The organism is Polyangium sorediatum (assembly GCF_029946465.1).
GTDB lineage: Bacteria > Myxococcota_A > Polyangia > Polyangiales > Polyangiaceae > Polyangium > Polyangium fumosum.
The window spans coordinates 57,672-102,811 of record NZ_JARZHI010000038.1; the positions used below are offsets into that span (position 1 = coordinate 57,672).

41 protein-coding genes and 2 tRNA genes (1 of these 43 only partly in view) are annotated in these 45,140 nt (G+C 69.4%); 25 read left to right on the forward strand and 18 right to left on the reverse strand.

Going from position 1 to position 45,140, the window contains the following annotated elements; translation table 11 throughout:
• Window positions 1-733, forward strand: the final stretch of a protein-coding gene (locus QHF89_RS31900) for an NADH-quinone oxidoreductase subunit N (RefSeq protein WP_136969519.1). 800 nt of this gene lie to the left of the window's left edge; only the last 733 of its 1,533 coding nucleotides appear in the window; the start codon falls outside the window, past its left edge; it ends in the stop codon at window positions 731-733.
• Between the two features lie 207 nt (window positions 734-940).
• Window positions 941-1,930, forward strand: coding sequence for a carboxypeptidase-like regulatory domain-containing protein (locus tag QHF89_RS31905; protein ID WP_284721176.1), 990 nt, complete (start codon window positions 941-943; stop codon window positions 1,928-1,930).
• Between the two features lie 2 nt (window positions 1,931-1,932).
• Here QHF89_RS31905 and QHF89_RS31910 read toward each other — a convergent pair whose 3' ends face one another.
• From QHF89_RS31910 to QHF89_RS31945, 8 genes are all read right to left on the reverse strand, one after another.
• On the reverse strand, window positions 1,933-3,078 hold the full coding sequence (locus tag QHF89_RS31910; RefSeq protein WP_136969518.1) for a tetratricopeptide repeat protein: 1,146 nt from the start codon (window positions 3,076-3,078) through the stop codon (window positions 1,933-1,935).
• Complete coding sequence (gene hisC / locus QHF89_RS31915) at window positions 3,075-4,163, reverse strand: histidinol-phosphate transaminase (RefSeq protein WP_136969517.1); 1,089 nt, start codon at window positions 4,161-4,163, stop codon at window positions 3,075-3,077. Before hisC ends, QHF89_RS31910 begins: the two co-directional genes overlap by 4 nt.
• Before the next feature lie 35 nt (window positions 4,164-4,198).
• A complete protein-coding gene (locus tag QHF89_RS31920) occupies window positions 4,199-5,452 on the reverse strand; it encodes a hydroxymethylglutaryl-CoA reductase, degradative (RefSeq protein WP_284721177.1) in 1,254 nt (417 codons plus the stop codon).
• Between the two features lie 118 nt (window positions 5,453-5,570).
• Entirely contained in the window at window positions 5,571-6,479 is a 909-nt protein-coding gene (locus QHF89_RS31925; RefSeq protein WP_136969515.1) for a mevalonate kinase family protein, read from the reverse strand.
• Window positions 6,476-7,465 carry a diphosphomevalonate decarboxylase gene (mvaD, locus tag QHF89_RS31930; RefSeq protein ID WP_136969514.1) on the reverse strand — a complete coding sequence of 330 codons (990 nt, stop codon included), beginning with the start codon at window positions 7,463-7,465 and terminating at the stop codon, window positions 6,476-6,478. The genes QHF89_RS31925 and mvaD overlap by 4 nt, the downstream gene beginning before the upstream one ends.
• Entirely contained in the window at window positions 7,462-8,505 is a 1,044-nt protein-coding gene (gene mvk, locus QHF89_RS31935) for a mevalonate kinase (protein ID WP_284721178.1), read from the reverse strand. Before mvk ends, mvaD begins: the two co-directional genes overlap by 4 nt.
• On the reverse strand, window positions 8,496-9,596 hold the full coding sequence (locus QHF89_RS31940; RefSeq protein WP_284721179.1) for a polyprenyl synthetase family protein: 1,101 nt from the start codon (window positions 9,594-9,596) through the stop codon (window positions 8,496-8,498). Before QHF89_RS31940 ends, mvk begins: the two co-directional genes overlap by 10 nt.
• A gap of 56 nt (window positions 9,597-9,652) precedes the next feature.
• The gene (locus tag QHF89_RS31945; protein WP_284721180.1) at window positions 9,653-10,324 is read right to left on the reverse strand and encodes a tetratricopeptide repeat protein; all 672 of its coding nucleotides are present in this window, start codon (window positions 10,322-10,324) and stop codon (window positions 9,653-9,655) included.
• Window positions 10,325-10,393: 69 nt separating this feature from the next.
• On the opposite strand from QHF89_RS31945, the gene QHF89_RS31950 reads away from it, so the two are divergent.
• From QHF89_RS31950 to QHF89_RS31960, 3 genes are read left to right on the forward strand one after another with little or no spacing between them, the layout of a single operon-like run.
• Complete coding sequence (locus QHF89_RS31950) at window positions 10,394-12,028, forward strand: serine/threonine-protein kinase (RefSeq protein ID WP_136969512.1); 1,635 nt, start codon at window positions 10,394-10,396, stop codon at window positions 12,026-12,028.
• 34 nt (window positions 12,029-12,062) lie between these two features.
• Window positions 12,063-14,798 (forward strand): FG-GAP and VCBS repeat-containing protein, encoded by a 2,736-nt coding sequence (locus QHF89_RS31955; RefSeq protein WP_136969511.1) that lies wholly within the window; start codon window positions 12,063-12,065, stop codon window positions 14,796-14,798.
• Complete coding sequence (locus tag QHF89_RS31960; protein ID WP_136969510.1) at window positions 14,795-16,039, forward strand: PEGA domain-containing protein; 1,245 nt, start codon at window positions 14,795-14,797, stop codon at window positions 16,037-16,039. The genes QHF89_RS31955 and QHF89_RS31960 overlap by 4 nt, the downstream gene beginning before the upstream one ends.
• Window positions 16,040-16,069: 30 nt before the next feature.
• Here QHF89_RS31960 and hemW read toward each other — a convergent pair whose 3' ends face one another.
• Window positions 16,070-17,299, reverse strand: coding sequence for a radical SAM family heme chaperone HemW (gene hemW, locus QHF89_RS31965; protein ID WP_136969509.1), 1,230 nt, complete (start codon window positions 17,297-17,299; stop codon window positions 16,070-16,072).
• A 339-nt stretch (window positions 17,300-17,638) separates the two neighbouring features.
• On the opposite strand from hemW, the gene QHF89_RS31970 reads away from it, so the two are divergent.
• Window positions 17,639-19,804, forward strand: a complete 2,166-nt coding sequence (locus tag QHF89_RS31970; RefSeq protein WP_284721181.1) for a RelA/SpoT family protein — start codon at window positions 17,639-17,641, stop codon at window positions 19,802-19,804.
• Between the two features lie 6 nt (window positions 19,805-19,810).
• Here QHF89_RS31970 and QHF89_RS31975 read toward each other — a convergent pair whose 3' ends face one another.
• Complete coding sequence (locus QHF89_RS31975) at window positions 19,811-20,401, reverse strand: CxxCxxCC domain-containing protein (RefSeq protein WP_136969508.1); 591 nt, start codon at window positions 20,399-20,401, stop codon at window positions 19,811-19,813.
• Between the two features lie 97 nt (window positions 20,402-20,498).
• On the opposite strand from QHF89_RS31975, the gene amrB reads away from it, so the two are divergent.
• Window positions 20,499-21,737 carry an AmmeMemoRadiSam system protein B gene (amrB, locus tag QHF89_RS31980; protein ID WP_136969507.1) on the forward strand — a complete coding sequence of 413 codons (1,239 nt, stop codon included), beginning with the start codon at window positions 20,499-20,501 and terminating at the stop codon, window positions 21,735-21,737.
• 40 nt (window positions 21,738-21,777) lie between these two features.
• On the opposite strand, the gene QHF89_RS31985 is transcribed toward amrB, so the two are convergent.
• The gene (locus QHF89_RS31985) at window positions 21,778-23,043 is read right to left on the reverse strand and encodes an FHA domain-containing protein (protein ID WP_136931850.1); all 1,266 of its coding nucleotides are present in this window, start codon (window positions 23,041-23,043) and stop codon (window positions 21,778-21,780) included.
• Between the two features lie 305 nt (window positions 23,044-23,348).
• On the opposite strand from QHF89_RS31985, the gene QHF89_RS31990 reads away from it, so the two are divergent.
• From QHF89_RS31990 to QHF89_RS32000, 3 genes are all read left to right on the forward strand, one after another.
• Window positions 23,349-23,420: transfer RNA gene (locus tag QHF89_RS31990), tRNA-Gly, on the forward strand.
• Between the two features lie 31 nt (window positions 23,421-23,451).
• Window positions 23,452-23,523, forward strand: a tRNA-Gly gene (locus tag QHF89_RS31995).
• A 121-nt stretch (window positions 23,524-23,644) separates the two neighbouring features.
• Window positions 23,645-24,811 (forward strand): AAA family ATPase, encoded by a 1,167-nt coding sequence (locus QHF89_RS32000; RefSeq protein ID WP_136931849.1) that lies wholly within the window; start codon window positions 23,645-23,647, stop codon window positions 24,809-24,811.
• Between the two features lie 9 nt (window positions 24,812-24,820).
• On the opposite strand, the gene QHF89_RS32005 is transcribed toward QHF89_RS32000, so the two are convergent.
• A complete protein-coding gene (locus QHF89_RS32005) occupies window positions 24,821-25,855 on the reverse strand; it encodes a pseudouridine synthase (protein WP_136969506.1) in 1,035 nt (344 codons plus the stop codon).
• A 64-nt stretch (window positions 25,856-25,919) separates the two neighbouring features.
• Between QHF89_RS32005 and QHF89_RS32010 the strand changes: the two genes are divergently transcribed.
• The gene (locus QHF89_RS32010; RefSeq protein ID WP_136931847.1) at window positions 25,920-26,273 is read left to right on the forward strand and encodes a cupin domain-containing protein; all 354 of its coding nucleotides are present in this window, start codon (window positions 25,920-25,922) and stop codon (window positions 26,271-26,273) included.
• Window positions 26,274-26,290: 17 nt separating this feature from the next.
• Here the strand turns inward: QHF89_RS32010 and QHF89_RS32015 are convergent, their stop codons facing one another.
• Both QHF89_RS32015 and QHF89_RS32020 read right to left on the reverse strand, forming a co-directional pair.
• Window positions 26,291-27,136 (reverse strand): hypothetical protein, encoded by an 846-nt coding sequence (locus QHF89_RS32015; RefSeq protein WP_284721182.1) that lies wholly within the window; start codon window positions 27,134-27,136, stop codon window positions 26,291-26,293.
• Window positions 27,133-27,924, reverse strand: coding sequence for a hypothetical protein (locus tag QHF89_RS32020; RefSeq protein WP_136969505.1), 792 nt, complete (start codon window positions 27,922-27,924; stop codon window positions 27,133-27,135). Before QHF89_RS32020 ends, QHF89_RS32015 begins: the two co-directional genes overlap by 4 nt.
• A 233-nt stretch (window positions 27,925-28,157) precedes the next feature.
• On the opposite strand from QHF89_RS32020, the gene QHF89_RS32025 reads away from it, so the two are divergent.
• The 5 genes from QHF89_RS32025 to QHF89_RS32045 all read left to right on the forward strand — a co-directional run bounded on the left by QHF89_RS32025 (window position 28,158) and on the right by QHF89_RS32045 (window position 33,712).
• On the forward strand, window positions 28,158-28,349 hold the full coding sequence (locus QHF89_RS32025; RefSeq protein ID WP_136918444.1) for a ribbon-helix-helix domain-containing protein: 192 nt from the start codon (window positions 28,158-28,160) through the stop codon (window positions 28,347-28,349).
• 76 nt (window positions 28,350-28,425) lie between these two features.
• Window positions 28,426-30,228: a translation elongation factor 4 gene (gene lepA, locus QHF89_RS32030; RefSeq protein WP_136969504.1), complete on the forward strand. Its 1,803-nt coding sequence runs from the start codon at window positions 28,426-28,428 to the stop codon at window positions 30,226-30,228.
• A 49-nt stretch (window positions 30,229-30,277) separates the two neighbouring features.
• Window positions 30,278-30,895, forward strand: a complete 618-nt coding sequence (locus tag QHF89_RS32035) for a hypothetical protein (RefSeq protein WP_136969503.1) — start codon at window positions 30,278-30,280, stop codon at window positions 30,893-30,895.
• Between the two features lie 94 nt (window positions 30,896-30,989).
• Complete coding sequence (locus QHF89_RS32040) at window positions 30,990-32,435, forward strand: M16 family metallopeptidase (protein ID WP_136931843.1); 1,446 nt, start codon at window positions 30,990-30,992, stop codon at window positions 32,433-32,435.
• Window positions 32,432-33,712 (forward strand): M16 family metallopeptidase, encoded by a 1,281-nt coding sequence (locus tag QHF89_RS32045; RefSeq protein WP_136969502.1) that lies wholly within the window; start codon window positions 32,432-32,434, stop codon window positions 33,710-33,712. Before QHF89_RS32040 ends, QHF89_RS32045 begins: the two co-directional genes overlap by 4 nt.
• Before the next feature lie 38 nt (window positions 33,713-33,750).
• Here QHF89_RS32045 and QHF89_RS32050 read toward each other — a convergent pair whose 3' ends face one another.
• The 4 genes from QHF89_RS32050 to QHF89_RS32065 all read right to left on the reverse strand — a co-directional run bounded on the left by QHF89_RS32050 (window position 33,751) and on the right by QHF89_RS32065 (window position 37,672).
• On the reverse strand, window positions 33,751-34,614 hold the full coding sequence (locus QHF89_RS32050; protein ID WP_136969501.1) for an RNA polymerase sigma factor: 864 nt from the start codon (window positions 34,612-34,614) through the stop codon (window positions 33,751-33,753).
• Window positions 34,615-34,795: 181 nt separating this feature from the next.
• The gene (locus tag QHF89_RS32055) at window positions 34,796-35,755 is read right to left on the reverse strand and encodes an aspartate carbamoyltransferase catalytic subunit (protein ID WP_136969500.1); all 960 of its coding nucleotides are present in this window, start codon (window positions 35,753-35,755) and stop codon (window positions 34,796-34,798) included.
• On the reverse strand, window positions 35,752-36,291 hold the full coding sequence (pyrR, locus tag QHF89_RS32060) for a bifunctional pyr operon transcriptional regulator/uracil phosphoribosyltransferase PyrR (RefSeq protein WP_136969499.1): 540 nt from the start codon (window positions 36,289-36,291) through the stop codon (window positions 35,752-35,754). The genes QHF89_RS32055 and pyrR overlap by 4 nt, the downstream gene beginning before the upstream one ends.
• Window positions 36,292-36,352: 61 nt before the next feature.
• Window positions 36,353-37,672 carry a hypothetical protein gene (locus QHF89_RS32065; protein WP_136969498.1) on the reverse strand — a complete coding sequence of 440 codons (1,320 nt, stop codon included), beginning with the start codon at window positions 37,670-37,672 and terminating at the stop codon, window positions 36,353-36,355.
• Between the two features lie 114 nt (window positions 37,673-37,786).
• Here QHF89_RS32065 and QHF89_RS32070 point away from each other — a divergent pair, with 114 nt between their 5' ends.
• The 9 genes from QHF89_RS32070 to ribD all read left to right on the forward strand — a co-directional run bounded on the left by QHF89_RS32070 (window position 37,787) and on the right by ribD (window position 44,961).
• Entirely contained in the window at window positions 37,787-38,551 is a 765-nt protein-coding gene (locus QHF89_RS32070; RefSeq protein WP_232379750.1) for a YceD family protein, read from the forward strand.
• 3 nt (window positions 38,552-38,554) lie between these two features.
• Window positions 38,555-38,746: a 50S ribosomal protein L32 gene (gene rpmF, locus QHF89_RS32075; protein WP_136931837.1), complete on the forward strand. Its 192-nt coding sequence runs from the start codon at window positions 38,555-38,557 to the stop codon at window positions 38,744-38,746.
• 195 nt (window positions 38,747-38,941) lie between these two features.
• A complete protein-coding gene (locus QHF89_RS32080; RefSeq protein ID WP_136931836.1) occupies window positions 38,942-39,940 on the forward strand; it encodes a beta-ketoacyl-ACP synthase III in 999 nt (332 codons plus the stop codon).
• A 77-nt stretch (window positions 39,941-40,017) separates the two neighbouring features.
• The gene (fabD, locus tag QHF89_RS32085) at window positions 40,018-40,968 is read left to right on the forward strand and encodes an ACP S-malonyltransferase (RefSeq protein ID WP_136969497.1); all 951 of its coding nucleotides are present in this window, start codon (window positions 40,018-40,020) and stop codon (window positions 40,966-40,968) included.
• Window positions 40,969-40,971: 3 nt separating this feature from the next.
• Window positions 40,972-41,718, forward strand: a complete 747-nt coding sequence (gene fabG, locus QHF89_RS32090; RefSeq protein WP_136969496.1) for a 3-oxoacyl-[acyl-carrier-protein] reductase — start codon at window positions 40,972-40,974, stop codon at window positions 41,716-41,718.
• A gap of 81 nt (window positions 41,719-41,799) precedes the next feature.
• A complete protein-coding gene (gene acpP / locus QHF89_RS32095; RefSeq protein WP_136931833.1) occupies window positions 41,800-42,048 on the forward strand; it encodes an acyl carrier protein in 249 nt (82 codons plus the stop codon).
• 55 nt (window positions 42,049-42,103) lie between these two features.
• Window positions 42,104-43,348, forward strand: coding sequence for a beta-ketoacyl-ACP synthase II (gene fabF / locus QHF89_RS32100; RefSeq protein WP_136969495.1), 1,245 nt, complete (start codon window positions 42,104-42,106; stop codon window positions 43,346-43,348).
• Between the two features lie 3 nt (window positions 43,349-43,351).
• Complete coding sequence (gene nrdR, locus QHF89_RS32105; protein ID WP_136931831.1) at window positions 43,352-43,813, forward strand: transcriptional regulator NrdR; 462 nt, start codon at window positions 43,352-43,354, stop codon at window positions 43,811-43,813.
• Between the two features lie 17 nt (window positions 43,814-43,830).
• Window positions 43,831-44,961, forward strand: a complete 1,131-nt coding sequence (ribD, locus tag QHF89_RS32110) for a bifunctional diaminohydroxyphosphoribosylaminopyrimidine deaminase/5-amino-6-(5-phosphoribosylamino)uracil reductase RibD (protein ID WP_136931830.1) — start codon at window positions 43,831-43,833, stop codon at window positions 44,959-44,961.
• Window positions 44,962-45,140: the final 179 nt, after the last annotated feature.

Here is a 45,140-nt window from a genome sequence, read left to right on the forward strand (position 1 = left end):
GAAGTGCGCGGCGTTCGCCACGATGCTCCGCGTGCTCATCGGCGGGTTCGGCGAGGGCGGGCTCGAGTCGTGGGCGGCGGGCTGGCCTCCGGTCGTCGCGCTGCTCGCGGTGCTCACGATGACGGTGGCGAACCTCGTCGCGGGCCAGCAGGAGTCGGTGAAGCGCATGCTCGCGTATTCGAGCATCGCGCATGCGGGGTACGTGCTCGTGGGCGTCGTCGCGACGATGCGCGCGGGTGGCGATGCGCAGGGGAGCGTGATGTTCTACCTGCTCACGTACACCGTCTCGACCGTCGGCGCGTTCGGCGCGCTCATCCTGATGGGCAGCCGCGGCGCGGAGGCGGTGAGCTACGAGGATCTCGCGGGCGTGGGCAAGCGGCACCCGGCCGCGGGCTTCGCGTTCTCGCTCTTCCTGCTCTCGCTCGCGGGCGTGCCTCCGACGGCGGGCTTCTTCGGCAAGCTCTACATCGTCAAGACGTCGATCGGCGCCGGGCTCTACCCGCTCGCGGTCATCCTGCTGCTGAACAGCGTGATCTCCGCGTATTACTACCTGCGCGTGATGGTCTACATGTACATGCGCGAGCCTGCGCCCGGCGCGCCCATCGCGAAGCCGATGCGCTCGGGGTACGTCGCGACGGCGCTCGTCGTGGCCGGCGTGCTCGTGCTCGTGCTCGGCCTGTGGCCGACGACGTCGCTGCAGATCGCGGTCGAGGCGGCCCTCGCCACGCGTTGACACCGCGGGGCCTTCGGGTTCCCTTCGCGCTCCTCGCTTCCTCCCTCAGACAGGTTCCTTGCCCCGGCGACGGCTGTTTTGCAGCGTCGCCGGGGGTATGGCAACGAGGTTGACATGAACCGACAACTCGGTTGGCAGGGTTTGCGGCAGGCTCCCTCGAAACAGCTGCGATCCAGCGCGGCGCAGGGCTTGCCCACGGCCGGGGCGATGAACCGAACTTCGATGGCCTGGCTCCTCGTGGTCCCGTGCGTCGCTGCGCTGGGCTGCCAGAACGGCGCCGCGCCCACGAACAACGACGCGAAGCCGGCGAGCAGCCAGCAAGCGACGCCGGGCTCCGCTGCGCCGCAGGCATCGGCGGCGCCTGCGCCGAAGGGGCCGATTCCGAACGGCATCGGTCGCTCCAACGCGGACATCGCGAAGGTCGTGAACCCGAAGAACGAGGCGCCGTACGAGGGCACCAAGGCCACGGTGCGCGGCACGGTGCGCATCAAGGGCGACGCGCCGCCTGCGACGAGCTTCAAGTTCCCCGCGGGCAAGTGCGGCGAGGCCTCGGCGACCTACGGAAAACTCTTCCGCGTGGGGCTCGAGGGCGCGGCGGCCGACGTGCTCGTCGCGGTGACGGGCTACAAGGGGTTCGTCCCGGCACGCGAGGAGGCCGCGAAGATCACCATCCACGGCTGCGCCTTCGCGCGCCGCACGATGGCGCTCACGTTCGGCCAGCGCATCGAGGTCGCGAACATCGACAAGATCGAGAGCTACATGCCCTACGTTGACGGCGCGCCGAAGAAGGCGGTGCTCGTGGCCGTGCCGGGGGGCGCGCCGGTGAAGCTCTACGCGTTCGAGCCCGGGCACTACATGCTGCGCGACGAGCTGCCGAACCCGTTCCTCACGGCGGACGTCTACGTGCTCGCCTACGCGACCCACGCGGTCACGGGCCTCGACGGGCAATACGAGATCCCCGGCGTCCCCGCTGGCAGTGAGGTGCGCGTGAGCGCGTTCCTCCCGTCGATCGACAAGGTCGTCGAGCAGCGGATCACCCTGAAGGAAGGCGAGCACACGCTCGACCTGACGCTCGAGTACGACGCGAAGAAGGACGATCCCGAGGTGAGGCGAAAGGCCGCCGAGGAGAAGCGGGCCGCGGACGAGAAGAAGGCCGCGGACGAGAAGGCTTCTCCGGAGAAGGTCGAGAAGAAGTAGCGCTACGCGCCCTTGCTCGAAGGCGCGAGCAGCGCACGCACGCGCTTGCGGGCGGCTTCGAGCAGAGGATCCGACGAGGGGGTGTCGGGGGAAACGAGGTCCGCGCCGGCGAAGGCGCGCGCGGCGTCGCGGCCCGCGCGCCTTCCGAGCAGGTCGGTGAAGAGCAGGCGCGCGAGGGGGGAGGGCGCCACGGTGGGCGTGTCCTTCGGGGCGTCGAGCGCGGTCGCGAGCAGGGCCGTGTCGCCGGAGAGATCCGCGGCGACGGCGAGCGCGATCCGCGCGGAGTTCGACGAGGGATCGGCGCCGAGGACGAGCTCGGCCTGGTCACGCGCGAGGCGAGGGAGGCCAAGCGCCGCGGCACGCACGGCGAGCTCCGGCGCGGGCAAGTGGGCGCGACGAGCGGCCTTTCGCGCGGCGTCGAGGTCACCGGCGCGGAGGGCCGCGTCGACCTCGGCGAGCGGGGCGAGCGCTGGCACCTCGGCGGCGACGCGCGTCGCGAGGCGAGGTGCCCGTTGACGCAACGCGCGAGCCGCTCGCTCGGCCGTCACCGCATCGTGAAGGCGCAACGCGAGTTCGTATCGAGCGAGCCATCCCTGCACGGAGGTGGGTCGCTCGATGACGAGCGCGTCGAGCGTGCGTTCGGCGTCCGCCACGCGCCCCGTGCGTTCGAGCAGCGAGGCGTAGAGCAGGACCGCCTCGTCCTGCCCGGGATCGAGCGCGACGGCGTGTGCGGCGTGCTTCAGCGCCTCGGCGAGGTGCCCCGTGTCGGCCGCGCAGCGCGCGCGTGCGCGGGCGAGGGGCTCGTACGTCGGGTCGAGCTCTTCGGCGCGGGTGAAGGCTTCTCCCGCGAAGGCCAGCGCGTCGGGGCTTGCACACGAAGCCGCGCCGAGACGCGTCCAGACCTCGACGCTCTTCGCGTCGTTCTCCGCGGCGCCGCGGTAGAGCGTGATCGCGAGCGGCAGATCGCCGTGCGCCTCGGCCTCCGTGCCGCGCGCGTAGTACGCGTACGCCTCGTACGAGATGAACCGCCCCTGCGTGGGCACGCCGTCGATCACGCGGATCACCGTCGGATCTCCACAGCCTGCCACGAGGCCGAGCAGCGTGATCGCAGCGGCGAGGATCGCTGCCGAGCTACGGCGCCGGATCATGCCCACCTCGCGATCGCTTCGAGCAACCTGTCGTTCTCTTCGCGTGTCCCGATCGTGATGCGCAGCCGGTTCGCGAGGCGCCCGCCGCGGGCGTGAAAACTCCGCACGAGGATCTTGCTCGCCGCGAGCCCCTCGAAGACGTCCTTCGCCGGTCGATTCGTTTCAACCCAAAGGAAATTCGCGTCGCTCGGCGAGACCCCGAAGCCGATCCGACCGAGTTCCCGCCCGAGCCGCTCGCGCTCCCCGACGACGTGCGCGACGACGTGATCGATCTCGGCGCGGAGCTCGCGCAGGACGAACGTGGCGGCGCGCTGCGAGGGCGTGGGGAGGTTGTAGGGCTGGCGTACCTTGTCGACCTCGCGGATGAGCTCGACCGGCCCCACGAGCCAGCCGATCCGCAGCGCCGCGAAGCCGATCTTGGAGATCGTGCCGAGCATCGCGACGTTCGGATACACGTGGCGGAGGTGCGCGAGGCTCGCGGGCGCGAACGCGACGTAGGCCTCGTCGAGCACGACGAGCGCGCCTTCGGCGGCCTCGATCACGGCGCGGATCCGATCCTCCGACATGCGGTTTCCGGTCGGGTTGTTCGGCGTCGCGAGGAAAACGATGTTCGGTTCTCCGGCTTCGATCGCCGCGCGCATCTGCGCGACGTCGAGATCCCAGCGCTCGTCGAGCGGCACCTCGAGGACACGGATGCCGCGCGCCGCTGCGCTGAGCCGGTACATGACGAACGTGGGCGACGGCGTGAGGATCGTCGCCGCGTCGGCGCCCGCGCGGGGCTGCGAGAGCGTGGTGAGGAGGAGCGCGATCACCTCGTCGGAGCCTGTGCCGACGAGGACCTCGTCCGGCGTCGCGCCCACGTGCGCGGCGATCGCCTCGCGCAGCTCGGTCGCCCGTGGATCCGGATATCGCTCGAGCCCGCCCGCCGCGAGCGCGTGCGCCACGCCGGCGCGCGCGTTCGAGGACAGCAGCGGCGGGGCCTCGTTGCCGTCGAGCCGGATCTCGTGGTCGCCCGTGTGCGGGACGTACGCGGCGAGGTCCGCGAGCTCGGGGCGAAGCAGGTGGGCGAAGCGGGGCGCGGTCATGCGAGGGCACCTCGGGATCCGCGCGTCGGCGCGAATCAGCGCGGCAGCTTAGCCTCTCCCGCGGCGGGTGGCTCGCAAGCCCCGGAGCCGTTCGTCGTTCGGGGACCACGCTCCGAGGGCCCGCCCGTCGCCCGGTGGTGCAGCGTCATGTGGCCGCGCTGGATCCCCTCCGTCGAGAGCGCGCGGAGGGCCGACAGGTTCGTCGCGAGGCCCGTGGCGGCCGCGACGGCGGCGAGCTCTGCCGCGGACGTCACGCGGAGGAGCGCGAGCGCGAGGCGGGCGCCCGGGTGCGCGCGCAGGGCGCCTCCGACGATGCCGAGCGCGAGGGGGAGCGCGAGCTGTCCTTCGAGGGCCTGCTCGTCGTCCGAGAGGCGCCAGGTGGCGAGCGGGCGGTAGCTACCCTCGCGCGCCGCGTACGCATGCGCGCCGGCCTCGACCGCGCGCCAGTCGTTGCCGGTCGCGAGCACGACGGCGTCGACGCCGTTCATGATGCCCTTGTTGTGCGTCACGGCGCGGTAGACATCGCGTTCGGCGAACGCCGAGGCTTGCGCGATGCCGCGGGCCGCGTCGAGCCCGGACACCCGTGTGCTCGCGAGCTCCTCGACGGGCAAACGAACGCGCACGCGGGCGACCCGCTCGTCGCAGTAGTTCGAGAGGATGCGCAGGCCGAGCGTCCCGCGCGCGAGCTCGGCCACGCGCGCGCCCACGGCCTCGGCGACGGTGTTCACGAGGTTCGCGCCCATCGCGTCGAGGCAGTCGACGTGCACGTGGACGACGATCATGCCGCCGCCGAGATCACGCACGGAAGAGCGTCGCGCGCCGCCTCCGCGCGCGACGAGGTTGCCGATCGCTTCGTTTGCCCGCGCGACGAGTTCCGCGGCCGCGCCCTCGATCCGCGCGAGCGCACCCGCAGGATCGGCGACGTCGTGCACCTCGATCTGCGCGACGACGATCGAGGGATCGATCTCCGCGACGAACCCGCCGGCCTTGCGCGCGCGCTTGGCGGCGTTCGACGCGGCGGCGATGACGCTCGGCTCTTCGATCGCCATGGGCACGAGGTAGTCCTTGCCGTTCACGCGCACGCCCGGCGCGACGCCGAACGGCAAGGCCAGCGTGCCGAGCGCGTTCTCGACCATCGCATCCGCGGTCGACTCGTCGAGGCCGCCCGATCGAAGCGCGTGTTCTAGCTCCGCAGGGGCGAGGCCGACGAGGCGCGCGACCTCGGCGCGTCGCTCGGGGATGGAGAAGTGGCGCAACGAGGGGAGGGGAAGGGGAGGGTCACGGTGCATGGTCGCTCCGGAGGGATAACGCGCCTCCATGCGCATGTTCCGTGGAGACTCGGCGCAGCGAGGGTGATGAGGCGCGGGAGGATCGGTGGGGGAGGTCGCGCCGGCCTGCTCGCGTCGTTCAACCGACCGAGAGCCCTGGGGGGCCGATGCGCGTGTCGAGGGGCTCGAGCTTTCGTGCGGCCGCGCGCGCGCGGAAGGCTGCGGACGAGGGCGTCCGGCCGATCCAGAGGGCGATGTCGCCGCCGCCGGCGCCGCTCGGGCCGAAGCTCGCGCCTTCGGCGCGCGCGAACGGCCGGAGATCGGCCACGTCGTCCACCACGATGGGAGCGCCGGCTGCACGGCCGAGCTCCGCGAGCGCGTCGAGCTGCGCCGTGATCGCTTGCACGAACCCCGCGGCGTCCTGCGCTTCGAGGGCGGCTTGCGCGCCGTCCGTGATCTCGTCGAGCAGGCGCCGGTACGTCGCGGGATCCGTCGCGCGAAGGCCCTGGACCTTCTCGACGAGCGCGCCCGTCGAGGCTGCCGTGGGGCACGCGAAGACCTCGAGGACGACGCCTTCGGGCAGCGTGAACGGCACGACGTCGAGCGCGCCCTCGGGCGCGAGCCGGCACGCCACGATCCCACCGAATACGCTCGAAGCGACGTCAATGCCGCTGCCGCGCGGCTGCGCTTTCCGGTGCGCGGCGAGCGCGAGCGGGAAGACCGCGCGCCGCAGCGCAGCCTCGTCCCCGATCGTCGCGGCGAGGACCGCGCCGATCGAGGCGACCGTGATCGCCGCGCTCGACCCGAGCCCGAGCTTGCGTGTCGTGCCGTCGGGCATCGGCGCGCGCAGGGCCGACGCGTCGAACGCGGGCGCGTGGTGGAGGATGCTTGCGTCGATCGCCGCGCGGACCTCCTCCGTCACGAGCTCGCTCGTGCGGCTCGCGTCCGCCACCACGTATCGATCGACGGCAGCGACGAGCGCAGGCGCTCCTTCGAGGACGGCATATGCCCCGGAGACGACGATCTTGCCCGGCGCCCGTGTGATCACGTTCGATCCAGAAGCCGCGCGCCCTCGCCGGGCGACGCCACGATCGTTCGTTTGACGCCCGGCACCTCGGCGAGCGCGGCCGTCACGCGCGGCTCGTCCTCCGGCGTCGTCAGAACCTTCACGTGAGGACCCGCGTCGATCGTCGCGTACGCGAGCAGCCCACGCGCGCGGAGCCTGCGCACCTCTTCGAGCGCCTCCACCGTGCCGCCGGTCCAGTAGAGCAGCCCCGGCCGCGCCGCGATGCTGGTCGCGTGCATGGCGAGCGCGCTCTCCTCGGCGGCGACGCCGAGCGCTTCGAGATCCCGCCGCAAGATCGCCTCGCGCACGCGGGCGCAGAGCGCGGGCGCGGACGCGACCCACGCCGGAAAATACGGGCTCGTACGAACCGTGTGCTCCATGCCGTCCGTCGAGCCCACGGCCTTCGGGCCTTCCCGCGTCACGGCCACGACGACGCGTAGCGCCAGATGCTCCGGGGGCGCGATCGGGATTGCCGCGAGATCACCCTCGCCGGGGCTCCCCACCGGCAGCTCCACGAACCCGCCGAACGCCGATCGCGCTGCGGATACCGAGATCCGCCGCGCGAGATCACTCACCTGCGTCGGATCCGTGTCGAGCCCCGCCGCGCTGAGCGCCGCGAGCGCGAGCGCCGAGAAGCCCGACGCGCTCGAAGCGAGGCCCGAGGCCGTGGGGAAATCGTTGCCGCTCTCGACGCGCGCGCGCGTCGAAATCCCCGCCGCACGACGCACCCGATCGAGGAGCTTGACCACGCGGCCGTGCGCGACCTCGTCGGCCGGCGCGCCGCCGAGCAGGAACGTGTCCTCCGTAAGCGCCGGATCGAAGGCCACGGTCGTCGTCGTGGCCATGCCTGCAAGCGTCACCGAGAGGCTCGGGACCGCGGGTTGGTTCACGCCGTCCGCGCGTTTGCCCCAGTATTTCGCCAGCGCGATGTTCGGATGCGCCGTTGCTTTCGCCGCGCGAATCGTCAAGACAAACCTCCTTTGGCGCCCCGCGTCTCCGAGCGCCCGCCCGCGCCGATGCGCGCACAAAAACCTTCGTAGTGGCTCTCGGCGCCTCGCCAGGCGTCGAGAATGCGCGCGGCGCTCTCGGCTTCGCGCGCTTCGTCTCGCGTGCCGTCGCTCCGGAACGAGGGCGGCACGAGCGCGATCACGCACCCGCCGCCGCCGCCGCCCGTGAGCTTCGCGCCGAGCGCACCTGCGGACCGCGCGAGCGCGCAGAGCTCCTCGAGCTCGCTCGTCGAGACGAACAAACCGGAGAGCACGAGCTGGTTCATGTTCATGAGATCGCCGAGCGCGCGCATGTCGCCGGCCTCGATGGCGAGCACCGCGTTGCCCACGATCGACGTGATCGCGTCGATCGATCGCTTCACGAGCACGGGATCCTTCGCGTGTTGCGAGGCGATGAGCTCGACCGTCGTCCGCGTCGACGACGGGTGCCCCGTGGATCCCACGCACAAAACGAGATCGTGGCGCGGCGTGATCGGACGCGCGCCCTCGGCACGCGTGAACCGAAAGATCCCGCCTTGGGCCGCGGCCGTCGCATCGATCCCCGAGGGGTTGCCGTGAAAGATCCGCTCCCACGCGGCCGCGCGCGCGAGCACACGAGCCTCGATCGCCGCGTCTTCCTCGGGGCGGGTCTCGCCGCTGCGCGCGAGCGCCTCCGCCGCGCGCGCGATCGAAACGGCCAGCGCCGCCGAGCTGCCGAGCCCTCCGCCCGGCGGCAGATCGCAGCGCGCCTCCACGTGCACGGGCGGAATCGCCGGGGCGACCTCCAAGAGCGCCGAGAACGCCCGCCCGAGATCGCTTGCCGACGAAGCATCCGCGACGACCGTGCCGTCTCCGAGCCGCAGCGTGCTCGGCCCGCTCGGCTGCCGCGTCACGACGGCGCGCGCCCCGCGATCGAGGCCGGCTGCGATCGCGGGCGACCCGTACACGACCGCGTGCTCGCCGAACAGGATCACCTTCCCCGACGCGGCGCCTTCGGTGCTCGCCTGGCCCGTCACGAGCACGCCTCCGACCTTGCGGGACGAACCCGGAGCGCCTCCACCACGCCGGCGAGGATCGCGCGCGCCGCGGCCGACACCGGCATCGACGCGACCTCCTTCGCCGCGGCGTCGCAGAGCGACCGCTGCCGCTCCTCCACGGCCCGGCGCGCGCCCGACGTCACGAGCGCCCGCGTCGCCGCTGCGATCGCCGCCGCGTCCGCGTCCGCTCGCCCGTGCGCCTGCGCGAGCGCGCGCCGCTCGTCCTCGTTCGCGAGCCGTTCGGCCTCGGCCACGAGCGACGTGCGTTTGCCCGCGATGATGTCGTTCCCCACGGGCTTGCCCGTCTCGGCGTGATCCCCGAAGGTCCCGATCAGATCGTCGCGGAGCTGGAACGCGATGCCGAGCGGCGCCGCGAAGCGCGCGAGCGCCGCGTGCAGCTCCGGCGATCCGCCCGCGAGCGCCGCCCCGATGCTGAGCGGCCCGCGCATCGTGTAGCTCCCGGTCTTCAGGTCGTGCATCGCCTCCACGTCCTCGGCCTTGCCGAGCACGTCGATCTGCTGGCCGAGCACAACGTCCTCATGGATCCGCATGAACACCTGCAGCACCTGGAGCCGCCGTTCGGCCGGCAGCCCCGCGATCGACACGAGCGTCTCCACCGAGAGCCCCCATGTCATGTCGCTCGCGAGGATCGCCGACGTCGCGCCGATGTGCTCGCCGCCGAGCTCCTTGGCGAGCGCCGCGTGCACGCTCGGACCACCGCGCCGCGTCGGATCCCCGTCCATCCAGTCGTCCTGGATGAGCAGGTAGCTCTGCAGGAGCTCGAACGCGACGCCCGCGTCGATCGCCGGTTCGAGCGCGCCTTCACCTCCAGCGGCGATCCAGCCGGCGGCGATGAGCCCTGCGCGCACGCGTTTGCCGCCGCGCAGGGAGAGGTCCCGCGCCGCTTCGAGCATCACGGCGATCGCGGGCCCGTACGCGCGCGCCCGCGTGATCTTCTCGTCGAACCGCGCGGCGATGCGGCGCTCGATCTCGGGCTTGATCTGCGTGAGCAGCGCGAGGAACGCGTTCCCGTTCGTGGCGGGCTCGGCCGTCGTCGGGGAGATGCCTTGGTTCATAGGGCGCGCGAGCGTAGGAGCCGTACCCGGGTCGGTCAATGGCAGGGCCCGGCGCGTCATCGCCCCCGACGCGCCTGACGCGCGAGCGCTCTGCGGAGGGGCCCACGATCCCGCGCGCCCGCCGTCACGGGATCGACCTCTGCGAGCAGCACTACGAGCGCCCGCGAGCGCGCTCGCGCTTCCTTGTGCGCCGCTGTGTCGCCGCGCGCCTCCGCGAGCGCCTCCATCCGCCGGCTCATCGCGAGCGCGGCTGGCAGCGCGGAGAGCGCCACGTACGTCGCATACAGACCTTCGAGCGCTGCCTTGTGATCCGGCACGAACGAGAGCGCCGCCTCGAAGTCCGCGGCCGCTTCGCGCAACCTCCCGAGACGCCTGCGTAAACTCCCTCGCGCCGCGTGTCCTTCTGCGAAGCCCGCCACGCGTTCGAGCCCCGCCGTGTACACCCGCTCCGCTTCCACCACGTCCCCCGTGGCCTCGTGTCGCGCCGCGAGCACGAGGTAAGCCGGCCCGTACGTGGGATCGAACGAGATCGCTTCGAGCAGCCGTCGCATCGCGGCGGCGCCGTCCCCTCGCGCCGCGTGCGCCTCGCCTTGCCGCACGAGCTCTGCGGCTTGTTTCGTCGCCCAGCTCGTCTCTTCGTCGGCCTGCCCGCGCGCCTCGCCTGCGAGCGCGACGACGAACGTCACGCATCCGAGCGTGCTTGCGCGGCGTGAGACCTGTCGGTGCACGAGGATCGCATCCTAGCCGGGGCTGTGCGCACGCACATCGCTCGTGTACCCTCGCCGCACGGATCCTTCATGGCGACGTGCCCCACCTGTCGTACCCAGTACCCGGACGACGTCTCGACGTGCGCGAATGACGGCGAAGGGCTCGTCCCCGATGACACCCTCGAGCCCTTGCTCGTCCCTGGCACGATCGTCGGCGAGTACCGCATCGAGGGCAAACTCGGCGAAGGTGGCTTCGGCGCCGTTTACCGCGCCGTGCATCCCGTGATCGGCAAGGCCGCGGCGATCAAGGTCCTCTCGCGGGAGTTCTCGGCGAACCCGCAGATCGTCTCGCGGTTCGTCGCCGAGGCGCGCGCGGTCAACCAGATCCGCCACCGCAACATCATCGACATCTTCTCGTTCGGCGTCCTCGACGACGGCCGCCAGTACTACGTGATGGAGCTGCTCGAGGGCCTGACCCTCGACGCGTATCTCCGCCAGCGCGGCCGCATCCCGCCCGCGGACGTGATCCCCATCCTCGTCAAGATCGCGCGCGCCCTCGACGCCGCACACGCTGCGGGCATCGCGCACCGCGATCTCAAACCGGAGAACATCTTCCTCGTGTACGACGAGGACACGGGCCTCTTCCCGAAGCTGCTCGATTTCGGCATCGCCAAGCTCCTCGGCGACTCCACCGGCGCGCATCACAAGACCCGCACCGGCATGGCCATGGGCACGCCGCTCTACATGTCGCCCGAGCAGTGCCGCGGGAAGAACGTCGATCACCGCACCGACATCTACTCCTTCGGCATCGTGGTCCACGAGCTGCTCACGGGCCGATTGCCCTTCGAGGCCGAGGACACCATCGACCTGCTCGTCAAGCAGACCTCCGCGCCCGCGCCGCCGATGTCCGCGGTTTGTCAGAATCTCCCCGCGGCGCTCGACGCGCCTGTCTTGCACATGCTGGAGAAGGATCCGGCACGCCGGCCGCGGACCGTCGGCGAGGCGGTCGAGGCGATCGCCGCCGCCGCGCGAGGCGCGGGCATCGAGGTGAAGACGATCGTCCCACGCCCGGAGGCAGCGAAGCTCGCCGAGGGCTCGGTCCGTATCGTCACGGATTCCTCGGCGGACCAGGGCAAGACCGAGGCGATCGCCGTGACCCACGTGATGCCGGTCGAATCGACGAAGCCGAGCCCGGGCCAGACCGAGCTCGCGCTTCAGACCTCCACGGCCGGGGAGGGCGCAGGCAAGGCGCGCGGAGGATCGCAGCCGCTGCTCGTCGCCGGCCTCGCGGTCGCCGCGCTCGCGGCCGTGGCCCTCGGCGTCGTGGCGCTGCGCCGTCCGTCCGGCGACGCCCCGAACGCCGCACCTTCTGCCAACGTTGCAGCACCAACGATCGAACCAAAACCCCCCGCGTCCTCGGCGCCGGCGGTGGTCCCCGCGTCGAGCAGCCTGGCCCCGGACGCTCCTCCTGCCGCGCTGAAGATCACCATCGACACGCGTGTGCCCGGAGTCGAGGTGTTCCTCGGGACGAAGCCGCTCGGCGCCGCGCCGGGGCCGATCGAGATCCCGCGCGGCACGACGGAGAAGCTCGTCTTCAAGGCGAAGGGATACATCGATCTGCCGCGCGAGATCCCGACGGAGGACGGCACGCTGGCGGTCGAGCTCAAGCCTTTGCCCCGGGGGCCGGCCTACTCGAAGGAAGTGGAGAATCCTTTCAAACCCTGAGCGAGGACGCATGCGCCGGAGAACATCTCGTCTCGTGGGAACGTTGCTCGGGCGGATGCTCCTCGCGTCGTTGCCCTTCGCGCTCGGCTGCGCGGATCTCTCGCCCATCTCGGAAGGCCAGTGCGGCAACGACGTCGTCGAGAGCGCCTACGGCGAGGACTGCGAGCCCGGCGTCAGCTTGCCGAACGACAGGGCTTGTTACCCGACGAGCAGTCCCCAGCGCTGCCGCTACAGTTGCGGCGCGAAGACCGAGGGGACGCTCTGGAAGTGCCCCGACGGCTGGAAGTGCGGCGCGGACGAGGTTTGTCGTGAACCAACCCCGGTCTTCGAGCGCGCCGGCGGCCCCGTCGCCTCGGAGACGCCCATCCAGATGTTCCTCGCTGACATCGACGGCGACAAGCGGCAGGACGTCGTCGCGGCGGGCGCCACCTCGATTCGCGTTCACTACGTCGATCCGGGCGGCCTCCTCGGCAGCACGACGGAGATCCCGACGGCGGGCGTGCTCGCCGCGAGCGCGGATCTCAACGGGGACACGGTCGCGGATCTCGCCGCGCCTTCGGGTCGCGGCATCGGCGTCCTGCGCGGCCAGCGCAACCGATCTCTTGATCCCGCGAGCTTTCCGACCATCTCCGGCGAAGGGGAGGCCGAGGTCTACCTCCGCGCGATCGACGCCGATCCCTCTGAGAGCATGCCGGGGCCCGAGCTCTGCGCCGTCACGTTGACGCCGCTCGGGGCCGTGTTCTTGCGCGTCGACGAGAGCAAGTCGCCCTCGGATTGGTTGAAGGCGCCCCTCGGCAAGGACGTCGTCGGGCTCGATCACGCGTGGGCCGGTCCCTTCAAGCGCCCCTGCCAGAAGGTCGCGGTGCGATCGAGCGCAGGCGCGGAGAACTTCGTGAAGGTGTACGCGCCGTGCGTCGATACGAACGAGAGCGCCGCGTACCCGCCGGTCTTCGACGAGCTCGTCTCGGTCACGCTGCCGGGGCCCCCGCTCGAAAAGCAGGCGCCGCTGAAGGACGTGCCCTCCAAGGCGGCGCTCATCGAGTTTCAGATGACGAACGGCGTCTTCTTCACGCACGTGAACGCGGACGCTTACCCCGATCTCGTCGCCCCGGTGCTGCTCGACAGCGCGCTCTGCAACGGCAAGGGGTGTGGAGGCCTCGCGGTCGCTTACGGCCTCGTCGACGGGACGTACGACAGCGCGCCGCCGCAGGATCCGCTGGCCCTCCAAGGCGACAACACCGCGGACTTGCTCTACGTGGACATCGGCGTCCTCGCGCCGCTCGCGCTCGGCCACCTCGACGAGGATGGCTTGATCGACATGGTCGATCCCGGCGGCCTCGCCTTTGGCAAGCTCCCAGGTCCTCAAAAAGTGTTCCTCACGGTCGAGCGCAGGGGCTACGAATCGGAAGGGCCTTCCCTGCGGCGCGCCTTGATCGGTGACTTCAACGTCGACGGCTTGCCGGACGTCGTCGCTTCCACGGGCAACGGCATCGGCTTCTTGAACAACCTCGGCGGTGGGCTCTTCAACCCGAGCGAGATCGGCAAGGCAGGCCGGGTGAACGACATCGGCGCCGCCGACGTCGACGCCGACGGGCTCGACGACGTGGTCTTCGGCGAGACGGTCGCGGACCCCGACAACCCCGCCCTCGAGCGGACCGCGCTGTCGATCGCGTACGGCAAACCCACGGGCATGCCCGAGACGCCCGTCACGATCGCGCGCTTCCCCGCCATCACGCAGATCCTCCCGATCGATCTCATCGCGCTGACCGGCGATCTCGCGACCGATCTGGTCGTGCTCTACCCCGAGAAGCGCCTCTCCGCGGGCGACGGCTGGAGCACGAGCGCCGTGCTCGGCAGCAGCATCCGCCAGATCCAATCGGCCATCTTTCTCACGGAAGGCAAGCTGGAGAAGGCCCGGTATCCCTTCCTGCCGCTGCTCGGGCGTTTCTCGAAGGACGACCCGTCGCCGGATCTCGCGGCCCTCACGTTCACCGAGCACTCCGGCATCACCGCGGATCTCTGGTGGGTCCCGCTCTCTGCGGGGCCCACGCTGGAGCCGTCGACCTCGCTCCTCCGCCAGCCACTCCTCGCGGCGCTGGACGAGAAGTGGATCGCCGCGACGAGCGCGGTCGTCGTGGATCTCGACAAGGATTCCGTCGACGAGATCGTCGCCGTGGCGCACGCATCGGGCGGCGCCAGCCTGCCCACGGCTCACCTGCGCATCGCAAGGCCCGACGCCGATCCCGTGGACGTCCCGTCGTTCCCCAAAGAAGGAAACGTCTACACGAGCCTGCGCGCCGCTGACTTCGACGGTGACTCGTACGTGGACATCCTCGCCATGAAGATCGAGATCCAGACCGGCGTGGGACAAGAAGCTCGTTTCGTCACGACGCCGGTCCTGTTCGCGAACAAGCAGGGGAGCCTGGTCGCGCCCGTCGACATCGTCTCGCTCGCCGACGTCGAGCCGTGCAACAACGAGCCCGGCGTCGTCGGGGTCATCGCCACGGCCCTCGACGTCGTCGATGCCAACACCGACGTCCGCAAGGAGCTCGTCTTCCTCGGCCCGACGGGCGCGTACCTCTACCACCGCGTCGTGGAGAACGACGCGAACGGCAAGCGTGTCGAGAAGGACGTCGTCGCGTGTATCCCCTCGGCCCCCGCGGGCGCCACGATCGCTGCGGGCGATCTGACGGGCGACGGCGTCGACGATCTCGCCATCGGGGCCGACGGGAGCATCTACATCCTCGCCGGAAAGCCGAACCGCCCATGAGCCACGCTCGTCGCGCCGCGCGTATCCTCTCCGTCGCCCTCCTCTTCACCGCGCTCGTCCCGCACGCCGCGCGCGCCGCCGAGGACGTCGAGAAGGCGAAGACGCTCTTCAACGCGGGCGCCAAGGCCTACACGAATGGCCGTTACCTCGTGGCGATCGACTCCTTCCGCGAGGCGTACGCGGCGGCCCCGCGCCCGGCCATGATCTTCTCGCTCGCGCAGGCCTACCGCCGCCAGTACGCCGTCGACGGCGATCTCGAGAAGCTCAAGCAAGCGATCGCGAACTATCGCCTCTACCTCGATCAGGTGAAGGAAGGCGAGCGGCGCGCGGATGCCGTGGCCGCGCTCGGCGAGCTCGAGGTCCTCGCGGCGGCGCGCCTGCCTCGTGACGGCACGATCACGTCCACCACGTCCAGCGCGGCGTCGGATGCGCCGAAGACGAAGCTCACCATCACATCGCCCACGCCCGGCGCGCGGATCTCACTCGACGGCGGCAAGCCCATCGAGCCGCCGCTCTCCGAGGCCGTCACGCCCGGCAAACATCGGTACAAGATCAGCGCCGAGGGCTACATCGACGAGGAGCGCGAGATCAACATCGCCCCGGGTGATCAGCGCGCCATCGAGAGCGACCTGCGCGAGCGCCCCGCGCTGCTCGACATCCGCGGCCCCGCGGGCGCGACCGTGGCCATCGACGGCAAGCTCGTCGGCACGACCCCGCTGCCCGCGCAGGAGCTCGAACCCGGCGCGCGTTTCCTCGCCGTGTCGCGCAACGGCTTCCGGCCGTATTCGCGCGAGATCGTCGCCCAGCGCGGGGAACGCGACACCCTCGAGTTGAACCTCACGCGCACGCCGCAGCGCTACGTGTCCTACGTCTTCCTCGGCGCCGGCGCGCTCACCCTCCTCAGTGGGCTCGGCGCAGGGGGGAAGGCGCTTGGCGCCGAGGGCAGAGCCCTCGAGCTCAAGAAGGCGGGGCTCACCGAGTCCACGCTGCGCGAATACAACAGCGCCCTCGCCGAGCGGAGCGCCTCGACGATCGCCGCGGGCATTGCGCTCGGCGTCGGGGCCGCGATCGGGCTCACGGGCTTCGTGCTCTACGCCTTCGACGCGCCTTCGCTGCCGCTGCCGCCCGCGCGCAAGGAGAAGAAGCCCGAGCCAAAGGAAAAGGGATCGACCCTGGACATGGCCTACACGCCCGTCGTGGGTCCAGGTTTCGCGGGCGCCGCCTTCATCGGTCGTTTCTAGTGCAATTGTTGGTCGTCCAATGGACGGACCTCAAAACAATTCGGCTGCAATGCCGTCGGCGAGTACCCACGCGTCCCGGGGCACGCGGATCGTCCCTCCCTCGATCGTGAGCTTGCCCCGCTTCACGAGCCGCTCGGCCGCCTGCCGCCGCTCCGGCGTCCAGGCCTCTGCCCCGACCTCCGCCGCCGATCGTTCGAGGTCGAACCCTTCCCGCAGCCGCAGGCCCAGCATGATCCGCTCGCGCAGCCGCGTCTCCGGATCGAGCGGCTCCTCGCTCTCGACCTCGACCTCACCCGCGAGCGCCGCCCGCATGTACCGCGCCGGATCGATCGGGTTTCGGTACCGCAACGCGAACCCCTCCTGCGCCCCGGCGCCTCGTCCGCTCACCGTGCCGAACGCCGCGCAGCCGAGGCCCACGTAGTCGTGCCCGCGCCAGTAGCCGAGGTTGTGCCGCGCCTCGTGCCCCTCGCGCGCGTAGTTCGAGATCTCGTAATGCCGGAGTCCGGCCTCAGAGAGCGCCTCCTCGATCGCGAAAAACGTCTCGGCCACGCCGTCCTCGTTCGCGATGGGCAGGCGCCCTCGCCGCGACAGCTCACCGAACTGCGTCCCCGGCTCGATCGTCAGGCTGTACGCCGATACATGCGTCACCCCCGTCTCAGCCACGCGCCGCGCCTCCGCGGCCGCCTCGCGCGGCGACTGCTCCTGCGTGGGCCCGCCTGCGAGGTACTTCGGACCGCCCTCCGGCGCCGGTACGGCCACGCCGTAAATGAGATCTGCGCTCACCCGCGGAACGCCGGCCCGGAGCGCTGCCCGCACCGCGTCGAGGCCTCCTTCCGCGTCGTGCAGCCGCCCGAGGAAGCGCAGCCGCTCCGGCTCGAGCCCCTGCACGCCCACGCTGAGCCGGTTCACGCCCACGTCGACGAGCGCCCGCGCCCGGTCCTCGTCGAGCGAGCTCGGGTTGCACTCGACCGTCACCTCCACGTCAGAGAGCGTACGCCCTGCCGTGAATGCTCGGATCCCGGCGAGGACACGCCCGAGCGCCTGGGGCGCCCAGAGCGAGGGCGTGCCACCCCCGAAAAACACCGTCGCGAGCGTCCGCCCCTCGAAGGCGCCGGCCCGACGTTCGAGCTCGGCGAGGATGGCGTCGGCGTACCGATCGTGTTCGATTCCGTCCCGTTCTTTTGCGAACGAAACGAAATCGCAATAGGGGCACTTTTTCAGGCACCACGGGAAGTGGACATAGACGCCGATCGGCTCCATGGATTTCTACGTGTGTGGAGGTCTCTAGGGCTCCCGGGTGTCACGGGAGAACTCGGGCGCGAGTACGCACGTCGAACGGGGGTGGAAGGACACGCCTCGACCCCGAAAGCCGCGAGGACCCCTTGGGCGCGAAAGCGCTCGTGCGCAAGTTGATGCAGGTCGTTCGTGGAGGAAAGGTCGAGGAGGTTTCCGCATCTGCCCGCTGGACAGCCGTGCCCACGGGCGCTCGAAGACGGAAAGAAGCGGAGCGCGTGAGCCATGGTCAGCCAATTGCCGGGCGAAACACGGGGTGTTAGCTTGAACGTTCAGGACGGTGCCCTGGCACCTTCCGCACATCGTATGGTGACGTCTCAAGAGCTGATCGAGCGGGTCCAGGCGTATCAGCCTGGGGCCGACGTCGAGCTCATCGCCCGCGCTTACGACTACGCCGCCGAAGCGCACAAGGGCCAGATGCGCAAGAGCGGCGACCCTTACTTCTCGCACCCGGTCTCGGTCGCCGGCATCATCATCGAGCTGAAGCTCGACGTGGCCAGCATCGTCGCGGGGCTGCTTCACGACGTCGTCGAGGACACGCTCGCGACGCTGTCGGACATCGAGCGAGAGTTCGGCCAGGAGGTCGCGTTCCTCGTCGACGGCGTGACGAAGCTGTCGAAGATCAACTTCGCCTCGAAGGAAGATCGGCAAGCCGAGAACTTCCGGAAGATGCTCGTCGCCATGGCGCGCGACATCCGCGTGCTCCTGGTGAAGCTCTGCGACCGCCTCGACAACATGCGGACGCTCGAGCACATGAAGCCCGAGGCGCAGGACCGGATGGCGCGCGAGACGATGGAGATCTACGCGCCGCTCGCGAACCGGCTCGGCATCGCGCGGTTCAAGAGCGAGCTCGAGGACCTCGCCTTCAAGTACCTCGAGCCCGAGGCCCACGCCGACCTTTCGCAGAAGGTGCTCGGCACGAAGGCCGAGCGCGACAAGTACATCGCCGACGTCTCGAAGATCCTCGCGGGCAAGCTCGCCGAGCAGGGCTTCGCCTGTGACGTGACGGGCCGGGCGAAGCACAACTACTCGATCTGGCGGAAGATGCAGTCGCAGCAGTGCGACTTCGATCAGGTCTACGACGTGATCGCCTTCCGCGTGCAGGTCGAGACGGTGGCCGAGTGTTACGCGACGCTCGGCGTCATCCACTCGCAGTACACGCCGGTGCCCGGCCGCTTCAAGGACTACGTCGCGCTGCCGAAGCCGAACATGTACCAGTCGCTTCACACGACGGTCATCGGCCCGGGCCGCGAGCGCATCGAGGTGCAGATCCGCACGCACGAGATGCATCGCGTCGCGGAGCAAGGCATCGCCGCGCACTGGAAGTACAAGGAGCGCCACTCCGGCGGGCTCGACCCGAAGGACGCGGCGCGCTTCGGCTGGCTGCGTCAGCTCATGGAGTGGCAGAAGGAGCTCAAGGATCCCCACGAGTTCCTGGACAGCGTGAAGGTCGATCTCTTCCAGGACGAGGTCTACGTCTTCACGCCGAAGGGCGACGTGCGCGTCTTCCCGCGCAACGCGACGCCGATCGACTTCGCCTACGCGATCCACAGCGAGGTCGGCGATCACTGCTCGGGCGCCCGCGTGAACGGGGCGATCGTGCCGCTGCGCTCCAAGCTGCGGAACGGTGACGTCGTCGAGGTGATGACGAATCCGAGCCAGCAGCCGAGCAAGGACTGGCTCGACTTCGTCACGACGAGCCGCGCGCGCTCGCGCATCCGCAGCCACCTGCGCGCCGATCAACGCGAGCGCTCGCTGAAGCTCGGGCGCGAGCTTCTGGAGAAGGAGTTCCACCAGCGCGGGATCAGCATGGCGCGCCTCACGAAGAACGAGGCGGAGGTCCGCAAGCTCTGCGAGCACTTCAACGCGCAGACCTTCGACGAGCTCTTGATCGGCGTCGGCTACGGCAAGCACAGCCCGAAGGCGATCATCGAGTTCCTCGCGCCGCCGCAGGGCAACGACAAGGAGTCGCTGCCGCCGCCGTCCCTCAAGGAGAGCCGCATCGAGTCGCTCGTCCGCAAGGTGACGGGCCGCGACAACCACGGCATCCGGCTGAACGGCATCGACGACGTGCTCGTCCGCTACACGAAGTGTTGCAACCCCCTGCCGGGGGACGAGATCGTCGGTTTCATCACGCGTGGTCGCGGCATCACCGTGCACCGCCGCAACTGCCCGAAGGCGCTCGACACGGATCCGGAGCGCCGCGTGGAGATTTCGTGGGACGCGCGAGCGAAGATCAACCGCCCGGTGCAGCTCCGCGTGATGACGGCGAACCGGCCCGGCATCCTCGCCACGGTCGGCCAGACGTTCCACGAGCAGGGCATCAACATCAGCGAAGCGACCTGCCGCGCCGGCGACGACGGCCGCGCGACGAACACGTTTACCTTCCTGTGCTCGGACCTCGCCCAGCTCAAGGGCGTCATCCGGCAGCTCCAGCGTATCCCCGGCGTGATGGCCGTCGAGCGGACGTAACGCTCGTCAGCGTCTGCGTCGGGGGCCGGGCCCGGAGCTCACGCCTGCGAGCGCGCGCGTGAGCGGACGCCCGAGGTCTCCCTCGGGCGCGTGCCGCGCAGCGAGATCCTTGATGCGGCGAACGAAGGCGTTGATGGCGCGTTGATCGACGCCCGCCGGCGAGGTCGCGCGCTCGCACCAGTAGGTACGGCATCCGAACGGACGCGACGTGTAGATTGCGCAGCGGCCGTTCTCGTCGAGCAGCGGGCAGACGCGCTCGTCGACGGTGGTGAGGCGACGCTTGCCACGCGACGTGTCCTCGCTACTGGCGAGCGGCGGCGGCGTGCGGCCGAGCGTGCGCCCGCCGCCTCGCGCTGCGATGGCGCGTTGCACGAGGGCGAGCTCGATCGATGTGACGTACGGCTCGCGCCCTGTGACGCCGAATCGACAGCACTCGGTGGACGCTGGGCACGTCTGCCCCGCGAAGGACGCGTCCACCTCGCGGTAGAGCGCCGTGAGCTCGTCGAGCAGGCCCGCGAGCGCGCGCCGATCGTCGTCCTTCGTGGTGCTCGTGCGAAGCGATGCGTGCGAACGATCGGGCGACTTCGTGGGGGGCATGGATCGATCGCCCGCAGCATACGCGCCGACGCCGCCGTGTTCCAACGCGCGCGCCTCCCTTTGCGTGCGGCGTGCGGGCGCTATCCTGCGCGGGAACATGCCAAAACCGCACGCGTACCCGCGGCTGCGGCCGATCGAGGCCATCTTCGTCCCGCACCCGACGTTCGGCAAAGCGCTCATGCTCCGCGACGGCGAGGGCATCGCTCCGAGCCCGATCGTGATCCGCGGCGACCTCGCCCCGGTCGTCTCGTGCATGGACGGCACGGTCTCCCTCGACGGCATCGCCCGTCGCGCGAGCCGCATCATTGGCCGCATGGTCGACGTCGCGATCGTGTCGCGCATCGTGGCCGACCTCGACGCGGCCTACATGCTCGAGACGCCACGCTTCCAGGCGCGACGACACGAGGTTGTGGCCGCGTTTGCTGCGGCGAGCGAGCGGCCCGCGCACCACGCGGGCGGCGCCTACCACCGTGATCCCCAGGAGCTCGCTCGTTACATCGAGGAGGCGTGTCTCGGGAAGGCGCCGCGCGACAACGGCGCAACGCAAGGTCGCCTCGTCGGGCTCTGCGCGCCGCACATGGACCTCTGGCGCGCGGCGGAAGGGTACGGCCACGCGTACGGCGCGCTCGCCAAGGCGTTGTCTCCGGAGGTGGACACCTTCTTCCTGCTCGGCACGTCGCACGCGCCGATGCGCCAGCCCTTCGCCGTCTGCGCCAAGCGTTTCGCCACGCCGCTCGGCCCGCTCGAACCCGACCACGACGCGCTCGCGTTCCTCGCAGCGCGCAGCCGCTTCGACGTGCGCGAGGACGAGTACCTGCACAAGGGTGAGCATTCCTTGGAGTTGCAAGGAATCTTCTTGCGCCATCTCCTCGGTGATCGCCCTGCGCGGATCGTGCCCGTGCTCTGCGGCCTCGGCGACGCGCAGGCGAGGGGACGTGAGCCGCAGGAGGACGCGCGCGCCGAGTCGTTCCTGGCGTCGCTCGCCGAGCTCGTCGAGCGACGCGGCGCGCGCGCCTTCCTCATCGCGGGCGCCGATCTCGCGCACGTGGGCCCGCGCTTCGGAGACGCGCGTCCCCTCGATGCAGCCGAGCGCGACGTGCTCCAAGCTCGTGACGCGGAGTCCATCCGCCTCATGGTGGAGCACGACGCGAGCGGGTTTTTCTCGCAGGTCGTCGAGGATCTCGATACGAGGCGCGTGTGTGGTCTCGGCCCGATCTACACGGCGCTCCGGGCGCTCCCGGGGGCCGCGACGGGGCGGCTCTTGCATTACACGCAGTGTGTCGATCCCGTGGAGGGATCGATCGTCAGTCACGCGTCCTTGGCGTTCGTCTCCTGAAGGGCCGTGCCCGAGCACGGCCCTCGGATCGAACGAAAGGTCAGCTCCGCGAGAACTTGCGCCGCGCGATGTCGAGGCCGAGGCGCTCGGCTTCGCGGTAGATCGCCTGGCGCGACATGCCGAGCGAACGCGCGGCCGACGCGACCGAGCCGTTCGCGCGCGCGAGCGCATCTTCGAGGCGCGCACGAGCGAGCGAAGGATCCGTGGCGGGCGGCAGCGAAGGCTTCGTGCGGCTCGCCCGCGCGAGCGACGACGCGATCGACGCGGGAAGGAGCGCGCCGTCGGGGCCCGCGACCTCGGCCGCGGAGACGAGCGTCGCTTCGAGCTGCGGCACGCCGCCCGGCCAGCCCGCGCGCACGAGCGATTCGAGCAGCTCCGGCGTGATGCGCGAGAGCTCGATGCCGCGGCGCTCCGCGATGTCCTGCACGATCGCCGCGATGTCCTCGCGGCGATGCTCGAGCGGGGTGATCGTGACGCGCTTGCCCGAGAAGAGCGAAGCGAACCACGGCGCGAGCTTGCCGTCGCCGACCGCGCGATCGAGCGGCTGCCCCACCGTCGCGATCACCGACACGCCGCTCGTGCGACCGACCGCGTGCGCGATTTCGAGCTGCTGCGGGCGCGGCAGCCGATCGGCATCGAGCACGACCCACGTCATCGGGCGAATGCCCGCCGGGATCGTCGGCTTGCCCTCGGCGCGGCCGTCGACCGTGACGATGTCGCCCACGCCCTCGCGCACCGCGGCGGCGAGCTTCGCCATCGTGCGCTTGCCTGTGCCGGGCCCGCCCTCGATGCACACGCACGAGCCGCCCTTCACGAGATCGAGGATCGGATCGATCCAATCCTTGCGCTGCCGCGGGCCGTGAACGAGCGGGCCCGTGCGCATGACCGCGCCGCCGTACGCGCTGAGATCACGCTCGACGAACACGCCGATCCGACTGCCGAGCCGCACCACGTCGCCGTGGCTCAGCCCGATGCGACGCGCGCGCACGCCGTCGACGAACGTGCCGTCGGGCGTGCCGAGATCCTCGACATAACAACCATCCGCGCGGACGCTGACACGCGCGTGCTCCGCCGCGATCCCCGCGCCTTCCACGTGCGCGTCACGGGACGCGCTGCCGATCACCGCGCCGTCGGTGAGCGTGATCGGCGCGAGCTCGCCGTTGAAACCGATGAGCACGAGCCCCCAGCCGCTTCCGTCACGCCGTCCCTTCGCGAAGACGCCCGACCGGTGCTCTTTTTGTGCTTGGCTGACCGCCTCCGCGTTCGAACCGGAGTTGATACGCAAAGCCGCTTGCTGTTCGTTCATGTTTCCCCCCATCCCTACGGAGCACGCGACGGTGCCCCATCCGCCTGTGCTGCAACCCCCAACGGCCGACTCTTCGGCCAGGCCGTCCGATGCAACGGTTGAAGAAGATACTCTTGGAATTCAAAGAGGCAACTGTCTGGGGCGCAGGGCTTGACAGTTTCCAAAGTGCCGAGTAGGAATGGCCTCGCTGCTGACGGGGCGCGCCTCGGCACGCAGTAGGGCCCTCCTCGGGGACCTCCCGAGTGATTCGGGAAAAACCCGAACGGCCCTTCGACATCGTGCTCGTCGAGGCGGTGGCGAAGTTTGCGGGAGTAACTCAGTGGTAGAGTGCAACCTTGCCAAGGTTGACGTCGCGGGTTCAAATCCCGTCTCCCGCTCTGAAAATTAGCAGTTCCTTCGCAGCATCCTGCGGGAGTAACTCAGTGGTAGAGTGCAACCTTGCCAAGGTTGACGTCGCGGGTTCAAATCCCGTCTCCCGCTCCGCAGTGTAGAGAACACGAAAGGCCGGCCGCACGAACATGCGGGCCGGCCTTCGTGTTTCGAAGGCCCCGGGCACAAACGCGGCCGGCCCGCGTCCCCGTTGTGATACGCCTCCTCGGCGATGCCGCCCGCGCCTCTTCACGAGCGACTCCGCCAGCTCGCGAGCACCCTCGAACGACAATTCCTCGGCAAAGACGAGATCATCCGGCTTCTCATGATCTCGGTCGTCGCCGGCGAGCACTGCGTGCTGCTCGGTCCGCCCGGCACGGCCAAGAGCGCCCTCATCCGCTCCCTCTCGGAGCTCATGCAGGCGAACTACTTCGAGTACCTGCTCACACGCTTCACTGAGCCGAACGAGATATTCGGCCCCGTCGACATCGTCGCCTTCCGCGAAGGCACCTATCGCCGCAACACGCAGGGCATGCTCCCCGAGGCGGAGGTTGTCTTCCTCGACGAGGTCTTCAAGGCGAACAGCGCGATCCTGAACGCCCTGCTCACGCTGCTCAACGAGCGCAAGTTCACGAGCGGCGGCAAGGTGATGCGCTGCCCGCTCATCAGCGTCTTCGCGGCCTCGAACGAGGTCCCTGGCGACGAGACGTTGAACGCAATCTTCGACCGCTTCCTCCTACGCGTCCACTCGGACAACCTCGACGCCTACCACTTCAGCGAGCTGCTCCAGCGCGGCATCCAGCACGAGATCCGCCAGATGTCCGGCGAGGGGCTGCGCCCCGTCGTCACCGCCCGCGAGCTCGCCGACCTCGGCAAGAGCTTCGGCGGCCGGATGAATTTTTCCGACGCGTTCCTCTCCGCCTACAAAGGCATCGTCTTCCAGATCCGCGCCGAGGGAATTTCTCTCTCCGATCGTCGCGTCGTGAAGATGCTCAAGCTCTTCGCCGCGAGCGCCTACCTCGACGGGCGCAACGCTACCGACGCGAGCGACTTCTTCGTCCTCAAGCACATCTGGAACAACCAGGACCAGGCCGCGATCCTCGAAGGCATCGTGCAGCCCGTGCTGGAGGCATTCTTCCGCGAGCACCCGGATCGCCGCCGCGTCGGCGCGCTCGGCGTCGGCGTCGACGCGCTCGCCGCCGAGATCGATCGGATTCGCCAGCTCCTCACCGGCGGCACCGCCCTCGGCGACGTGCAGCTCTTCAGCCAGCTCAAGGCCCTCGGCGAGATCAAGACCGCCCTCGCCGGGATCACCGATCCGCGCGCCCGCGAGCTCGAGAAGCGCGTCGCGCAGCTCCTCGAGGCCTCGTTCCGCAGCGGTCGCTTCGCGCAGATCTGACGCGCCGCCTCAGGTGGGCCGCTTGCGCGCGCGCGGCCCGCTCGTCCCCCGTTCGCGCGGCGGCCCGCTCGTCCCCCGTTCGCGCGGCGGCCTGCTCGTCCCCCGTTCGCGCGGCGGCCCGCTCGTCCCACGTTCGCGCCGATCCGCAGGCCGCGCGTGTCGCTCCTCGCGCCCGCCTTCCCGTGTCGTGTGCCCCGCCCGCGGCCGCTCGCCGCGCTCGCCTCGTTCACCTCGATCGCGAGGCGCTGCACCGACGTGCGCGCGTGGCCTCTGCTGCTTCGCGCGTTGCGCAGGCATCTGATCCACGGCCGGGCGCACGCGCTTCGGCACGCCGAACTCCTTGCGGATCGCGAGCAGCTCATCGACCGTGAGCAGCCGCCATTTCCCCGGCAAGAGCCCCTCGGACGTCACGCCGGCAAAGCTCAACCGCGCGAGCCGCATCACGGGGAAACCCGTCGCCTCGCCCATGCGTCGGATCTGCTGGTTTCGCCCTTCGCGCAGGGTGATCTCGAGCCACGTCTTGTCGCCCTCGTGCCGCAGGATGCGGACGTCGGCCGGCAGCGTCTTGCCGTCTTCGAGCTCGACGCCCGTGCGCCACACGTCCGCGTCGCCTTCATCCATCACGCCACGTACTTTGAGCACGTACGTCTTGGGCACGCCGCCGCGCGGATGAAGCATGCCGTTCGAGAACTCGCCGTCGTTCGTCAACAAGAGGACGCCGCTCGTCGCGAAGTCGAGGCGACCGACGGGGTAGACACGCGCGCCCGCGCCGCGCACGAGGTCCGCGACCGTGGGTCGACCCTCGGGATCGTGGAGCGTCGACACGACGTTCCGCGGCTTGTGCAGCACGAGGTAGACCGGTGACTCCGCCGTGAGGCGCTTGCCATCCACCTCGATCTTGTCGCGACGCGGGTCGGCCTTGGCCCCGAGCTCCGTCACGATACGCCCGTTCACCCGGACCCGCCCCGCCGTGACCAACTCCTCCGCTGCGCGCCGGGAGCTCACCCCGGAACGGGCGATGATCTTCTGCAACCGCTCTTCCATCCGCCGACTCGCCTCCAGCCCGCTTCGCTTCGCTCTACAGCCCGGCTCGTGATAAGCACGCTCCATGCGCCGCGTCGACAAGCCGTGGGGACACGAGCTCATCTGGGCGGAGACGTCCCGCTACGTGGGCAAGTTGCTCCACATCCGGGCAGGCGAGCGTCTGTCCCGTCAATACCACCGGGTCAAGGAAGAGACACTCTTTCTCCAGTCGGGCGAGATGGACCTCGAAGTCGGTCCGAAGGAGTCGCTCGAACGTCGCCGCATGGTGAAGGGGGACGTCTTCCACGTCCTGCCCGGGACGATCCACCGCATGATCGCCGTCACCGACGTGGATGTGATCGAGGTGTCTACGCCCGAGCTCGACGACGTCGTTCGCATCGAAGACGTCTACGGCCGCGAAGGTACGAGCGCTCCCTGACCGTGGTCCTCGTCGCGCTAGGGCTTCTTCTTCTCGCTCTTGTCGGCCTTGTCGTTGGCTTTGCCGTCTTTTTTCTCGGCCGGCGGGGGTGAGCCCTTCGGCTCGCCTTCGCCCTCGTCGCCGTCTTTGTCGGCGTCGCCCTTCTCGGCCGCGCGCTTCTCCGCCTCGCGCTTCTTCGCCTCTTCTTCCTTCTTCCGCTCGGCTTCCTCGGTACGGCGGCGCGCCTCCGTGTCGTGATCCCAGCGATCGACCCGCTCGTCGGCGTCGAGGTCCACGCCCATCCGCTCGAGCTTTCCCTCGCGGTAGATCTCCCAGACGTCGGGCTTGCCGTCGCGGTTCTGGTCGCGCTTGATGCGCGAGAGGCGCCCCTCCGAGTAGCTCTTCCACTCGTCGGGCTTGCCGTCGCGATCGTTGTCGAGCGCGACCTCGGCGAGCTTGCCGCGCGAGAAGGTGATCCACGTGTCGATGCGACCGTCGTAGTTGGTGTCGCTCTCCTCGTGCACGCTCTCGCCCTTGTCGTTGTAGCGACGCACGACGTCCTTCACGCCGTCGAAGTTCGTGTCGACCTCCCGGCAGACGAGGATCTTCTTCTGCGATTCGCCCACGCCGACGAGAAGGAAAACGCGGCGGACGTTCGGCTTGAGCGAGCCAGGCCCCGCGATCTCGCTCGCCTCCCGATCCTTCCGGCCCTTCCAGTCGCACATCGAGCGATCGTCGACGGTGCCGCTCGGGCCTCGGAGCGCGGCGCGCTTCGGCGTGGTCTCGCCGGTGAACGCGTTCGTCGTGGGCGCGGGCGTGCTCGCGCACGCAGAGAGCGCGAGGAGAGGGCCAGCGAGTGTCCACACGATCACGCGGCTCGTCATCGGGGGCTCGCTCCACCGGGCTGCGGTGCGATAGGCGCGCCCCCCGGCGGCATCGGGGCGGGCGCGGTCGGGAGTGGCGCCGCGCCCGAGGGCCGCGGTGCGGGGGCCTGGGGTCTGGGCGGCGTCGCGGCCTGCTTCGCGCGGGCTTCCGCGCAGAGGTCGAGCACCGTTTCGGGATCGGGCTTGCCGTCGACGTTGCGGTCGGTCGCGACGAGTGCGCATCGATCGTCGGTCGGATCGTTGAAGGCCCACCACTGATCGACGAGCCCGTCGCCGTCCGAGTCGCGCTCGCGCCGGACGAGGCGGCCGCCTTCGTAGTAGTCCCAGGTGTCGAGCTTGTCGTCGAAGTTGGTCTCGCGTTCCTTCAGGAACACGGCGCCGTCGCGTGAGTTCACGATCTCGTCGGCCCGCCCGTCTCTGTCGTAGTCCGACTCGCGACGGCGCTCGCGGCCCGCGGGGTCGTAGTAGACGAAGACGTCGATGGCGCCGTCGAAGTTGAGGTCGAGGACGCGGCAGAGCTCACGCCCCGCGGCGTCGGGCACGCGGGTCATGTCGGGTTTGCCGTCCCCGTTCACGTCGAAGCGCTGCGCGTTCGCCGCGGCCATGTCGCAGGCCTCGTGCTTCACCTCGGTGTCGCGCTCGGCGCCCGTGGGAAAGGCGGGCGGCGCGCTGGCCGGATCGGCCGAGGTGCATGCGGTGGCGCCGATCGCCGGCAGCGACGTGAGGAGGGCCGCGACGCCGAGCGAGCGCGCCCAGCGGAAAGGGCATGGAAAGCGGCTGGATTCCAAGCGTTCGAGGCGAGTTTAGACGCACCGCGAACCCTTTCGCAAGGCGAGCGGGAGGCCGATGCCGTGCTCGTGCTCCTGCTTCTGACGCGCGTTTCCGGAGACTCCCGAGTCTTCCTGATTGACAACACACGTACCGGCATCTAGGGTAACGCCTTGTCAGTATCCCCTCGGAGTCCTGGGGGCGCGTCGTCTGCATCCGGCGGGCGACGTGAAGAGCGCAGGGCCGGCGTGACATGTCGCGAAAGAAAGTCTCGACGACCATCTACATCACGCCCGAGCAGGCCGAGCGCCTGAAGCTCCTGCACGACCGGACGAAGGTGCCGATCGCGGTCTACATCCGCGAGGGGATCGACATGGTCCTCAAGCACTACGAGCACGTGCTCCCGGGACAGATGAGCCTGGAGACGACGGTCCAGAAGAAGTAACCGCCGCAAGCCGTGGCTTTCGCCCGCGCGACGCGCTAGGAGCACGCGGCCGTCGTCTTGCCGGCCTCACGGAAGTATGCCCGCCGATCCCAAGCTCATCCGCAACTTCTCGATCATCGCGCACATCGATCACGGCAAAAGCACGCTGGCCGACCGCATCCTGGAGGCCACGGGCGCCCTGTCCGATCGCGAAAAACAAGACCAGTTTCTCGACAAGATGGAGATCGAGCGAGAGCGCGGGATCACCATCAAGGCGCAGAACGTACGGCTCGAGTACGCCGCAACAGACGGCCAAAAGTACCGGCTGCACCTCATCGACACGCCTGGACACGTGGACTTCAACTACGAGGTCTCGCGTAGCCTCTCGGCCTGCGAGGGGGCGCTGCTCGTCGTGGACGCCTCCCAAGGCGTCGAGGCGCAGACGCTCGCCAACGTCTTCCTCGCGCTCGACAACAACCTCGAGATTATCCCCGTCCTGAACAAGATCGATCTGCCCTCGGCGGACGTCGACCGGACGAAGCGCGAGATCGAGGACGTCATCGGCCTCGATTGTTCGAACGCGATCCTGGCGAGCGCCAAGACCGGCATCGGGATCAAGGACATCCTTGAGGCGGTCGTGGCCCGCGTGCCGGCGCCGAAGGGCGACTCTTCAGTCACGCCCCGCGCGCTCATCTTCGATAGCTGGTACGACAGCTACCGCGGCGCCGTGGTCATGGTCCGCGTGGTCGAGGGCACGCTTCGTAAGGGCCAGAAGGTCCGGTTTTTCGCGACCGGGCGCGACTACGAGATCACCGAGATGGGCGTGTTCGCCCCGCACGCGACGCCCATCACGGAGCTCGGCCCGGGCGAGGTCGGGTTCATCGCGGGCAACATCAAGAGCGTCACCGACACGAAGATCGGCGACACGGTGACGGACGCCGTCCACCCGACGACGATGCCGCTGCCCGGCTTCAAGGAAGTGAAGCCGATGGTCTTCGCGGGCATCTTCCCCACGGACTCGGCCCAGTACGAGGATCTGCGTGACGCCCTGTCGAAGCTCCAGATGAACGACGCGGCGTTCGTCTACGAGCCCGACACGTCCGAGGCGCTCGGCTTCGGCTTTCGGTGCGGCTTTCTCGGCCTGCTCCACATGGAGATCATCCAGGAGCGGCTCGAGCGCGAGTACAACCTCGACCTCATCACCACGGCCCCGAGCGTCGTGTACCACGTGTACATGAACAGCGGGGAGATGAAGCCGATCGAGAACCCGGCGCGCCTGCCGCAGACGCAGTACGTCGACCACCTCGAGGAGCCGATCTACCGCGTGACCATCCACGTGCCCTCGTCCTACGTGGGCACGGTGCTCGCGCTCTGTCAGGACCGGCGCGGCGAACAGAAGTCGCTGCAATACGCCTCGTCCGACCGCGTGATCATCACGTACGACATGCCCCTCAGCGAGGTGCTCTTCGACTTCCACGACAAGCTGAAGAGTGTCTCCCGCGGCTACGCCTCGATGGACTACGAGCTCGTCGGCTACAGGCCGGCCGACCTCGTGAAGCTCGACATGCTGGTGAACGGTGATCCGCTCGACGCCCTCAGCGTCATCGTCCACAAGGAGAAGGCGTTCCAGCGTGGGCGCGATCTCGCCGTGAAACTGAAGGACATCGTGCCGCGGCAGCAGTACGAGGTGGCCATCCAGGCGGCCATCGGCTCGAAGGTGATCGCCCGGACGACCGTGAAGGCGATGCGCAAGGACGTCACGGCCAAGTGCTACGGCGGCGATATTTCCCGCAAGCGCAAGCTCCTCGAGAAGCAGAAAGAGGGCAAGAAGCGCATGAAGATGGTCGGCAGCGTCGAGATCCCCCAGGAGGCGTTCCTGGCGATCCTCAAGGTCGACTGAAGCGCGCGCCCTCTACCGTCCGGGACCGAGCCTTCGTATAAGGCGCGACATGTCGGTCGCTCGACGCGCTCTCCCGCTCTGCCTCCCGCTCCTGCTCGCGCTTGCCGCCTGCGACGAACCGGCCTCGACCAAGGGCGCGTCGTCCGCGGCGCCCTCGGCTGCGCCGCCGCCCGCGGTCGAGCCGCCGCCCTCCGCAACGACGCCGCCTCCGCCGGCCAAGGCGAAGATCGAGATGCCGCCGCGGCCCGTGCCGCTCGGATCGGCGGGCCCGATCCAGCCGAGCGCTCCGCCGGATCAGCAGATGATGGCGATCCAGTACACGATCGCGATGGTCACGCCGCGCGGCACCGATCCCCTCGTCGACAAGGACTACGTGGAGCGCATCGTGAAGAAGCTCGAAGCCGCGGTGCGCACGGCCGACAAGGGCAAGACGCCGCCGAACCCGGTGAAGGCGAACAAGGGCAACCGCAAGCTCGAGGTCGACATGGGCAAGGGGTGCAACGAGCGGGTGCCCGAGAACCTGCTCCACCAGCGAGCGGGCTCGTCGTTGAAAGAAGCCTACGAGGCCGGCGTGCTCGTCATCTCCTGCCACGACGACAAGTGGGAGTGCCATCAGTCGACGCGGATCCCCGAGGACGTCCTGTGCCACGCGGCGCCGCGCCGCTGAGCCACGTCCGCCCCTGACGAGGGGGCCGCATCGTCCGCGCCCGCGTGGCGCCTGGCCGCGCTTGCAGGCGTGATGTGGTAAGGGAGAGCGGCAGATGCATACGGCCCTCCCGAATCTCCGCTCGCGCGTCCGGAAAGGTCCGTTCGCTGAGCTCCTCGCCGAGCTCAACCGCAACCGGACCCGCCTCGCCGAGGCCGAGCACGACGCCACCATCTCGTTCGGCCCGACCATGCGTGTCGAACGTTTCGTCCTAGGCAACGGCCTGCGGGTGCTGATCCTGCAGGACAACGCTGCGCCCGTCGTCTGCGTGCAGACGTGGTTCGGCGTGGGCTCGCGGCACGAGCGCGTCGGCAAGACGGGCATCGCCCATCTCTTCGAGCACCTCATGTTCGGCGAGACCGAGACCTCGGCCCACGGCGCGTTCGATCGCACCCTCGAAGAAGCGGGCGCCGAGACGAACGCCGCGACGTTCCTCGACTGGACGTACTACCACACGAACCTGCCCGCCGAGGCGCTGGAGCTCACGCTGCGGCTCGAAGCGGACCGGATGTCGCGCCTCGTGCTGCGTGATCCGCAGGTGGCGAGCGAGAAGGAGGTCGTCGCGAACGAGCGGAGGCAACGCGTCGACGACGACGTGGACGGTGCGATCAGCGAGGTCCTCTACAAGGAGGCGTTTCGCGAGCACGGCTACGGGCATCCGACGATCGGATGGATGGACGACATCCTGGGCTTTACGACCGACGACTGCGTCTCGTTCTACCGGACGTATTACGCACCGAACAACGCGGCGATGGCGATCGTCGGCGACGTCGACATCGGGCAAGTGCTCCGGCTCGTGCAGGACAACTACGGCGGCCTGCCGCCCTCGGTCCTGCCGGTCGAGGACGTGCACCCCGAGCCTCCGCAGACCGTGGAGCATCGGATCCAGATCACCAAGCCGACGCCGACGCACAAGGTGGCGATCGGGTACAAATCGCCGGCGCTCGGAGACTTCGATCATCCGGCGCTCGTGCTCCTGAACGAGATCCTCTTCGGAGGGCGCTCCTCGCGGGTGCATCGTGCGCTCATCCAAGAGCAGGAGATCGCCACCGATGTGCGAGGCTGGGTGGGTGCGTTCCGCGATCCATCGCTCTACGACGTCTTCTTGTCGGCGCGAGGCGAGCACACCGCGGAGGCGCTCTGCGCGGCGCTCGACGTTCTGCTCGATCGGGTCCGCGTCGAGCCGGTCACGGAGGAGGAGCTCGAAAAGGCAAAGGCGCGCGTCGAGCTCGCGGTGCTGCAAGGACTCGAGACGGTGAGCGGCAAGGCCGAGCAGATTGGGTTTTACGAGATCGTGCTGGGCGATCCGGCGGCGCTCTTCGAACGGCTCGCGGCGTACCGCAGAATCACCGTGGGAGACCTCCTGCGCGTGGCGCGGCGTTACCTCGCGCGCTCGTCGAGGACGGTCATCGAGGTGGCGCCCGACGGATCGATGGAGAGTGACGAGGTGGACGACGAAGAGGCGGAAGGCGAGGGGAGTGAAGAGGAGGTGGCGTCGTGACGCATGTCATCGTCGAGCCGAGCCCCGCGTTGCCTCTCGTGAGCGTCGTCGTCGCGTTCCGATCGGGATCGGCGCACGACCCCGTGGGCCGCGAGGGGCTCGGGCGCACCACGGCCCGCATGCTCCGTCGTGGTGCCGAAGGGTGGAGCTCGGAGAAGATTGAGCAGACGATCGACCTCCTCGGCGGCGAGCTCGGGGTGGACGTCTCGCCGAGCTCGAGCACGGTTCACTTCGAGGTGATCCGGCGTTCGCTCGATCCATTCGTGGACCTTGCGTCGACGCTGCTCGCCCGGCCCTCGTTCGACGAGGCCGAGCTCGCTCGGCTGAAGCGTGAAGCCGAGGCCGAGCTCATCGAGTCGCGCGACAGCGACGGCACCTTGTGCGCGCGCGCCTTCCGCCGGACGCTCTTCGCCGGTCATCCGTACGGCCGCCGCGTTGCAGGATGCATCCCCGCGTTGCGTGCGATCGAGCGTGCTGACGTGGTGTCGTTCTACGGGGCGCACTACGCGCGGGAGAACGCGATCGTCACGATCTCGGGAGACGTCGACGTGGAGGAAGGGCACGCGATCGCCGAGCGCCTGCTTTCCGGACTCCCGGCCGGCGCGAGAGTCCCGGATCCCGTGCCGCCGCCGGCGCGACGGGCCGGTCGTCGGCTCGTCTTCGTCGACAAGCCGGAGCGAACCCAGACGCAGATGATCGTGGGAGGGCTCGGGACACACCCGAACGACCCGGATCACGTCGCGCTCCTCGTGGCGAACACGGCGTTCGGAGGGACGTTCACGTCGCGGCTCATGCAGGAGGTGCGGGCGAAGCGAGGCTGGTCGTACGGCGCGTCCTCGCGCGTCGGGTTCGATCGGCAGAGGGACGCGTTCACGATGTGGACCGCGCCCAAGGCGTCGGATGCCGCGGCCTGCCTCGCCCTGAAGCTCGAGCTTCTGCACGCGCTCCGCAAGGACGGGATCACGCGGGAAGAGCTCTCATTCGTCAAGAAGTACCTCGTCCGCTCCCACGCCTTCGAGGTGGATACGGCGAGGAAACGGGCCTACCAGAAGCTCGAGGCCGCGCTCTACGAGTTGCCCGAGGGATACCACGACAAGCAGCTCGAGCAGATCGAGGCCGTCACGCTGGACGAGGCGAACGCCGCGATCCGCGAGCGTTTGTCGGAGGACGACCTCGTCGTCTCGGTCGTTGGAACGTTCTCGCAGATCGGCGATGCCGTCGCGAAGTCCGTCCCGCGGTTGCAGGAGACGCAGGTCGATCCGTTCGACCTCGAATGATCTGGCGCGCGGGTCGTGTGACCCGCGCGCCGTTTCCCTCACGATGGGAAGACGATCCTGGGGTAGGACAGCTCCCGCACGGGGATGGCGCAGGGATACATGACGGGCTGATTGCGACGGCGTGAGGCGCGCGCTGCGCGGGGCGGTTGATGCGCATACGCGAGGAGCACCTCGCGCACGCGGAGTAGATCTTTCGGCCGCATCGGGCGTGGCGTCGACACGGCGAGGCTCGACGCGGCGAGCGCGCGCCCTCGCCGAAGCGCCTCTGCGCGTGCGAGCTTCAGCCGAGCGTAAGCCGTCTTGACCGGGATCCCGAGCTTCTCGGCGATCTCCGGCATCGTCTGCTCTTCGAGGTCGTGCAGGACGAGGATCTCGCGGAGCTTCGGGCGCATCCGGCCGATGAGCTCCCGGGCGAGCGCTTGCTCTTCGCCTTCCAGGAGCGCGGATTCGGCCGCGAGGGTGTCGCTCATCGGCTCCGGTGGCCAATCGGCCACGAGCGGCTCGATGCGGTGCCGCGCGAGCTTTCGGTAGTTCGTCGCGAGCTGCATGGCGATGACGAAGAGCCAAGGGCGCGCAGAGCTCGCCGCGTCGTGATCCTCGATCCGCCGCAAGGCGACCGAGAAGACCTCCTGCGCGATGTCGTCGGCGTCGCGGGCGGGCACTCCGTACCGCTCGACGGTGCGCAGGACGAACTCCCATTCGCGCGCATAGAGCTGCTGGAAGACCTCGTCACGCGGAGGCAGGGGCCCGGAGATGAGCTCCTCCGCGAAGGGATACCGAACGGGAGGATGCAGCGGATCCAGAGGGACAGCGTCGGGAGACAGCGGAGGGTCGCCATCCGGAAACCACAGGGAAGGGGATGTCGGTGGCGGCGGGGGCGAAGCGCAACGGCGCTCGCCCACGGCAGGGGTTTCACCGGACGAACTTGTGCGTGGAGCTCGTTTTCGGTTTGCGCTGCGGGGACGCTCGTCGGTCCTTTTCATGGTTCACCGCCCCGAGGCGTGGCTCGCGTGATCGATGTTGCCCGCGCCTCTCGAACGGTTTGTCCTGCGGGGGGCAGGGAGCGTCAATGGTCATCCGCGCTCACGCGCCCGCGGTGGGCTCTCCCTCGGCCTCCGTCGCGAGCATCCACAAGACCGCCATTCGCACGGCGACGCCCGCTTCCACCTGATCGAGGATGACGCTGCGTGAGCCATCCGCCACGAGAGGGTCGATCTCCACGCCTCGGTTCATGGGCCCGGGGTGCATCACGATCGCGTCGGGCGCGGCGAGCGCGAGTCGCGCCTCGTTGAGCCCGAACTTCCTGCTGTACTCGCGCGTGCTCGGCAAGAACGTGCCCGCGAGGCGCTCGCGCTGGACGCGGAGCATCATCACGACGTCGGCGCCTTCGAGCGCTGGTTCGAGTCGATCGTGCACCTCTGCGCCGAGCGACTCGGCTGCGGGTGGAAGGAGCGTGCGAGGGCCCGCGAAGCGCACCGTGGCCCCCATCTTCCGCAGCAGAAGCGCGTTCGATCGCGCGACGCGGCTGTGCAGGACGTCGCCGCAGATGGCCACGACGAGGCCTTCGAGCCGTCCCTTGCGACGTCGGATCGTGAACGCGTCGAGCAGCGCTTGCGTAGGGTGCTCGTGCGTCCCGTCGCCTGCGTTGACCACGGCGGCCTTCGTGCGTGATGCGACGTAGTGCGGAGCGCCCGACGCTTGATGCCGGAGGACGAGGACGTCCGGGCACATCGCTTCGAGGTTCTTCACCGTGTCGAGGAGCGTCTCGCCTTTGACCGCGCTCGACGTCGACACGCTGATGTTGATGACGTCCGCCGAGAGCCTCTTGCCCGCGAGCTCGAACGAGGTGCGCGTGCGCGTGGAGGGCTCATAGAAGAGGTTGATCACCGTCTTGCCCCGGAGCGTCGGCACCTTCCGGACGCTGCGCCGTGAGACGTCGAAGAAGCTCTCCGCAGCGTCCAGGATCGAGAGGATTTCGGTCCTATCCAGGGCCTCGATCCCGAGCAGGTGGCGGTGCGGATATCGCGCGCGTGGTGTCGTCACGTTCCCCCCAGGGTGGATGACTCTTCGATGGTGGCCCACGTGCCGTCGTCCTTGTGCTCGACCTCGATCCTCTGTCCGGGGCCGAGCTCCACGCGGCGCACGGTGTAGTCCGGATGGATGGGCAGCTCGCGGCCGCCGCGGTCGACGAGCACGCAGAGCTCGATGCGGCGCGGGCGGCCGTAGTCGAGCACCGCGTCGAGCGCCGCGCGGATCGTGCGGCCGGTGTAGAGGACGTCGTCGACGAGCACGACGCGCTTGCCGCGCACCTCGAAGGGGATGCGGCTCGGGCCGATCTTGGGGTTCGGCAGGGCCGTCGCGGCGTCGTCGCGGTAGAGGGTGATGTCGATAGAGCCCGTCGGCGGCGCTTCACCTTCGAGCTCGCGGAGCAGCGCGGTGAGCCTTTCCGCGAGGGGCTCGCCGCCGCGTCGTATGCCGATCAGTGCGAGGTCACGGACGCCGCCGTGTTCGGCGATCTCGCCAGCGACGCGGCGGAGACCTCGGGCCACCGCGACCGGATCGAGGAGGACTTCGGACATGGCGGGGACGAGCTACCACAAGGCCGACGCGGTGTCCCCGGGCCGCACGGGGTGCGTCACGTCAATCGGGCTGGTGGAGAATTTTCTGGGTCGGATCCACGAAGTAGAACCGACCATACGCGGCGCGCTGGAAGGTGACCGCGCCGAACGCGTTGACGAGGACGGAGACCAGGGCGAACGCCCAGAAGAAGCCGCCGAGCCGCCTCTTGCCGAGCGCAAGGAGCGCGAACAGGAACACGGCGAAGTCGTTGGAGAAGCGGTAGCCGAACTGGATCCAGCCGCTGTTCTGGTAGAGCAAGCTCGGCAGCGCGACGCATGCGGCCGTGAGCGCGACGGCCCAGAACGAGGGCGGCGTGCGTCTCGGCCAGAGCACCCACGCGTAGATGGGCGTCGTGACCCAGAGCGCGAGGCCGTGCGCGTTGATCTGAAACGGAGCGCTGCTCGTGCCCGTATAGGGCAAGGACGTCAGGATCACGCCGAGGTTCCGGCCGAGGTAGTGGTACGAGAAGAGCCCCCACCGCTCGATGCGCGCCCGCCATGTGATCGCCAGCAGCCGGTGGCCGAACTCGAACGGATCGCCGAACCGCGCGGCGTTATACCAGAGCAGGACGCCCAGCACCGCCGCGGCAGGCACGGCGAAGAGCGCGAGGTTTGTCGCGAGCGCTCGCGCGTCCACGTCCGCGAGTCGCACGCGCCCGCTCGCGCCTGCGTTCGCGCTCGCTCGGACCGCCTCGTATACGAAGAGAGGGAACGCGAAGCCGAGCGGCGTGCGCGTGGCAAACCCGAGGCCGATCGCGAGGCCCGCGAGGATCGGGTGCGCGGCGCCGACGGACGCGAAGAGATAGAGCGCCGCGAGCGCCGCGCCGACGACGTGCGCGGCGAACCAGACCGTGCCTTGCACGGCGGAGAACCAGTACACGGTGCCGAACGCGAAGAGCAGCGAGAGGAGCACGTTCTCCCGCTCGGATCGTCCCGTCCTGCCGGCGCGGGCGAGCGCGTCGAGGCCGAGGTACAGGAGCGCCGGCGCGAGGCCCGTGAAGAGCGCGAAGATCTGCCCGTCCCGAACGCGATCGACGCTGCCCGCGAGCTTGACCGCTGGCAGCAAGAGGACCGCGGGGAACGGCGGAAAGCTCACGTAGTGCTTGCCCTCCCACACGACGAAATCGTTGTTCCCCGTGTACGCGGGAGGAGGTCCGCCGAGGTCCAGGCGGCCGTGCAGCCACGCGTCGGCGAGCAAGGCGAAGTGGTTGTATGGCGTGTGCGTCGTGAGCCGCTCGCGCCCCGTCGTGGCGAGACACACGACCGTGACCAACGTGTAGATCACCGCGGCAAAGAGCCACCTTCGCGATCGATCGTCGGGCCGTTCGAGCGGGCGGTCCATGCGTGCTGGGCGCACCCTACCATGGCCTTTGCCGATGGAAGCTGCGCCGGGCGGCTTGCGAGCACCCCGGCCGTGCGCTAGTTGCTCCCGCCTCGCGTGGCCGAGGCGAACGTCATGGCTGCCGCGACTTCGCATTCGCTCAAGGAATCGATCATGCCGCTCTTCGCCATTCCCGCCGGAGACATCGACGCCGCTGGTCGCTCGATCGCGGCGGATCTGCCCGTCGCGTGGCTCGACGAGCAGCTCAGCGACTGCGAGATGCGTGGAGCCGAGGTGGGGCACGTCTCGGGGCGGCTCTCTCGCTCCGGCGCCGACATCGTCGTGCGCGGGCGCGTCCACGCTGTCTTGCAGGCGCCGTGCGCGCGTTGCCTCGAGACGACGAAGATCGACGTCGACGCGGAGATGTCGCTCCTCCTCAAGCCGGCGGCGCCTGCCATGCTCGCGCAGAAGGCGGACGAGAAGCGCGCGGCGGCGCAGGCGAAGAAGGCCGCGGAGGGAAGCCCGAAGACCGAGACAGGTAAGGGCAAGCGCGCGCCGAAGGAAAAGGAGCTGCCGGAGTACGAGTTTTCCTCGGACGAGGCGGAGGTGGACGTCTACGACGGTGAGACGGTCGTGCTCGACGGGTTCATCCGTGAGGCGATTCTGCTCGAGATGCCGATCTTCCCCTTGTGCTCCGAGGCGTGTCCGGGTATCCGTCCCGCCTCCCCCGAGGCCGTCGAGGGTGGCGCCGAGCCGCCTATCGACCCCAGGCTCGCGCCCCTCGGCGCTTTGCGCGCCGTGCTCTCCAAGGCGAGCGGCTCGCGCGGGCCGAACGATGATCAAGGAGCCGCGTCCGGCAACGCCGACGCGTCCCAGCAGAAGAAGACGAAGAAGGAGTAGCCCGTGGCCGTCCCGAAGAGGAAAACCACCCCGAGCAAGCGCGACATGCGGCGCGCGAACCACGACAAGGTCACCCCGGTGCAGGTGGTTGCCTGCCCGAACTGCGGTGAGGCGGCGCTTCCGCACCGCGCCTGCGGCGCCTGTGGTTTCTACAAGGGTCGCAAGGCGAAGGCCGTCAAGGCCACGACCACCTGAGTCCACCGCATCTCCCCGGTCTGCCCGTCTCGGAGGGCGCCCGCTCCATGATGGGCGAGGCTTCGAGACGGGCGCGCGCCGGACATCACGTGCGTGTATGGATCTCGGCGCACTCCGTGAAGAATTTCGCGGAGGCACAAGCCTTGGTCCATCGCTCGAACACGCGCCGCCTCGGCGCCCTGCTACGTTGTCACCATGAGCGCGCTCCCCACACCGAAGAGTCGCATCCTCGGGACCGGCCACTACGTCCCTGAGAAGGTCCTCGCCAACGTCGACCTCGAGAAGATCGTCGACACGTCCGATGCTTGGATCGCGGAGCGCACCGGCATCCGGCGCCGGCACATCGCGGCCGACAACGAGAACACGAGCGACATGGCGGCGGCCGCTGCGCGGCGCGCCCTCGAGTCAGCGGGGCTCAACGCCGCCGACATCGACATGATCATCGTTGGGACGATCAGCGGCGACAGCCCCATGCCCGCGTGCGCCGTGCACGTGCAGCAGAAGCTCGGCGCCGACAACATCCCGGCCTTCGACGTGTCCGCCGCATGCGCTGGGTTCATCTACGGGCTCACCATCGCCGATCAGTTCATCGCCACCGGCGCGGCGCGTTGCGTCCTCGTCGTCGGCGTCGAGCTGCTCTCGAGGCTGCTCGACTGGCAGGATCGGACGACGTGCGTCCTCTTCGGGGACGGCGCGGGTGCGGTCGTGCTCGGGCCCTCGGAGGGAGACGGCCGGGGCCTGTTCGCCACGCGGATCTTCACCGACGGCTCGCTCGCGCATGCGCTCACGATCCCGGGCGGTGGCACCGCCGAGCCGCTCACGGAGGAGGGCCTCGCGAAGAAGCGCAACAAGGTCCACATGATGGGGCAGGAGATCTTCCGGACCGCCATCAAGAACCTGACGAGCGCGTCGACCGCGGTTCTCAAAGCTTCCGGGCTGACGAGCGCCGATCTCGACTGGGTCGTCGCCCATCAGGCGAACCTGCGCATCATCACGCAGGTCGCTGATCGGCTGAACTTCCCGATGGAGAAGTTCGTCATCAACATTCAGGAGTACGGCAACACGTCGAGCGCTTCGATCCCCATCGCGCTCGACGAAGCCGTGCGCGACGGGCGCATCAAGCCCGGGCAAAACGTCCTCATGTGCGCCCTCGGCGCCGGGATCTCCTGGGGCGCCGCCCTCGTGCGGATGTGACGCGTTTTTCCGCGTCTCCGCCGATCCTTTGACCACAAAAATATCTTTCGCGACGTAGCACCACGGAGTCCGCGTCGATGCAACGAAGCACGAAGGTCGCCTGGTTGTTCCCCGGTCAAGGCTCGCAGCTCGTCGGCATGGGCAAGGAGCTCGCCGCGACGTCGGAGGCCGCGCGCCGCACGTTCGAGCGTGCGGACGCCGCGCTTGGCGAGCCGCTCTCCCAGCTCTGCTTCGAAGGCCCGATGGAGGAGCTCACGCTTACCGCGAACACGCAGCCCGCGATCGTGGCGGCGAGCGCGGCGATCGTAGCGGCGCTGCGCGAGCGTCACCCAGATTTAGCGCCGCCCGTGTTCGCCGCGGGGCACTCGCTCGGCGAGTACAGCGCCCTGTGCGCCGCGGGCGCGATCGAGCTCGAAGACGCCGTGCGCCTCTGCCGCCTGCGTGGCTCCGCGATGCAGGCCGCGGTGCCGTCGGGGGAGGGGGCGATGTCGGCGATCATGGGGCTCGACGCCGAGGCGATCGCGGCGATTTGCGAGGAGGCAGCCGCAGGGGAGATCGTTTCGCCGGCGAACTACAACGCGCCGGGGCAGGTGGTGATCGCAGGGCACAAGGACGCGGTCGCTCGCGCGGGGGAACTCGTGGTCGCGCGCGGCGGCAAGGCCGTGCCGCTGAAGGTGAGCGCGCCCTTCCACTGCGCGCTCATGCGGAGCGCGCGCGACGCGCTCGCGCCTGCGCTCGAGCGGGTCGTGATCCATCCGCTCGTGTTCCCGGTGATCGCCAACGTCGACGCGTCGCCGAACGTCGATCCCGGGCGGGTCGCCGAGCTCTTGCTGCGGCAGATCGACGGCGCGGTCCTCTGGTCCGCTTCGGTCGAGCGTATGGCGGCCGAGGGCGTAACGCACGCGCTCGAGCTCGGACCTGGCAAGGTGCTCGCCGGGCTCGGGAAGCGAATCGCGAAATCCATCAAGGTGCTGAGCGTCTCGGATCCGGCGGGGATCGACGCGGTGCCTGCATTCCTGGAGGCTTGAGAGATGTTCGGTCTGAGCGGCAAGGTCGCGCTCGTGACGGGCGCTTCACGAGGAATTGGTCGCGCGACGGCGGAGGCGCTCGCAGCACAAGGCGCTCACGTCGTCGTCAACTACGTGCGCGGCGAGGAAGAGGCGCGACGCGTCGTGCAGGCGATCGAGGAGCGCGGCGGCAAGGCCGAGGCGCTCGGCTTCGACGTGGCCGACATGCAGGCCACCGACGAGGCGATCGCGGCGCTGGCGAAGCGGCTCGGCCGCGTCGACATCCTCGTGGCGAACGCGGGCATCGCCGTCGACAACCTCGTCCTGCGCGTGAAGGAAGAAGAGATCGATCGCGTCTTCGCGGTGAACGTGAAGGGCGCGATCGGCTGCGCGCGCGCGGTCATCAAGCCGATGATGCGCGCCCGCGCAGGCCGCATCGTCTTCCTGTCGAGCATCGTCGGCGAGATGGGCAATGCCGGGCAGGCGGTCTACGCCGCGTCGAAGGCCGCGCTCCTCGGCCTCTCGAAGACGCTCGCGCGCGAGTACGCCTCGCGCAGCATCACGGTGAACGTGGTCGCGCCCGGCTTCATCGACACCGACATGACCTCGTCGCTCGGGGCCGAGGTGAAGGAAGGCATGCTGAAGGCCATTCCGCTCGGTCGCACCGGAAAGCCGGAAGAGGTCGCTGCCGCGGTGGTGTTCCTCTGCTCGGATGCTGCTTCTTACATCACGGGCGAGACCATCCGCGTAAACGGCGGCATGTACATGTAAAAAGCGTTTCGCACGCCACGAAGGTGGTGCAAAAGCTCGAACGATGGGTTAGGAGGGGACCGCTTTTTCCCGGAGGACGCCATGGCGGAAGGTCGCGACATCTCGGCCGAGGTCAAACGGATCATCAAGGAACAGCTCGACGTCGACGAGAAGGACATCAAGCCCGAGTCGACGTTCATCGACGACCTGGGCGCAGATTCGCTCGGCCTCGTGGAGCTCGTGCTCGCCTTCGAAGAGGCTTTCGAGATCGACATCCCGGACGAGGACACGGAGAAGATCCGGTCCGTGCAGGATGCGATCGACTACATCAATTCGCACATCAAGAAGTAGCGCCCGAGAGCCCTAGCGAGGGCCTCGTCCCCGGTCCATCCTGGGCGAAGCGAGTATGGAACGCGTCGTCATCACCGGCATCGGTCTCGTCACCCCCAACGGCATCGGCACCGTGGAGACGTGGCGCTCCGTGCTCGCGGCCGAGTCCGGGATCGGGCCCATCACCCTCTTCGATGCGTCGCAGTACTCGACGCGCATCGCGGGCGAGGTGAAGGGGTTCGCCGCAGAAGACTTCATCCCCAAGAAGAAGGTCCGCGAGATGGGCCGCTTCGCCCATCTCTCGGTCGCGGCCTCGCAACTCTGCCTCAAGGACGCGGGGATCGAGTTCACCGACGAGGAGCGCGAGACGTGCGGTACGTTCATCGGCGTCGGCCTCGGCGGGCTCGAGAACCTGTACCAGTACGCGCAGACGCTGCTTGAGAAGGGGCCCTCGAAGGTCAGCCCCTACTTCATCCCGCAGGTCATCGCGAATCTCGCCGCCGGCCAGGTCGCGATGGCCCTCGACCTCAAAGGGCCGAGCTACTGCAACACGAGCGCGTGCGCGTCGAGCGCCCACTCGATCGGCGAAGCCTTCGAGTGGATCCGCCGCGGCCGCACGCACCTCATGGTCGCAGGCGGCACGGAGGCGACGATCACGGGCCTCGCCGCCGCGGGCTTCGGCGCGATGTTCGCGCTCTCGCGTCGCAACGACGAGCCCACGCGGGCGAGCCGGCCCTGGGACAAAGGCCGCGACGGGTTTGTCATGGGCGAGGGCGCCGCGACGCTCATGCTCGAGTCGCTGTCGCACGCGAAGCGCCGCGGCGCGAAGATCTACGGCGAGGTGACCGGCTACGGCGCCACGTGCGACGCGTACCACCTGACGAAGCCCGCGCCAGAAGGCGAAGGCGCGCAGCGCGCGATGAAGCAAGCGCTCGTGGACGCGAAGCTCGCGCCGACGGACATCGAGTACATCAACGCGCACGGCACCTCGACGCCGCACGGCGACCTCGAGGAGGCGCGCGCGATCGTAAAAGTGTTCGGTGAGCACGCGACCGGGCACGGGCTTTGGGTGAGCTCGACGAAGTCCGTGACCGGGCACCTGCTCGGCGGCGCGGGCGCGGTCGAGGCAGCTCTCTCCGTGCTCGCGCTCCACGACGGAAAGGTCCCTCCCACGGCAAACCTCGAGGAGCAGGATCCCGAGTGCGTGCTCGACTGCGTCCCGCTCGTCGCGCGGGATCGCCGTCTCCGGAACGTCATGTCGAACTCGTTCGGGTTCGGGGGCACCAACGTTGCGCTCGTGTTCACCCGCTTCGAGGGCTAGGCGATGAGGTGCCCGTTCTGCGGGCACCTCGAGGACAAGGTCGTCGAGTCCCGCGCGCCCGGTTCGGGTGATGTCGTGCGTCGACGTCGCGAGTGCGCCGCCTGCGGTCGTCGATTCACGACGTACGAACGCGTCGAGGACGTCCTGCCGACAGTCGTGAAAAAAGACGGCCGGCGTGAACCATTCGATCGAGCCAAGCTGATGCGAGGTCTCCGGACCGCCTGCAACAAGCGGCCCGTCTCGGTGGACCGGCTGGAAGTCGTCGTGGACGCGATCGAGCGCGAGGTGCAGGAGTCCGAGCGGCGCGAGGTGACGAGCGCAGAGCTCGGCGAGCGGGTGATGAACCACCTCCGCGACCTCGACGAGGTCGCCTACGTCCGTTTCGCCAGCGTCTACCGCTCCTTCCGGGACGTGGACGAGTTCCTCCGCGAGCTTGGTAAGCTTGTGAAGGCGAAGGGCCCCTAGTAGATCCGGGCTGACCCATGACCACTGCCCCCGACCCCGATTTCGATCTCACCACGATGCGCCTCGCGCTCGAGGAGGCGAGGAAGTCCCAGCCATCGCCGAATCCGCCGGTCGGGGCCGCGGTCGTCAGCGAAGCCGGGGAGGTCGTCGCGACGTCGTACCACGTGCGCGCCGGGGAAGAACACGCCGAGACCGTAGCCCTGCGCCGCGCCGGCGAGGCCGCGCGCGGCGGGACGCTGTTCGTCACGCTCGAGCCCTGCAACCACCACGGCCGCACGCCGCCCTGCGTAGACAACATCCTGCGGGCGGGCATCCGCCGCGTGGTCATCGGTTGTCTCGATCCAAACCCAAACGTCGAGGGCGGGGGCGCAGCGCGGCTCACGGAAGCGGGCGTGACGGTCGACGTCGGCGTCGCAGGCGCCGAAGCGCGCGCGCTCATCGCGCCGTGGGGGAAGTTCATCACGACAGGCATGCCCTACGTGTCGCTCAAGCTCGCGCTCTCGCTCGACGGGCGCATCGCGACCCGCAGCGGCGCCTCCAAGTGGGTCACAGGCCCCGAGGCACGCGCGAAGGTGCAGGAGCTCCGCGCGCAACACGACGTCGTCGGCGTCGGCATCGGGACGGCACTCGCGGACGATCCGCGCCTCACGGTGCGCACGCCCGGGCTCGCCGAGCAAGGGCGTTGCCCAACGCGCGCGGTCTTCGACACGCACCTGCGCTTGCCACTGCACAGCCGGCTCGTGCAAACCGCGCGCGAGGTGCCAACGTGGGTGCTCACGGGCGAGGACGCCTCCGGAGCGAACGAGCAGGCGCTCGCCGACGCAGGCTGCGTGGTGCTGCGCGTGCCAAACTCCGCGGAAGGCCGCGTGGAGGTGTCGGCAGCGCTTCGCGTCCTCGCAGCCCAGGGCGTGGTGTCAATCCTCGTAGAAGGCGGCGCAGAGCTCGCGGGCAGCCTGCTCGCAGCGCGCCTCGCAGACGAGCTCCACGCATTCATCGCTCCCATTCTGCTCGGGCCGCGCGGCCGTCCCGGCGCCGTCGACTGGGCAGGCCCAGACACGCCAAGCGAAGCCCCGCGGATCGTCGATCCTCGCTGGGCACTCTGCGGCCGCGACGCATACGTCAGCGGGCCGCTCTCGTTTCCTCGTTGAGCCAGCGGGCGTCGCGCCGGGGCGCTGCCCCGGACCCCGCGGGGGCTGTCCGCCCCTTGTATCTGAAGGCTGCGCTAGGGTTCGGGGGTCTGGAGGCAGAGGGCGCGGTAGACCGTGGCCCCTTGGGTCTTCGAGCCCGTGGTCGAGCTTGGGTCGCCGCGCTCTCGTCCTCCGGCGGT

Excerpts from the sequence above, each read along its gene's own strand:
- QHF89_RS32015 (WP_284721182.1), bottom strand. The coding sequence starts at position 27,136 with ATGACGAGCCGCGTGATCGTGTGGACACTCGCTGGCCCTCTCCTCGCG.
- QHF89_RS32035 (WP_136969503.1), top strand. The coding sequence starts at position 30,278 with ATGTCGGTCGCTCGACGCGCTCTCCCGCTCTGCCTCCCGCTCCTGCTC.
- hisC (WP_136969517.1), bottom strand. The coding sequence starts at position 4,163 with ATGACCGCGCCCCGCTTCGCCCACCTGCTTCGCCCCGAGCTCGCGGAC.
- fabF (WP_136969495.1), top strand. The coding sequence starts at position 42,104 with ATGGAACGCGTCGTCATCACCGGCATCGGTCTCGTCACCCCCAACGGC.
- QHF89_RS31985 (WP_136931850.1), bottom strand. The coding sequence starts at position 23,043 with ATGAACGAACAGCAAGCGGCTTTGCGTATCAACTCCGGTTCGAACGCG.
- QHF89_RS31975 (WP_136969508.1), bottom strand. The coding sequence starts at position 20,401 with ATGCCCCCCACGAAGTCGCCCGATCGTTCGCACGCATCGCTTCGCACG.
- QHF89_RS32010 (WP_136931847.1), top strand. The coding sequence starts at position 25,920 with ATGCGCCGCGTCGACAAGCCGTGGGGACACGAGCTCATCTGGGCGGAG.
- acpP (WP_136931833.1), top strand. The coding sequence starts at position 41,800 with ATGGCGGAAGGTCGCGACATCTCGGCCGAGGTCAAACGGATCATCAAG.
- QHF89_RS32040 (WP_136931843.1), top strand. The coding sequence starts at position 30,990 with ATGCATACGGCCCTCCCGAATCTCCGCTCGCGCGTCCGGAAAGGTCCG.
- fabD (WP_136969497.1), top strand. The coding sequence starts at position 40,018 with ATGCAACGAAGCACGAAGGTCGCCTGGTTGTTCCCCGGTCAAGGCTCG.
- fabG (WP_136969496.1), top strand. The coding sequence starts at position 40,972 with ATGTTCGGTCTGAGCGGCAAGGTCGCGCTCGTGACGGGCGCTTCACGA.
- amrB (WP_136969507.1), top strand. The coding sequence starts at position 20,499 with ATGCCAAAACCGCACGCGTACCCGCGGCTGCGGCCGATCGAGGCCATC.
- QHF89_RS31910 (WP_136969518.1), bottom strand. The coding sequence starts at position 3,078 with ATGATCCGGCGCCGTAGCTCGGCAGCGATCCTCGCCGCTGCGATCACG.
- QHF89_RS31970 (WP_284721181.1), top strand. The coding sequence starts at position 17,639 with ATGGTGACGTCTCAAGAGCTGATCGAGCGGGTCCAGGCGTATCAGCCT.
- QHF89_RS32005 (WP_136969506.1), bottom strand. The coding sequence starts at position 25,855 with ATGGAAGAGCGGTTGCAGAAGATCATCGCCCGTTCCGGGGTGAGCTCC.
- pyrR (WP_136969499.1), bottom strand. The coding sequence starts at position 36,291 with ATGTCCGAAGTCCTCCTCGATCCGGTCGCGGTGGCCCGAGGTCTCCGC.
- QHF89_RS32080 (WP_136931836.1), top strand. The coding sequence starts at position 38,942 with ATGAGCGCGCTCCCCACACCGAAGAGTCGCATCCTCGGGACCGGCCAC.
- QHF89_RS32025 (WP_136918444.1), top strand. The coding sequence starts at position 28,158 with ATGTCGCGAAAGAAAGTCTCGACGACCATCTACATCACGCCCGAGCAG.
- QHF89_RS32065 (WP_136969498.1), bottom strand. The coding sequence starts at position 37,672 with ATGGACCGCCCGCTCGAACGGCCCGACGATCGATCGCGAAGGTGGCTC.
- QHF89_RS32000 (WP_136931849.1), top strand. The coding sequence starts at position 23,645 with ATGCCGCCCGCGCCTCTTCACGAGCGACTCCGCCAGCTCGCGAGCACC.
- QHF89_RS31960 (WP_136969510.1), top strand. The coding sequence starts at position 14,795 with ATGAGCCACGCTCGTCGCGCCGCGCGTATCCTCTCCGTCGCCCTCCTC.
- hemW (WP_136969509.1), bottom strand. The coding sequence starts at position 17,299 with ATGGAGCCGATCGGCGTCTATGTCCACTTCCCGTGGTGCCTGAAAAAG.
- QHF89_RS32070 (WP_232379750.1), top strand. The coding sequence starts at position 37,787 with ATGGCTGCCGCGACTTCGCATTCGCTCAAGGAATCGATCATGCCGCTC.
- lepA (WP_136969504.1), top strand. The coding sequence starts at position 28,426 with ATGCCCGCCGATCCCAAGCTCATCCGCAACTTCTCGATCATCGCGCAC.
- QHF89_RS31920 (WP_284721177.1), bottom strand. The coding sequence starts at position 5,452 with ATGCACCGTGACCCTCCCCTTCCCCTCCCCTCGTTGCGCCACTTCTCC.
- ribD (WP_136931830.1), top strand. The coding sequence starts at position 43,831 with ATGACCACTGCCCCCGACCCCGATTTCGATCTCACCACGATGCGCCTC.
- nrdR (WP_136931831.1), top strand. The coding sequence starts at position 43,352 with ATGAGGTGCCCGTTCTGCGGGCACCTCGAGGACAAGGTCGTCGAGTCC.
- QHF89_RS31950 (WP_136969512.1), top strand. The coding sequence starts at position 10,394 with ATGGCGACGTGCCCCACCTGTCGTACCCAGTACCCGGACGACGTCTCG.
- QHF89_RS31905 (WP_284721176.1), top strand. The coding sequence starts at position 941 with ATGAACCGAACTTCGATGGCCTGGCTCCTCGTGGTCCCGTGCGTCGCT.
- QHF89_RS31940 (WP_284721179.1), bottom strand. The coding sequence starts at position 9,596 with ATGAACCAAGGCATCTCCCCGACGACGGCCGAGCCCGCCACGAACGGG.